Source organism: Aeromicrobium sp., assembly GCF_032084975.1.
Classification (GTDB): Bacteria; Actinomycetota; Actinomycetes; order Propionibacteriales; family Nocardioidaceae; genus Aeromicrobium.
In genome coordinates, this window is the sequence record NZ_DAMDLR010000011.1 from 1 (window position 1) to 57,671 (window position 57,671).

54 protein-coding genes and 1 tRNA gene (1 of these 55 running past the window's edge) are annotated in these 57,671 nt (G+C 71.3%); 26 read left to right on the forward strand and 29 right to left on the reverse strand.

The genetic code is table 11. The features are described from left to right. Positions 1-153: 153 nt before the first annotated feature. A complete protein-coding gene (gene purN / locus RT323_RS04345; protein ID WP_396171920.1) occupies positions 154-792 on the forward strand; it encodes a phosphoribosylglycinamide formyltransferase in 639 nt (212 codons plus the stop codon). Continuing rightward, positions 789-2,345 carry a bifunctional phosphoribosylaminoimidazolecarboxamide formyltransferase/IMP cyclohydrolase gene (purH, locus tag RT323_RS04350; RefSeq protein ID WP_313405322.1) on the forward strand — a complete coding sequence of 519 codons (1,557 nt, stop codon included), beginning with the start codon at positions 789-791 and terminating at the stop codon, positions 2,343-2,345. Before purN ends, purH begins: the two co-directional genes overlap by 4 nt. Here purH and RT323_RS04355 read toward each other — a convergent pair. After that, complete coding sequence (locus RT323_RS04355; RefSeq protein ID WP_313405323.1) at positions 2,317-3,000, reverse strand: TetR family transcriptional regulator; 684 nt, start codon at positions 2,998-3,000, stop codon at positions 2,317-2,319. The genes purH and RT323_RS04355 overlap by 29 nt on opposite strands. Before the next feature lie 132 nt (positions 3,001-3,132). Between RT323_RS04355 and RT323_RS04360 the strand changes: the two genes are divergently transcribed. Further along, positions 3,133-3,996: a bifunctional methylenetetrahydrofolate dehydrogenase/methenyltetrahydrofolate cyclohydrolase gene (locus RT323_RS04360; RefSeq protein WP_313405325.1), complete on the forward strand. Its 864-nt coding sequence runs from the start codon at positions 3,133-3,135 to the stop codon at positions 3,994-3,996. Further along, the gene (locus RT323_RS04365) at positions 3,993-4,259 is read left to right on the forward strand and encodes a DUF3017 domain-containing protein (protein ID WP_313405327.1); all 267 of its coding nucleotides are present in this window, start codon (positions 3,993-3,995) and stop codon (positions 4,257-4,259) included. The genes RT323_RS04360 and RT323_RS04365 overlap by 4 nt, the downstream gene beginning before the upstream one ends. Before the next feature lie 55 nt (positions 4,260-4,314). Here the strand turns inward: RT323_RS04365 and RT323_RS04370 are convergent, their stop codons facing one another. The 6 genes from RT323_RS04370 to guaA form a co-directional block, all read right to left on the reverse strand. Further along, complete coding sequence (locus RT323_RS04370) at positions 4,315-5,304, reverse strand: malate dehydrogenase (protein ID WP_313405329.1); 990 nt, start codon at positions 5,302-5,304, stop codon at positions 4,315-4,317. Between the two features lie 73 nt (positions 5,305-5,377). Beyond that, complete coding sequence (locus tag RT323_RS04375; RefSeq protein WP_313405331.1) at positions 5,378-6,025, reverse strand: hypothetical protein; 648 nt, start codon at positions 6,023-6,025, stop codon at positions 5,378-5,380. A gap of 9 nt (positions 6,026-6,034) precedes the next feature. Next, complete coding sequence (locus RT323_RS04380; RefSeq protein WP_313405333.1) at positions 6,035-7,294, reverse strand: RNA polymerase sigma factor; 1,260 nt, start codon at positions 7,292-7,294, stop codon at positions 6,035-6,037. A 2-nt stretch (positions 7,295-7,296) separates the two neighbouring features. Further along, positions 7,297-7,665 carry a YciI family protein gene (locus tag RT323_RS04385; protein WP_313405335.1) on the reverse strand — a complete coding sequence of 123 codons (369 nt, stop codon included), beginning with the start codon at positions 7,663-7,665 and terminating at the stop codon, positions 7,297-7,299. 57 nt (positions 7,666-7,722) lie between these two features. Continuing rightward, positions 7,723-8,145 (reverse strand): DoxX family protein, encoded by a 423-nt coding sequence (locus RT323_RS04390; protein WP_313405337.1) that lies wholly within the window; start codon positions 8,143-8,145, stop codon positions 7,723-7,725. A 125-nt stretch (positions 8,146-8,270) separates the two neighbouring features. Further along, on the reverse strand, positions 8,271-9,857 hold the full coding sequence (gene guaA, locus RT323_RS04395; RefSeq protein WP_313405339.1) for a glutamine-hydrolyzing GMP synthase: 1,587 nt from the start codon (positions 9,855-9,857) through the stop codon (positions 8,271-8,273). 219 nt (positions 9,858-10,076) lie between these two features. Here guaA and RT323_RS04400 point away from each other — a divergent pair, with 219 nt between their 5' ends. Continuing rightward, positions 10,077-11,315, forward strand: a complete 1,239-nt coding sequence (locus RT323_RS04400; protein ID WP_313405341.1) for a DUF222 domain-containing protein — start codon at positions 10,077-10,079, stop codon at positions 11,313-11,315. Between the two features lie 19 nt (positions 11,316-11,334). Here the strand turns inward: RT323_RS04400 and RT323_RS04405 are convergent, their stop codons facing one another. Both RT323_RS04405 and RT323_RS04410 read right to left on the reverse strand, forming a co-directional pair. Beyond that, complete coding sequence (locus tag RT323_RS04405; protein WP_313405343.1) at positions 11,335-12,366, reverse strand: hemolysin family protein; 1,032 nt, start codon at positions 12,364-12,366, stop codon at positions 11,335-11,337. Continuing rightward, positions 12,363-13,724, reverse strand: a complete 1,362-nt coding sequence (locus RT323_RS04410) for a hemolysin family protein (RefSeq protein ID WP_313405345.1) — start codon at positions 13,722-13,724, stop codon at positions 12,363-12,365. The genes RT323_RS04405 and RT323_RS04410 overlap by 4 nt, the downstream gene beginning before the upstream one ends. Before the next feature lie 73 nt (positions 13,725-13,797). On the opposite strand from RT323_RS04410, the gene RT323_RS04415 reads away from it, so the two are divergent. Genes RT323_RS04415 through mscL form a run of 3 tightly spaced genes read left to right on the forward strand, consistent with a single transcriptional unit; the run spans position 13,798 to position 15,207 of the window. Continuing rightward, a complete protein-coding gene (locus tag RT323_RS04415) occupies positions 13,798-14,085 on the forward strand; it encodes an FmdB family zinc ribbon protein (protein WP_313405347.1) in 288 nt (95 codons plus the stop codon). Between the two features lie 55 nt (positions 14,086-14,140). Further along, complete coding sequence (locus RT323_RS04420; RefSeq protein ID WP_313405348.1) at positions 14,141-14,719, forward strand: SAF domain-containing protein; 579 nt, start codon at positions 14,141-14,143, stop codon at positions 14,717-14,719. Between the two features lie 56 nt (positions 14,720-14,775). Then, positions 14,776-15,207, forward strand: coding sequence for a large conductance mechanosensitive channel protein MscL (mscL, locus tag RT323_RS04425; RefSeq protein ID WP_313405350.1), 432 nt, complete (start codon positions 14,776-14,778; stop codon positions 15,205-15,207). Position 15,208: 1 nt separating this feature from the next. Here the strand turns inward: mscL and RT323_RS04430 are convergent, their stop codons facing one another. Together RT323_RS04430 and RT323_RS04435 are read right to left on the reverse strand one after the other, a co-directional pair. Continuing rightward, the gene (locus RT323_RS04430) at positions 15,209-15,394 is read right to left on the reverse strand and encodes a hypothetical protein (RefSeq protein ID WP_313405352.1); all 186 of its coding nucleotides are present in this window, start codon (positions 15,392-15,394) and stop codon (positions 15,209-15,211) included. Continuing rightward, positions 15,387-16,277 carry an NAD(P)-dependent oxidoreductase gene (locus RT323_RS04435; RefSeq protein ID WP_313405354.1) on the reverse strand — a complete coding sequence of 297 codons (891 nt, stop codon included), beginning with the start codon at positions 16,275-16,277 and terminating at the stop codon, positions 15,387-15,389. The genes RT323_RS04430 and RT323_RS04435 overlap by 8 nt, the downstream gene beginning before the upstream one ends. Positions 16,278-16,479: 202 nt before the next feature. On the opposite strand from RT323_RS04435, the gene RT323_RS04440 reads away from it, so the two are divergent. From RT323_RS04440 to RT323_RS04455, 4 genes are all read left to right on the forward strand, one after another. Next, positions 16,480-16,552: transfer RNA gene (locus tag RT323_RS04440), tRNA-Arg, on the forward strand. Between the two features lie 106 nt (positions 16,553-16,658). Continuing rightward, positions 16,659-17,357: a hypothetical protein gene (locus RT323_RS04445; protein WP_313405356.1), complete on the forward strand. Its 699-nt coding sequence runs from the start codon at positions 16,659-16,661 to the stop codon at positions 17,355-17,357. A 68-nt stretch (positions 17,358-17,425) separates the two neighbouring features. Beyond that, a complete protein-coding gene (locus RT323_RS04450) occupies positions 17,426-19,471 on the forward strand; it encodes a sensor histidine kinase (RefSeq protein WP_313405358.1) in 2,046 nt (681 codons plus the stop codon). Beyond that, entirely contained in the window at positions 19,468-20,118 is a 651-nt protein-coding gene (locus tag RT323_RS04455) for a response regulator transcription factor (protein ID WP_313405360.1), read from the forward strand. Before RT323_RS04450 ends, RT323_RS04455 begins: the two co-directional genes overlap by 4 nt. Positions 20,119-20,443: 325 nt before the next feature. On the opposite strand, the gene RT323_RS04460 is transcribed toward RT323_RS04455, so the two are convergent. The 4 genes from RT323_RS04460 to RT323_RS04475 are packed head-to-tail and all read right to left on the reverse strand — an operon-like array spanning position 20,444 to position 24,385. Further along, positions 20,444-22,081: a sodium:proton antiporter gene (locus tag RT323_RS04460; RefSeq protein WP_313405362.1), complete on the reverse strand. Its 1,638-nt coding sequence runs from the start codon at positions 22,079-22,081 to the stop codon at positions 20,444-20,446. Positions 22,082-22,123: 42 nt separating this feature from the next. Then, positions 22,124-23,170: an LLM class flavin-dependent oxidoreductase gene (locus tag RT323_RS04465; protein ID WP_313405364.1), complete on the reverse strand. Its 1,047-nt coding sequence runs from the start codon at positions 23,168-23,170 to the stop codon at positions 22,124-22,126. A 22-nt stretch (positions 23,171-23,192) separates the two neighbouring features. Then, complete coding sequence (locus RT323_RS04470; RefSeq protein ID WP_313405365.1) at positions 23,193-23,636, reverse strand: PGPGW domain-containing protein; 444 nt, start codon at positions 23,634-23,636, stop codon at positions 23,193-23,195. 59 nt (positions 23,637-23,695) lie between these two features. Next, the gene (locus tag RT323_RS04475) at positions 23,696-24,385 is read right to left on the reverse strand and encodes a metal-dependent transcriptional regulator (protein ID WP_313405367.1); all 690 of its coding nucleotides are present in this window, start codon (positions 24,383-24,385) and stop codon (positions 23,696-23,698) included. A gap of 82 nt (positions 24,386-24,467) precedes the next feature. On the opposite strand from RT323_RS04475, the gene RT323_RS04480 reads away from it, so the two are divergent. Together RT323_RS04480 and RT323_RS04485 are read left to right on the forward strand one after the other, a co-directional pair. Then, a complete protein-coding gene (locus RT323_RS04480; RefSeq protein WP_313405369.1) occupies positions 24,468-25,187 on the forward strand; it encodes a hypothetical protein in 720 nt (239 codons plus the stop codon). Between the two features lie 336 nt (positions 25,188-25,523). Further along, complete coding sequence (locus RT323_RS04485) at positions 25,524-26,618, forward strand: Fic family protein (RefSeq protein WP_313405371.1); 1,095 nt, start codon at positions 25,524-25,526, stop codon at positions 26,616-26,618. A gap of 34 nt (positions 26,619-26,652) precedes the next feature. On the opposite strand, the gene RT323_RS04490 is transcribed toward RT323_RS04485, so the two are convergent. Further along, entirely contained in the window at positions 26,653-27,918 is a 1,266-nt protein-coding gene (locus tag RT323_RS04490) for an MFS transporter (RefSeq protein WP_313405373.1), read from the reverse strand. Between the two features lie 65 nt (positions 27,919-27,983). Here RT323_RS04490 and RT323_RS04495 point away from each other — a divergent pair, with 65 nt between their 5' ends. Then, complete coding sequence (locus tag RT323_RS04495) at positions 27,984-29,939, forward strand: acyltransferase family protein (protein ID WP_313405375.1); 1,956 nt, start codon at positions 27,984-27,986, stop codon at positions 29,937-29,939. 4 nt (positions 29,940-29,943) lie between these two features. Here the strand turns inward: RT323_RS04495 and RT323_RS04500 are convergent, their stop codons facing one another. Further along, positions 29,944-33,168 (reverse strand): CDP-glycerol glycerophosphotransferase family protein, encoded by a 3,225-nt coding sequence (locus RT323_RS04500; protein WP_313405377.1) that lies wholly within the window; start codon positions 33,166-33,168, stop codon positions 29,944-29,946. 118 nt (positions 33,169-33,286) lie between these two features. Here RT323_RS04500 and RT323_RS04505 point away from each other — a divergent pair, with 118 nt between their 5' ends. Beyond that, the gene (locus RT323_RS04505; RefSeq protein ID WP_313405379.1) at positions 33,287-33,877 is read left to right on the forward strand and encodes an acyltransferase; all 591 of its coding nucleotides are present in this window, start codon (positions 33,287-33,289) and stop codon (positions 33,875-33,877) included. A gap of 32 nt (positions 33,878-33,909) precedes the next feature. Here RT323_RS04505 and RT323_RS04510 read toward each other — a convergent pair whose 3' ends face one another. Genes RT323_RS04510 through RT323_RS04560 form a run of 11 tightly spaced genes read right to left on the reverse strand, consistent with a single transcriptional unit; the run spans position 33,910 to position 46,176 of the window. Then, entirely contained in the window at positions 33,910-34,221 is a 312-nt protein-coding gene (locus RT323_RS04510) for a hypothetical protein (protein ID WP_313405381.1), read from the reverse strand. Beyond that, positions 34,218-34,529, reverse strand: a complete 312-nt coding sequence (locus RT323_RS16695) for an AbrB/MazE/SpoVT family DNA-binding domain-containing protein (RefSeq protein ID WP_396171937.1) — start codon at positions 34,527-34,529, stop codon at positions 34,218-34,220. Before RT323_RS16695 ends, RT323_RS04510 begins: the two co-directional genes overlap by 4 nt. A 60-nt stretch (positions 34,530-34,589) precedes the next feature. After that, positions 34,590-35,873, reverse strand: coding sequence for a nucleotide sugar dehydrogenase (locus RT323_RS04520; RefSeq protein ID WP_313405384.1), 1,284 nt, complete (start codon positions 35,871-35,873; stop codon positions 34,590-34,592). Continuing rightward, positions 35,870-36,712, reverse strand: a complete 843-nt coding sequence (locus RT323_RS04525) for a hypothetical protein (protein ID WP_313405386.1) — start codon at positions 36,710-36,712, stop codon at positions 35,870-35,872. Before RT323_RS04525 ends, RT323_RS04520 begins: the two co-directional genes overlap by 4 nt. Then, positions 36,709-38,229 carry a glycosyltransferase family 4 protein gene (locus tag RT323_RS04530; protein ID WP_313405387.1) on the reverse strand — a complete coding sequence of 507 codons (1,521 nt, stop codon included), beginning with the start codon at positions 38,227-38,229 and terminating at the stop codon, positions 36,709-36,711. Before RT323_RS04530 ends, RT323_RS04525 begins: the two co-directional genes overlap by 4 nt. Further along, positions 38,226-39,212: a Gfo/Idh/MocA family oxidoreductase gene (locus RT323_RS04535; protein WP_313405389.1), complete on the reverse strand. Its 987-nt coding sequence runs from the start codon at positions 39,210-39,212 to the stop codon at positions 38,226-38,228. The genes RT323_RS04530 and RT323_RS04535 overlap by 4 nt, the downstream gene beginning before the upstream one ends. Continuing rightward, positions 39,209-40,306, reverse strand: coding sequence for a DegT/DnrJ/EryC1/StrS family aminotransferase (locus RT323_RS04540; RefSeq protein ID WP_313405390.1), 1,098 nt, complete (start codon positions 40,304-40,306; stop codon positions 39,209-39,211). Before RT323_RS04540 ends, RT323_RS04535 begins: the two co-directional genes overlap by 4 nt. A 10-nt stretch (positions 40,307-40,316) precedes the next feature. Then, the gene (locus tag RT323_RS04545; protein ID WP_313405391.1) at positions 40,317-41,921 is read right to left on the reverse strand and encodes a hypothetical protein; all 1,605 of its coding nucleotides are present in this window, start codon (positions 41,919-41,921) and stop codon (positions 40,317-40,319) included. After that, positions 41,918-43,177 (reverse strand): hypothetical protein, encoded by a 1,260-nt coding sequence (locus tag RT323_RS04550; RefSeq protein WP_313405392.1) that lies wholly within the window; start codon positions 43,175-43,177, stop codon positions 41,918-41,920. The genes RT323_RS04545 and RT323_RS04550 overlap by 4 nt, the downstream gene beginning before the upstream one ends. A 42-nt stretch (positions 43,178-43,219) precedes the next feature. After that, the gene (locus RT323_RS04555) at positions 43,220-44,848 is read right to left on the reverse strand and encodes a hypothetical protein (protein ID WP_313405393.1); all 1,629 of its coding nucleotides are present in this window, start codon (positions 44,846-44,848) and stop codon (positions 43,220-43,222) included. Next, positions 44,845-46,176 (reverse strand): glycosyltransferase, encoded by a 1,332-nt coding sequence (locus tag RT323_RS04560; RefSeq protein ID WP_313405394.1) that lies wholly within the window; start codon positions 46,174-46,176, stop codon positions 44,845-44,847. Before RT323_RS04560 ends, RT323_RS04555 begins: the two co-directional genes overlap by 4 nt. Before the next feature lie 103 nt (positions 46,177-46,279). On the opposite strand from RT323_RS04560, the gene RT323_RS04565 reads away from it, so the two are divergent. The 9 genes from RT323_RS04565 (at position 46,280) to RT323_RS04605 (ending at position 56,623) form a co-directional block, all read left to right on the forward strand. Next, positions 46,280-47,371 carry an acyltransferase family protein gene (locus RT323_RS04565; protein WP_313405396.1) on the forward strand — a complete coding sequence of 364 codons (1,092 nt, stop codon included), beginning with the start codon at positions 46,280-46,282 and terminating at the stop codon, positions 47,369-47,371. Next, complete coding sequence (locus RT323_RS04570) at positions 47,368-49,452, forward strand: acyltransferase family protein (protein WP_313405397.1); 2,085 nt, start codon at positions 47,368-47,370, stop codon at positions 49,450-49,452. The genes RT323_RS04565 and RT323_RS04570 overlap by 4 nt, the downstream gene beginning before the upstream one ends. 7 nt (positions 49,453-49,459) lie before the next feature. After that, complete coding sequence (locus RT323_RS04575) at positions 49,460-50,956, forward strand: glycosyltransferase family A protein (protein WP_313405398.1); 1,497 nt, start codon at positions 49,460-49,462, stop codon at positions 50,954-50,956. Positions 50,957-51,119: 163 nt separating this feature from the next. Then, positions 51,120-51,647 carry a TasA family protein gene (locus tag RT323_RS04580; RefSeq protein WP_313405399.1) on the forward strand — a complete coding sequence of 176 codons (528 nt, stop codon included), beginning with the start codon at positions 51,120-51,122 and terminating at the stop codon, positions 51,645-51,647. Between the two features lie 155 nt (positions 51,648-51,802). Continuing rightward, entirely contained in the window at positions 51,803-52,369 is a 567-nt protein-coding gene (locus RT323_RS04585; protein WP_313405400.1) for a signal peptidase I, read from the forward strand. 79 nt (positions 52,370-52,448) lie between these two features. Next, positions 52,449-54,293: an Ig-like domain-containing protein gene (locus RT323_RS04590; RefSeq protein WP_313405402.1), complete on the forward strand. Its 1,845-nt coding sequence runs from the start codon at positions 52,449-52,451 to the stop codon at positions 54,291-54,293. Continuing rightward, entirely contained in the window at positions 54,293-54,685 is a 393-nt protein-coding gene (locus RT323_RS04595) for a hypothetical protein (protein ID WP_313405403.1), read from the forward strand. Before RT323_RS04590 ends, RT323_RS04595 begins: the two co-directional genes overlap by 1 nt. Before the next feature lie 2 nt (positions 54,686-54,687). Continuing rightward, positions 54,688-55,389: a response regulator transcription factor gene (locus RT323_RS04600; RefSeq protein WP_313405404.1), complete on the forward strand. Its 702-nt coding sequence runs from the start codon at positions 54,688-54,690 to the stop codon at positions 55,387-55,389. Then, a complete protein-coding gene (locus tag RT323_RS04605; RefSeq protein ID WP_313405406.1) occupies positions 55,382-56,623 on the forward strand; it encodes a histidine kinase dimerization/phospho-acceptor domain-containing protein in 1,242 nt (413 codons plus the stop codon). Before RT323_RS04600 ends, RT323_RS04605 begins: the two co-directional genes overlap by 8 nt. Before the next feature lie 3 nt (positions 56,624-56,626). Here RT323_RS04605 and pdxH read toward each other — a convergent pair whose 3' ends face one another. Then, positions 56,627-57,262 carry a pyridoxamine 5'-phosphate oxidase gene (gene pdxH / locus RT323_RS04610; RefSeq protein WP_313405408.1) on the reverse strand — a complete coding sequence of 212 codons (636 nt, stop codon included), beginning with the start codon at positions 57,260-57,262 and terminating at the stop codon, positions 56,627-56,629. 191 nt (positions 57,263-57,453) lie between these two features. On the opposite strand from pdxH, the gene RT323_RS04615 reads away from it, so the two are divergent. Next, positions 57,454-57,671: the start of a citrate synthase 2 gene (locus tag RT323_RS04615; protein WP_313405410.1), read on the forward strand. 892 nt of this gene lie beyond the right edge of the window; 218 of the gene's 1,110 nt are visible here — the first part of the coding sequence; it begins with the start codon at positions 57,454-57,456; the stop codon falls past the right edge of the window.

Sequence of the window (57,671 nt, forward strand, 5' to 3'; positions counted from 1 at the left end):
TCGGGCTGCTGCTGGAGACGTCTCGCGGCGCCCTGGGCCCCGGCCTGCTGCAGTCCGCCGGGCCGCCGGGCGGACAGGGCCTGCTGATCGCGGTGCCGTTGCTGGCCGTGGGCGGCGCCCTCGGCGCGATCGCGGCCCACTATCGTTCTGATCGTGAGCGCCCCGCGTCCTGAACCCGCCCGCATCGTGGTGCTGGTGTCGGGATCGGGCACCAACCTGCAGGCCCTGATCGACGCCGCCGGCGACCCGGCGTACGGTGCCCGCATCGTCGCCGTCGGGGCCGACCGTCCCGACATCGAGGGGCTTCGCCGGGCCGAGCGTCACGGCATCGAGACCTTCGTGGAGCGTGTCGCCGACCACCCTGACCGCGCAGCCTGGGACGCCGCACTGGCCGCCGCCGTCGCGGCCCACGAGCCCGACCTCGTCGTCCTGGCCGGTTTCATGAAGCTGACCGGCCCGGCGTTCCTCGCCCGCTACGGCGGTCGCACGGTCAACACGCACCCGGCCCTGTCGCCCTCGTTCCCGGGGATGCGTGGGCCGCAGGACGCCCTCGAGTACGGCGTCAAGGTCACCGGCGCCACGCTCTTCGTCGTCGACGCCGGCGTCGACACGGGCCCGATCGTGGCCCAGGTCGCCGTCCCGGTCGAGGACGACGACGACGTCGAGACCCTGCACGAGCGCATCAAGACCAGCGAGCGCGCCATGCTCGTCGAATGGGTGGGCCGCCTGGCCCGCGAGCCCTTCACGATCGACGGCCGCCGCATCCGCTTCCAGCCGAAGGAACTGTCATGAGTGAAACCCGACCCATCAAGCGCGCCCTGGTCTCGGTGTACGACAAGACGGGACTGACCGAGCTCGCCCAGGCGCTGCACGCAGCGGGCGTCTCGATCGTCTCGACCGGGTCGACGGCGAAGACGATCGAGTCGGCCGGCGTCCCCGTGACGCCCGTCGAGCAGGTCACCGGCTTCCCCGAGTGCCTCGATGGTCGCGTCAAGACACTGCACCCCCGCGTGCACGCCGGCATCCTGGCGGACCTGCGCCTGCCCGACCACGCCCGCCAGCTGGAGGAGCTCGAGGTCGAGCCGTTCGACCTCGTCGTCGTGAACCTCTACCCCTTCCGCGAGACCGTCGCCTCGGGGGCCACGCCCGACGAGGTCGTCGAGCAGATCGACATCGGCGGACCGTCGATGGTGCGGGCCGCCGCGAAGAACCACCCGAGCGTCGCCGTCGTGGTCTCGCCCGACGCGTACGGCGCCGTCACGGAGGCGCTGACGCAGGGCGGGTTCACGCTCGAGCAGCGCAAGCGCCTCGCGGCCCGAGCGTTCGCCCACACCGCGGCGTACGACGTGGCCGTCGCCTCGTGGTTCTCCTCGGTGTACGCCCCGGCCGACGACGAGCAGTTCCCCGCCTTCGCCGGCGCGACCTGGGAGCGGTCCGCCGTCCTGCGCTACGGCGAGAACCCGCACCAGCCCGCCGCCCTCTACACCGACGGCACGGGCGGCCTGGCCGCGGCGGAGCAGCTGCACGGCAAGGAGATGTCGTACAACAACTACCTCGACACCGAGGCCGCTCGCCGCGCGGCGTTCGCGCACGAGGACGCCGCGGTCGCCATCATCAAGCACGCCAACCCGTGCGGCATCGCGGTCGGCTCCGACATCGCCCAGGCGCACGCCCGCGCCCACGCGTGCGACCCCGTGTCCGCCTTCGGCGGCGTGATCGCGGCCAACCGTCCGGTCTCGGCCGAGATGGCCCGCCAGGTCGCCGACGTCTTCACCGAGGTCATCGTCGCCCCGGACTACGAGGACGGCGCGATCGAGATCCTGCAGGGCAAGAAGAACATCCGCATCCTGCGCTGCCCGGCGCCCACGACGGAGTCCCCGATCGAGTTCCGGCCGATCAGCGGCGGCGTCCTGCTGCAGCAGCGTGACCGCGTCGACGCCGACGGCGACGACCCGACGACGTGGACGCTGGTGGCCGGGAAGCCCGCCGACGACGCCACGTTCGCCGACCTCGTGTTCGCGTGGCGCGCGAGCAAGGCCGTGAAGTCGAACGCGATCCTGCTGGCCAAGGACGGCGCGTCGGTGGGCGTCGGCATGGGCCAGGTCAACCGCGTGGACTCGTGCCGCCTGGCGGTCGAGCGTGCCGGCGACGAGCGCGCCCGCGGTGCCGTGGCGGCGTCGGACGCCTTCTTCCCCTTCGCGGACGGGCCGCAGATCCTGATCGACGCCGGTGTCGCGGCGATCGTCCAGCCGGGCGGTTCGGTCCGCGACGAGGAGACGGTGGCAGCGGCTCAGGCCGCCGGGGTGACGATGTACGTCACGGGGACGCGTCACTTCTTCCACTGACGTCGAACGCGCCGCCCAACGTGGCGAGGGCGTCTCGCGCGCCCTCGTCGCCGATGAGGTGCCCGACCATGAGGTGCCGCAGCGCGCGCACGAGGGCGGTGGCCTCGTCGCGGTCGTCATTGACCCCGGCCGAGCGGCGCAGGGCGACGCCGGCGATGACGGCGACGAAGTCCTCGGCCAGGCCCTGGGGGTCGGCGATCCCGACCTTCGTCAACAGGCCCACGAGCACGTCGGTGCCCGCGGAGAGCGCCTTCACGGCGGCCGGGCGCAGCTCGGGGTCACGGGCCGCGCCCAGGATCACCCACAGCTCACGAGCCGCGGTGTCCGGTGTCCGGATCTCGAAGATGCTGGAGACGAACTGCGCCGCGGAGTCACGGGTGGCCAGTGCCGCCAGCGTGGCCGGATCGGCGTCCGCGAAACCCTCCATCGTCTCGGTCCACTGGTCGATGTGGTGAGTCAGTGCCTCGCGCAGGAGGTCGTCGATCGTGGCGAAGTAGTAGGTCGTCGTGGCGGCCGGCAGTCCGGCGGCCGCTGCCACCGCGCGGTGCGTGACCGCACGCGAGCCGCCCTCGACGAAGAGATCCAGTGCGGAACGCAGCAACGCGTCGCGGCGTTGCCGACTTCTCTCCTGTGACAGCTGGGCGCGGGGGACCATGTCCCGGATCCTAAACGGACCGGCCTTGTCCCGGCCGCGGTGCCCGTATGCCGACCCTCGTCCACCCCGCATCTGCGCACGACCGCCAGTGGTGCCGCAGGTTCCGGGACGGGACCATGGAAGACTCGGACCGTGACCGCCCAGACCCTCGACGGCAAGGCCGTCGCCGCCACCATCAAGTCAGAGCTGCGTGAGCGCGTCGATGCACTGCGTGCCCGCGGCATCATGCCGGGACTCGGCACGATCCTGGTCGGCGACGACCCGGCCAGTCAGTGGTACGTCGGCGCCAAGCACAAGGACTGCGCCGACATCGGCATCGAGTCGATCCGGATCGACCTGCCCGCCGACGCCACGCAGGCCGAGGTCGAGGCCGCCGTGGACCAGCTCAACGACGATCCCGCCTGCACGCTCTACATCGTGCAGCTGCCGCTGCCGAAGGGCCTCGACGAGAACGCCGTCATCGGCCGCATCGACCCGGCCAAGGACGCCGACGGCCTGCACCCGACGAACCTGGGCTGGCTGGTGCTGGGCAAGCCCGCTCCGCTGCCGTGCACGCCGCGCGGCATCCTCGAGCTGCTGCGCCGCCACGACGTCGAGATCGCCGGGAAGCACGCCGTCGTCGTCGGCCGCGGCATCACCGTGGGTCGCCCCATGGGCCTGCTGCTGACGCGCCGCAGCGAGAACGCCACCGTCACCCTGTGCCACACCGGCACGCAGGACCTGGCGGCGGAGGTGCGCCGCGCCGACATCGTCATCGCCGCTGCGGGTGTGCCGGGCATCATCACGGGCGACATGGTCAAGCCCGGCGCCGCCCTGCTCGACGTCGGCGTCAGCCGCGACGAGCACGGCAAGATCGTCGGCGACCTCGCACCCGATGTGTGGGACGCCGCCGGGTGGGTCACGCCGAACCCCGGCGGGGTCGGCCCCATGACCCGCGCGATGCTGCTGAGCAACGTCGTCGACTTCAGCGAGATGGTCGCCGGGGACGCGGGGTGAAGCTTCCCCGGAGCAACGGCTCGCGGATCTACCTCCTGCACCTGCTGGCGGTGGCCGTGGGCCTCGCGCTGATCGCCACGGGCCCGTGGCGCGCCGGCGTCATGCTGATCGGCGTGTCGTTCCTCGTCGCCGCGGCGTTCCGCACCGTGATCCCGCTCAACCACACGGGGATGCTGCGCGTGCGAGGCAAGGTCTTCGACGTGGTCTGGATGGGATTCCTCGGCGCCTCGCTGGTGGTGCTGGCGCTCATCGTCCCCTCCTGACCAGTGCATGACGAAAGGGCCGCCCCATCGGGGCGGCCCTTCGTCGTGGGGTGGCTCAGATCAGGCCGAGCTGCGTGACGGCGTCGCGCTCCTCGGCGAGCTCGGCGACGCTGGCGTCGATCCGGGCGCGGCTGAACTCGTCGATCTCGAGGCCCTGGACGATCTCCCAGTCACCGTTCTTCGTGGTGACGGGGAACGAGCTGATGAGGCCCTCGGGCACACCGTAGGAGCCGTCGGAGGCGACGGCCATCGAGACCCAGTCGTTCTCGGCCGAGCCGCGCAGCCAGTCACGGGCCGCGTCGATCGTGGCCGAGGCGGCGGACGCCGCGCTGGACGCGCCACGGGCCTCGATGATCGCCGCGCCGCGCTTGGCGACGGTCGGGATGAAGTCGTTCTCGATCCAGGCCTGGTCCCCCACGACCTCGGCAGCGTTCCGGCCGGCGATCTCGGCATGGAAGATGTCGGGGTACTGGGTGGCCGAGTGGTTGCCCCAGATCGTCATCTTGCTGATGTCGGAGACCTGGGCGCCGGTCTTGGCCGCCAGCTGGCTGATGGCGCGGTTGTGGTCGAGGCGCGTCAGGGCGGTGAACCGCTCGGACGGGATGTTCGGCGCGTTCTTCATCGCGATCAGGGCGTTGGTGTTGGCCGGGTTGCCGGTCACGCCGATGCGGATGTCGTCGGCCGCGACCTCGTTGAGGGCCTTGCCCTGCGCCGTGAAGATGGCGCCGTTGGCCTCGAGCAGGTCGCCGCGCTCCATGCCCTTGGTGCGCGGGCGCGCACCGACGAGCAGGGCGAGGTTCGCGCCGTCGAAGATGTGGTTCGGGTCGTCACCGATCTCGACCGAGTCCAGCGTCGGGAACGCGCAGTCGTCGAGCTCCATCACGACGCCCTCGAGCGCCTTGAGCGCAGGCGTGATCTCGAGCAGGCGCAGCTGGATCGGGGTGTCCGGGCCCAGCAGCGAGCCGCTGGCGAGACGGAAGAGAAGGCTGTAGCCGATCTGGCCGGCGGCGCCGGTGACGGCCACCTTGACAGGAGAGGTGCTCACGTCGATGTGCTCCTTGTGTGGGGTGCTTGCCTCGAAACTAGCGCAGTGCGATCCGGCCGCCACCACCGCCCGGTCAGAGGTCGTCGGTCTCGTTGTCCAGCGAGATCCAGTCCTTCGACTCCTGGACCTGGGTCGAGCCGCCGCGCGTCACGTGCAGCGATCCGTCGACGGCGTGCAGCTCGTACCGCGTGTCACCGTCCTTGGCGACATAGACGTCGCGGCGCCAGTCGTAGGAGCCCGAGAGGTCGAGCGTTCCCTCGCCCGACGGGGCGACGACGACGCGGAACCGGTCGCCCACCGCGTCGCGGCCGCAGATCGAGGTCTTCGCATCGGCGGTGGTGGACTTGTAGAGGATCACCGGGTAGTCGCCGCCGCAGGCCAGCGACAGGCCGTCGTCCTTCGCCTGCTCCTTCGTGACGGGCGTCTGGCCGCAGTCGGGAAGCAGGCTGTCGCCCTGGGTGCCGTCGGCGTTGAACTTGGTGTCCTCGTCCTCGCACTCCTTGACGGTGGGCTGGGTCGTCGGCTCCGTGGTGGGCTCCGGAACGGGTGCCTGCCGGCTGGGATCGGCGGTCAGGACCGGGTCGCTCGGCGCCGTCGTGGGCGGGGCCGCCGCCTCGTCGTCGGACCCTCCTCCGGACGACAGCATCGACCACCCGAAAGCGCCGAGGGTCGCCACGATCGCCACCACCAGCAGGACGGGACGTGCAACGCTCCAGTTCACCTCGACAGCCTAACGAGTGCCGCCGCGGTGGACCGAACCCGCCGCCCGAGCCAGCAGCAGCTCCCGCTCACGTTCGTTCGTGGCCAGGCCGGCCGCCTCGAGGAACTCGGCCCGTGCCTCCTCACGGCGACCCAGCTGCTCGAGCAGGTCGCCCCGCACACTCGGCAGCAGGTGGTACCCCGCGAGCGCGGGCACCGTCCTGAGGTCGTCGACGATGGCGAGTCCGGCCGCCGGCCCACGCGCCCGGCTGACGGCGACCGCCCGGTTGAGCTCGACCACGAGCGAGTCTGTGGCGCGGGCGAGCCGCTCGTACAGTCCGGCGATGCGCTCCCAGTCGGTCTCGTCCACCGAGCGCACACGGGCGTGCTCCCACGCGATCGCGGCCTGCAGGACGTACGGCCCCGAGCCGCCGAGCCGGGTCGCGACCTCGAGCGCCGCGGCGCCCCGCGAGATCACCGTCCGGTCCCAGCGCGAGCGGTCCTGGTCACCCAGCAGGACGGGTGCTCCGTCCTCATCGATGCGCGCGGCGAGCCGCGAGGACTGCAGCTCCAGCAGCGCCAACAGGCCGTGCACCTCGGGCTCGCCCGGCGCGACGGAGGCGAGGATCGCGCCGAGCCGGACCGCCTCGTGGCACAGGTCGGGCCTCGTCCAGTCCCCGCCCTCGGTTGCGGAGTGACCCTCGTTGAAGAGCAGGTAGATCGCCGCCATGACCGATGCGAGCCGCTCGGCGCGCTCGGGTCCGGCGGGTTCCTCCATCGCCGCATGGCCGTCGGCGAGCGTGCGCTTGGCGCGCGAGATCCGGGACGCGACGGTCGACTCCGTGGACAGGAACGCCCGCGCGATCTCGCGGGTGCTGAGCCCCGCCACCAGCCGCAACGTCAGCACGGTGCGGCTGTCGGGCGTCAGTGCCGGGTGGCAGCACGTGAACATGAGGCGCAGCACGTCGTCGCGCACGTGCTCGTCGGTCAGCGCCTCGTCGAACTCCGCCTCGTAGGTCTCGCTCGTGCCGGCCCCGACCTCGGCGTAGGCCCGCAGCTGACGCTCGCCGGCACGGAACTGGTCGATCGCGCGGCGCTTGGCCGTGCTCATGAGCCAGCCGGCGGGGTTGTCCGGGACGCCGGTTCGCGGCCAGGCCTCCAACGCCTGGGCCAGTGCCTCCTGGGCGAGGTCCTCGGCCCGGTCGACGCTGCGGGTGATGCGCAGCAACGCGCCGAGGAGGCGCGACGACTCCTGTCGCCACACCTCCTCGACCACGCGGGTCTCGTCCATCGTCAGGGCGCGGGCGCCTCGAACAGGCCGCGGACCTCCACCCAGCCCTCCCAGCCGGGCCACGCGTCCCGGTGGACCTGGAGGAAGGCCTCGGCCTTCTGCACGGCCGTCTCGAGGTCGGGCAGGTCGTACAGCGCGTAGCCGCCGACGAGCTCCTTGACCTCGACGAACGGACCGTCCGTCGTCGTGAGCGAGTTGCCGGCGAGGGTCACGATCGCGCCGGCGTGCTCCATCGGCAGGAGTCCGCCGGCCTCGACGAACGTCCCGTCGGCCGTGGCCTTCGCCTGCAGGGCACCGATGGCGGCGAACAGCTCCATCGGCGGCTCGGCGGTCGGTCGGTTGGTCTCGTGGACCATGGTCATGAACTTCATGGGGTTCTCCTTGTTTCGGGTGTGATCGTTCCGGATGAGTGACGGGTCGGGCAAGGGTCAGGCGCGCAGGAGCGTCCGCAGCCGGGCGTCGCGCGGCCACGCGCCGGCCCACACGAGGACGGCGGTGAGGATCGCGAAGACCGTGTTGAAGGCGGGCTGCTCGGCGATGAGGTTCACCGCGACCGCGCCGCCGAGGTACGCCGTGATCAGGACGACGGCCATCGCACGCGTGCGCGGGACCAGGTAGCCGACGACGAGGATGCCCAGGACGGCGCCGCAGACCGGGATCACGTGATCGGGGATGCCGAGGTCGGCGCTCGCGTCACGCACCTGCTCGACACCCAGCAGGTGGGTCACGGCGTCGAAGCCGAGGAACGCCGTGACGAGTGCCGTCACGATCCAGCCGGCGCGCTGCGCGGCCGCGCCGGGCGTCGTCTCGGTGTCAGGACGGGCGGGTGCGGGTCGGGTGTGGGTGGTCATGTCGGTCTCCGTTCGCTCGGGTGAGGTGTGCTCTCACCCGTATGTCGCGCGAACAGGGACGTTCTTGACATGGCCCCCGGAACTTTTTTCGGAGCAGTGTGGTCAGGCGCGTGCGCCCGGACCCGTCACTCCCACTCGATGGTTCCCGGGGGCTTGCTCGTGACGTCGAGGACGACGCGGTTGACCTCATCGACCTCGTTCGTGATGCGGGTCGAGATCCGCTCGAGCAGGTCGTACGGCAGACGGCTCCAGTCGGCCGTCATCGCGTCCTCGCTGGAGACGGGGCGCAGCACGATCGGGTGGCCGTAGGTGCGGCCGTCGCCCTGCACGCCGACCGAGCGGACGTCCGCGAGCAGCACGACGGGGAACTGCCAGATCTCGGAGTCCAGGCCCGCGGCCGTCGTCTCCTGCCGCACGATCGCGTCGGCGCGCCGCAGGATCTCGAGCCGCTCGGGCGAGACCGCGCCGACGATGCGGATCGCCAGGCCGGGACCGGGGAACGGGTGCCGGCCGACGATCGCCTCGGGGATGCCGAGCTGACGGCCGACCTGGCGCACCTCGTCCTTGAACAGGGTGCGCAGCGGCTCGATCAGGCTGAACTCGAGGTCCTCGGGCAGGCCGCCGACGTTGTGGTGGCTCTTGATGTTGGCCGCGCCCTCGCCGCCGCCGGACTCCACGACGTCGGGGTACAGCGTGCCCTGCACCAGGAACCTGACGGGCGCGCCCGGCGTCGCCATGATCTCGCGCTCGGCGGCCTCGAACGTGCGGATGAACTCGCGCCCGATGATCTTGCGCTTCTGCTCGGGGTCGGTGACGCCGTCGAGGAAGCCCAGGAACTGGTCCTTGGCGTCGACGACCTTGAGGTCCACCCCCGTGGCGGCCACGTAGTCCTCGCGGACCTGCTCGGCCTCGCCCTCGCGCAGCAGCCCGTGGTCGACGAAGACCGCGGTGAGCTGGTCGCCGATCGCCCGCTGGACCAGCGCGGTCGAGACGGCCGAGTCGACGCCGCCGGACAGCGCCGAGATGACGCGCGCATCGCCGACCTGCTGGCGGATCAGCTCGACCTGCTCCTCGACGATGTTGGCAGGCGTCCAGCTGGGCGAACAGCCGGCGATGTCGAACAGGAAGTGCTCCAGGATCTTCTGGCCGAACTCGGAGTGCATGACCTCGGGGTGCCACTGCACGCCGGCGAGTCCCCGCTCGACGTTCTCGAACGCCGCGACGGTCGCGCGATCGCTCTTGGCCGAGAGGGTGAAGCCTTCGGGCTCACGGACGACCTCGTCGCCGTGGGACATCCAGCTGACGAGGCTCTCGGGGAGGCCCTTCAGCAGTGTGCCGGGCTCGAGCACCGAGACCTTGGTGCGGCCGTACTCGCGCTGACCCGTGCGGGCGACCTCGCCGCCCAGGGCCTTGGCCATCGCCATGAATCCGTAGCAGATGCCGAACACGGCGGTGCCCGAGTCGACCAAGCCGACGGGCAACTGCGGCGCGCCGTGCTCGTAGACCGACGACGGTCCGCCCGAGAGGATCACGGCCTTCGGGTTCTTGGCCAGGATCTCCTCGCTGGTCGCCGTGTGGGGCATGATCTCGGAGAAGACCTTCGCCTCGCGGACACGACGCGCGATCAGCTGCGCGTACTGCGCGCCGAAGTCGACGACGATGACCGTGTCGTGGTGGGTCTCGGCAACGTGCTCAGGAGTCTCGGGGGCCACGCGCCGAGTCTAGTGCGGCCCTGCTGCCGGGTCGGAATCGAGCACCGCGATGGATCTGTTCCCGCGCTCACGATGTGGACTTCTTATTGTGCTTCGTTGTTTCACCCAATACGATGGGAACATCAGTTCGAGTGAATCGGGGGATTCGTGGACGTCATCGGTGGGCTCAGGTCGGGGCAGCGGTTCCTGGCGTCTGCGCGTGCCCGTGACCTCGAGTCCTTGACCCCGGATCAGGTGGCGGCTGAGGCGGCTGCGGTGCAGTCGCTGGAGCGTGAGGCGGCGGCGTTGAAGATGGCGTTGTTCGCGGTCGCCGAGCAGAAGAAGGCCCATCAGGGCACCGGCGCGGTCGACATGACGGCGTTGGTCGCGAACGGGTCGGGGATCACGCGGCGTGAGGCGACCAAGCAGATCAAGCTGGCCACCCGGATCGAGACCGCACCCCAGGTCAAGAAGGCGCTCGCGAAGCCGGGCATGTCCACGGCGAAGGCCGCGATCGTCACCGGCGCCCTCGACGAGCTACCCAGTGATCTGACGGCCGCGCAGCGCGACCAGGTCGAGACCGAACTGGTCGAGGCCGCCCAGGAGATGACGGCCGACCAGCTGACCCGCAAGGCCAAGCGCGCGATCGAGACGCTCGACATCAAGCGCGCGGACGACATCGAGAACAAGCGCCTCCAACGCGAGGAACACGCCCAACGACGCCTGTCGGAGTTCTGGATCGGACGACCCGACGAGCAGACCGGACTGGTCAAGTTCGGTGGCAAGACCGACGCCCTGACCGCCGACATGCTGCGCGCGGTGATCGATTCGAAGACCAGCCCCCGCAAACGGGCACTGGCCCAGGCCGAGACGACAGGACTTGAGACGGCTCCGGTCGAGGACCGCCGTGACATGACGCCGGCCGAGAAGGCGGGCGAGGCGTTCGCCGAGATCATCCGCCACCTGCCCGCCGAGTCCTTCGGCAACCACGGCGGCGTCAACGCCGCGCTCGTTGTCACGATCGACGAACAGTCACTGCGCGGCCAGACCGACCGGGCCGGGGTCACGGAGTTCGGCACCAGCATCAGCGCCGGCGAACTCCGCATGATCGCCTGCGGGGCTGGGATCCTGCCCGCCGTCCTCGACGGAAACTCAGTCCCGTTGGACGTCGGGCGGACCAAGCGGTTCCACACCCAGAAGCAACGCATCGCGCTGGCCCAACGCGACCAGGGCTGCGCCTACCCCAGTTGCGACCGACCACCCGGCTGGTGCGAGAGCCACCACGCCACCCGATGGTCCGACGGCGGACACACCACCGTCGACGACGGCGTCCTGCTCTGTGGACACCACCACCGACACGTCCACCAGGCCGACATCCCGATCCGGTTTGCCGACCGTCACCCCGAGTTCCAGATCCGCGGCACCTGGCAACACAACCACCGCTACCGACCCCGCCAACGAGAACTCATCCCCGCCTGACCGGCGCTGGGCGCGCCGGTCAGACCTGCTCGCGGATCTCGCCGACGAGCTCCTCCAGCACGTCCTCGAGCATCACGACTCCGAGCACGACGCCGGACTCGTCAGCCACGCGCGCCATGTGCGAACCGCGGCCCTGCATCGTGCGCAGCGCGTCGTACAGGGCGGTGGTCTGACCGACCGTCGCCAGCGGCCGCAGCCACTTGTCGGCGATCGGGCGCGTGCGCGAGGCGTCCTCGGTCTCCAGGACGTCCTTGATGTGCAGGTAGCCCGTCAGCTCACCGTCGTCGCCCGCGACGGGGAAGCGCGAGTAGCCGGTCCGGGCGCACGCCTCCTCGACCTCGATCGGGGTGGAGCCGGGCGCGATCGTGACGAGTCCGTCGCGCGGCAGCAGCACCTGCGCCACCGTGCCGTCGTGGAAGTCCAGCGCGCCCGTGACCAGCCCGTACTCGTCGTCGTCGAGCAACCCTTCACGACGGGACTCCTCGACGAAGCCGGCCACCTCGTCGTGCGTGAACGCCGAGGCGACCTCGTCCTTGGGCTCGATGCCCACGACGCGGACCGCAGCGTTGGCGATGGCGTTGAGCGACACGACGAGCGGCTTGAGGACCGCGATGACGCCCAGCATGAACGGGCCCAGGATCAGCGCGGCACGGTCGGGCGCCGCGAGCGCGATGTTCTTGGGCACCATCTCGCCGTAGACGACGTGCAGGAAGACCACCAGGGTCAGCGCGATCGCGAACGAGATGGGGTGCACGAACGCGTGCGGGACGCCGAAGTACTCGAACACTGGCTCCAGCAGGTGGGCGATCGCGGGCTCGCTGATGGCACCGAGGCCGAGCGAGCAGATCGTGATGCCCAACTGGGCGGCCGCCATCGCGAGCGTGACGTTCTCCATGGCCTTGAGCGCGAGCTTCGCGCTGCGCTTGCCGGCCTGGGCCTCGGGCTCGAGCTGGGTGCGGCGTGCCGAGATCAGTGCGAACTCAGCCGCCACGAAGAGCGCATTCAGGATCAGCAGGACCAGGGTCAGGGCCAGAGCCGGCCAGCCGCTCATCGGTCGGTCTCCTCATCGGTGGAGTCGATCGTCATGGCGATGCGATCGATGCGCCGACCCTCGAGCCGCTCGACGGTCAGGTGCACGGTCAACGGCTCGGGATCGTCCTCGTCGTCCTCGGGCGTCGGATCGACCTCGAGGGTGACCACGTCGTCGCGCACGGCCAGGCGGCCGAGCCGCTCGAGGACGAGACCGGCGATCGTCTCGTAGTCCTCGCTCTCGGGCAGCGAGACGCCCGTCTGCTCCAGCACCTCGTCGGGGCGCAGCAGGCCGGACAGCGACCAGGTGCCGTCCCGGCGGTGACGGCTGCGGTCCGAGAGCCGGTCGTGCTCGTCGGCGATGTCGCCCACGATCTCCTCGACGAGGTCCTCGAGCGTGACGACACCGTCGGTGCCCCCGTACTCGTCGACCACGACGGCCATCTGGTTGTTCTGGTCCCGCAGCTGCACCAGCAGAGGGTCGAGCTCGAGCGTGTCGGGCACGGTCGCGGCGGCCTCGGCGATCTCCGAGAGCCGCACGATCCGGCGACGGTCGGGCTCGACGGCGACGGCCTGCTTGACGTGCACGACGCCGACCACGTCGTCGGGCGAGCGGCCGATGACGGGGAACTTCGAGTGCCCGGTCTGGCGGGCGGCCTCGATCAGGTCGAGCGCCGTGTCGCGCTCCTCGAGGAAGTGGACGCGGACACGCGGCGTGCGCACGTCCGCGGCCGTCCGGTTGCCGAACGCGATGCTGCGGGCGACGAGCTCGGCGGTCTCGTCGTCGATCGAGCCCTCCTGCGCGGAGCGCAGCACGAGCGACTGCAGCTCGAGCGGCGAGCGGGCGGAGCGCAGCTCCTCCTGCGGCTCGACGCCGAGCGCCTCGAGCGTGCGGTTGGCCATGTTGTTCAGGCCACGGATGGGCCAGGCCATCGACCGAGTGAAGATGCGCTGCAGGAGCTGCGTCTTGGCGGCGGTCTGGCGCGGGAGCGACAGGGCGAGGTTCTTGGGGATGAGCTCGCCCACCAGCATCGTGACGATCGTGCTGAGGAACAGCGCGATCGCGTAGGACGCGGCACTCAGGCCACCGCCGGACAGGCCGAGCGAGGTGAGCGGGTCGTGCAACAGCCGTCCGATCGCCGGCTCGGCCAGGAAGCCGATCGCCAGGTTGGTGATCGTGATGCCCAGCTGGGCACCACTGAGCTGGGTCGACAGGGTGCGCAGCGCCTTGAGGGTGCCCTGGGCGCCGCGATCGCCCCCGGCGGCGTCGCGCTCGATCGTGGCGCGGTCGACCGTGACGAAGGAGAACTCGGCGGCGACGAAGACACCGCACGCGAGCATGAGCAGGAAAGACGTGAACAGCAGGAGCCATTCGGTCACGATGGGCGGGTCCTCGTGTCGGGGAACTGGAGGTCTCACTCTAGCCGTGGGGCCTGAAGGTATCCTTGCGGTCGTGCCCACGTACCAGTACCGATGCGCCGATTGCGGCGAAGAGCTCGAGATCAAGCAGAGCTTCTCCGACGCCGCGCTGACGACCTGCCCCGCCTGCAGCGGCGACCTGCGCAAGGTCTTCGGCGCCGCCGGGGTCGTGTTCAAGGGCTCGGGCTTCTATCGCACCGACAGCCGCGCGTCCTCGAACTCGTCCGGGTCGTCGTCCTCCGGGTCGTCGTCCTCCGGATCGTCGTCGTCCACGACCTCGTCGTCCAGCAGCAGCTCATCCTCGGGTTCCGGCGCCGCCTGACGATGCGCCTGTGGACGACCGCGTCCACCCCCTCGATCGTCCCTAGCCTCACGGCATGGAATCGGTCGTCCGCCTCGTCCTGACCCACCGTCGCCTCATCGCCGCCCTGCTCGCCGGGCTGGCCGTCTGGTCCGCGATCACCGCGGTCACCCACTCCCCCGGCACGCGTGAGGTCGTCGTCGCCGCACGCGACCTCGACAGCGGAGTCGCCGTCACCCGCTCCGACCTCGAGGTGCGCCGCGTCCCGCACGCCGCCGTCCCGGCCGGGGTCACTGCCATCGGCGACGTCCCCGGCCGCGCCCTTGCGGGTCCGATGCGCGCGGGCGAGGTCTTCACCGACCGGCGTGTCGTCGACCCGCACGACCTCGGCGCCAACCGCGTGCTGGCCGTCGTCGAGGTGTCGGCCGCGACGGGCGAGCTGCTCCGCGCGGGTGACTCGGTGGACCTCGTCGCGGTGGACGAGGACGGGGCCGGTGCCACCGTCGCCGAGGCGGTCGAGGTCGTCACCGTCAGCACCGATCCCGAGCGGGACGCTGCTGTGATCGGGGTGGCCGCGGCTCCTCGCATCGCCACCTCCGTGGCTCGCGCGGCGATGACGTCGCGGCTCGCTGCCGTCGTCGTGCCTCGCTCCTGACGGCTCAGGACCCCTACAGTCGAGACGTCACTGTTCGCTTTCACCAAGGAGGAATCATGCTCCAGGGTTTCAAGGACTTCCTGTTCCGCGGGAACATCGTCGACCTCGCGGTCGCCGTCGTCATCGGCACCGCCTTCACGGCCTTGGTCGCCTCGTTCACCACGGCCATCATCGAGCCGGTCCTCAATTCACTCGGCGGCAAGGATGCCGCGAAGGGCCTCGGCTTCAACATCATCTCGGGCAACGACGCGACATACGTCGACTTCGCGCTGGTGATCAACGCGATCATCACGTTCGTCATCACCGCGGCCGTCGTGTACTTCGTCTTCGTCGTGCCGTCGAAGAAGCTCATGGAGCGTCTGGCCGCCGGCAAGGAGGAAGAGCCCGAGGGTCCGAGCGAGGACATCCTGCTGCTGCGCGAGATCCGCGATGCTCTCGGTGGCGGCGCTGGTCTGCGCGGCGGCACGAACACTCCGCCGACCGTCTGACCTAGTCCGAGCCGTGGTGTGGGGGGACGTCGCGTCGCAGCTCGTCGTCGCGCGAGGTTCCCCCGCGCTCGCTCCAGCCCTCGGGGCTCTCGTCTCGCGTCGTCTCGGGCAGCAGGTCGCCCATCAGCCGGGCGGCGCGCTCGAGGCGCGCCCGCTTGGCGGCCGCGTCCTTTGTCTCGTCACTCACGGAACCACTCCGGCCCCAGGACAGGGCGGGACGGCTTCCAGCCCGTGCGGTCGGTGAACAGTTGCGACGTGACCCGCTGCGACCGCGCCAGCATCTCGAGCTTGTCGGCCGTCAGGCTGAAGAGCCAGTTCCGGAAGAACCGCCCCTCGGAGAAGCCGGCCGCCTGCGCGATCGCGTCGACGTACGCGCGGCGCTTCAGTGGTTCGGCGCCCACGTTGTAGGAGCCGCTGGGCGCGCTGAGGGCGGCAACGGCGGACGTCCCGATGTCGACGGGGTGGATGACGTGCATCCACGAGTCGGGATCGCCCAGCCCGACGGGACGGCGGCGACGGGCGCGACGGACCAGGAACTGCGAGTTCGGGTCGTCCCCGGCGATCAGGCCGTACCGCAGGCACACCGCCGTGCCGCCCGCCTTCTCGACGCGCTGGGCATGGTGCTCGGCGACCGCCAGCGGCTCGGTGACCATGGTGACGTCGATCGGCGTGGACTCGTCGACCCACTCCTCGCCCCTGGCCACGTAGATGAAGCTCAGGCTCTGCTGGACCATGAGCCCGATCCCGGACTGGATCGCCGCGTCGGCCACGACGCCCGCGCCGACCGTGCGGATGCGGTTGATGCGGGTCAGCGAGCCGGGCAGCATCGCTCGCGCCCCGACCGGAACGTGCGTGGCGAAGTTGATCACGGCGTCGCAGCCGCGCATCGCGGTCAGCAGCGAGACGCGGTCGAGGACGTCGCCGTGCATCGCGGTGGCGCCGGCGTCCTGGACGATGCCGGCGGCCTGCGGCGAGCGCACGAGACCGACGACCTCGTGCCCCGCCGCATGCAGGGCCGGGATCGTCGCTCGCCCCATGACGCCGTTCGCGCCGGTCAGCAGGATCCGCACCCACCGAGTCTACGCGCGGGAGACGATCCGGACCGGGCCCGCAGGGTCACGTGCGTCACGCGCGCCCCTCCCCCGCCACCGACGTCCACTTTTGTGAACGGATCCATCTCGATCGCGTCCAGTGAGTTAGATCCGTTCCCAGAAGTGGTGGGGGTGGCGCGGTGGGCGGACCCGGAGGCCGTGGGAAGATGTCTCTCGGTGCGCCCCCGTAGCTCAGGGGATAGAGCAACGGTTTCCTAAACCGCAGGTCGGAGGTTCGAATCCTCTCGGGGGCACCCTCGGTCCGGCGCGTCCTTCGAATCGTGCCCCGTTGTCCCTGTTCTCCGGGACAGCGCGCCTTCCACGGTGGAGTCACAGCAACTCCCCCCGGAAGGAACACCCATGACCACACAGATCACCACCCAGCAGCGCGTCCGCGACGACCTGGCCGACGAGGCCACGAGGCGACCGGGCCGAGCCTGGGCCGTCTCGGGCGCCCTCGCCGGAGTCGGCGGCTTCGCGACCACGATCCTGAGCGCGAGCGCCGGCGCCGCGTACGTCGACGGAGAGGCACAGGACGCCGACCGCATCCTCGCCTCGCTGAACGACCACGTGCCCGCGCTGATCTCGTTCCACGTCGTCGCCACGCTGACCGTCCTGGCCCTCGTGCCGTTCGGCCTCGGCCTGCACCGGCGGCTGCGGGCCGGACTCGGCCGCGACAGCCTGGTCCCGGGAACGGCCGCCTTCGGCATCCTCGGGACGGCGCTCGTCGTGCTGATGGGCACCGCGCTCAACACGGAGTTCATCTTCGGCGTCGCCGGGGATGCCCTGGCCGTGCCCGAGGCCGCCACCGTGTTCAACCACTGGATCGCCACCGTGCCGTGGGTCTGGGGACTCACCGGCCTGACCGGCTGGGCGCTGTTCCTGGCGTGGCGCGCGGGAGCCGTCCGCGCCTGGCTGGGCATCGCGGCCGCCGTCCTGGGCACCCTCTCGCTGCTGCTGACCGTCGCGCCCCTGCAGTACATGGCGGGCTGGACCGGCTCGGTGATGGTCGTCCTGGTCGGCCTGGGGTTCGCCTTCGGGGACCGCGGCGCCCGGTGACCTCGCTTCTCGATCGCGATGGCGGCGGTTCGCTCCCCCGGGACGCGAACCGCCGCCATGATCTATCCATGAGGTCCACTCAGGTCCCGGCCGGCGCCCTGACCGTGTTCGGCCTGGGCGCCGCGCTGTTGACGGCCTCGGTCGCCATCGACGTGCACGTGGGCGACGCTCACGTCCCGGCCTGGACGCAGGAGGTCGGCTGGACCTTCGCCGCCCTGGGCCTGATCCAGCTCGCGCTCGGCGTCGTCGTGCTGTGGCATCGTCGACGCCATCCCATCGGCTGGGCCCTCGTCGGGTTGGGGATGTTGTGGGTCCTCGATGGGCTCGCCCAGTCCTACGTGCGCCTCGCCGTGGCCGAGCAGGACACCCTGCCCGGACTGACCTGGGTGATGTGGTTCCTGTTCCGCTTCACCGCGGTGCTTCCGCTGGCCGCGGCGGGGGTGCTGCTGCTGTTCCCCGACGGCCTGCCCCGCGGACGCTGGCGTCGCGCCGGCTGGGCCAGCCTGTCGCTCATGGCGACGGGCCTGACGCTGTTCGTCGTGGTGCCCAGCACCCAGGACGAGATCGATGCCTCGCTGGCCGAGCTCACCCCGGGCGCCGACACCGACCCCACGTCGATCGAGGCGCTGCGTCCCTTGGCCGATGAGGCCCTGACCGTCAGCTGGGTGCTGGCCACCGCCGGATTCGTCCTCGCGCTGGTCACCGTGATGGCCCGGTACCGCCGCTCACGCGGTGGTGAGCGTGAGCGGATGCGATGGCTCGCCTGGGCCGTCCTGGCGATGACGCTGCTGATCGCCACGAGCCTGCTGGTCGACGTCGCGGCACTGAACGCGTTCTTCCTCGGCGCGGCCCTGCTCGTGGGCCCCGTCGCCATGGTGGTGGCGATCGTGCGGCCCGACGTCGTCTCGGTCGAGAACCTGCTGGTCCGCACGCTCGTCTACGGCGGGATCAGTGTGGTGATCGTGGCGGCGGACCTGCTGGCACTCGCGATCGTCTCCGCCACGCTGGGCGACCAATTCGGCCAGCGCCAGGTGGTCCTGCTCGTGCTGCTGCTGGCCGCCGTGCTCTACGGTCCCCTGCGCCTGCGGATCGAGGCCGCGGTCCGGCGCCTCGTGCTGGGTGAGCGACGCGATCCGTACGACGTCGTGGCGAACCTCGCCTCCACGCTCGAACGCACCGACGAGGACGGCGCCCAGCTCGGTGCCGTGGCCGAGGCCGTCGCGGCCGCCTTCGGCCTGTCGTTCGTCCAGGTCGAGGTCGACCGCTCGGCCGGCGAGCGGCTGGTGGCCTCTCGCGGCGACCGGCCGGGACAGGTCCGGTCCTTCCCGCTGACCTACCGCTCGCGCACGATCGGTCGCATCACGGTGCCCGCCCACGGCGTCCGCAACCACCTCAGCGAGCGGGACGAGGTCCTGCTGGCCGACGTCGTCCGACAGGCGGCCGCGGCCATCCGCGCGAGCCAGCTCAGCGACGAGCTTCAACGCAGCCGTGAGCAGCTCGTCCTGGCTCGCGAGGAGGAGCGCCGCCGCATCCGTCGCGACCTGCACGACGGTCTCGGCCCGTCCCTCTCGGCGGTCGTCTTCCGCCTCGAGTCCGCCCGCCTCACGCTCGCCGCCGACCCTCACGACGCGGACGTCCAGCTGACCGAGACGCGCGAGGTCGTGCAGGAGATCATCAAGGACGTCCGCCGCCTGGTGCACGACCTGCGTCCGCCGGCGCTGGACGACCGTGGCCTCGTCGGGGCGCTCAGCCAGCTCGCCGAGCACGCCGAGGCCGGACCACGCGTGTCGGTCGAGGCGAGCTTCACGGGCACGCTGCCCGCCGCGGTCGAGGTCGCGGCGTTCCGGATCGCGTCCGAGGCGATGAACAACGCTCGGCGCCATGCGCACGCCGGTACGTGCTCGGTCACGCTGTGGACCGAGGACGACGACCTGGTCCTCGAGATCGCGGACGACGGCGTCGGCATCGCGGCCGACGCGCAGTCCGGCGTGGGACTGGTGTCGCTGCGCGAGCGGGCGGCCGAGCTGGGCGGCTCGATCGACCTGCGGTGCCCGCCGGACGGTGGCACCACCGTCACGGCCCGCCTGCCCCTGCACGGAAGGACGACCGCATGAACGATGTCCGCGTCGTGGTCGTGGACGACCACCAGATCGTGCGCGACGGGCTCGTGGCGCTGCTGCGCGCCCTCGGCGGGATCGAGGTCGTCGGGACGGCCGGTGACGGTCGTGACGCCATCCACGTGGTGGACGCCGACGTTCCCGACGTGGTCGTGATGGACATCCAGATGCCGGTGCTGGACGGCATCGAGGCGACGCGGCACATCACCGGCCGCCACGCGGACGTCCGCGTGCTGATGCTGACGATGAACGAGGACGACGACACGATCCTCAGCGCCCTGCGCGCGGGGGCGTCCGGCTACCTGCTCAAGGGCGCGGACGCGGCGGAGGTGCACCGAGCGATCGTCGCGACCGCCGCGGGCGGGATGGTCTTCGGCGCCTCGGTCGCGGCCCGGGTCGCGGGACTGTTCGCCGGACGGGCACGGCGCGCCGAGCACCCCTTCCCCGAGCTGTCCGAGCGCGAGCGCGCCGTCCTGGACCTGCTGGCCGCCGGACGGAGCAACGATGCGATCGCCGCCGAGCTGTACGTCTCGAACAAGACCGTGCGCAACGCGGTCTCGTCGATCTACGCCAAGCTCCACGCGGCGGACCGTGCCGAGGCGATCATCAAGGCGCGGGAGGCGGGACTGGGCCGCGAGTCCTGATCACCGGAAAAGTGGTGCCGCTCGGAGAGCCCTGGGGAAGGGCCCTCCGAGCCGGCACCGGTGCGCATGATCGGGGGAAGACATGCGCACCACTGGGTGCAGACACCCCCGTGAGTCGGACCTGGTGCCCTCGGGAGTGAGAGGACTCGGTCACAGACGTCACGTAAGACTCAACAGTCACACGAGTCACGGGCTGGCGACAAGTCCCACGCCGGAACAAGCAGGTGTTTCGTCCCACAACGGACGATGCGCTCGTAGGCCCCGGGTCAGGGCTGACGCATCTCTAGCCCGATCTGGTCCGCGTCCAGCTGCGCCAGCATCCGGGTCAGGGCTTACGCATCTCTAGCCCGATCTGGTCCGCGTCCAGCTGCGCCAGCATCCGGGTCAGCGCGCCGCTGCTGAACGTCCCGTCGGCGCGCTCGCGCAGCAGCAGCTCGCGTTGCGCCTCGATGACCGCACGGCGGAACTCCCGCAACGGCTCGAGGTCGAGATCGGCATCCTCCGCGCGCGTCTGGAGCAGCGCGCCGGCCGCCTCCCATCCCGCGGGGAGGTCCGTGCGGGCGAGCACCTGCGCGGCCACCTCGCGAAGGCGGGCGTCCAGCCGCGCCCACTCCTCCTCGTCCGCCTCGTCCCGGCCACCCAGCCCCAGCGCCGCCACCAGGCGCCCGAGCGTCCCGCCCTGCACCACGAGCGAGAGCAGGGCCACGAAGAACGCGACGAGCACGAGCAGCGACCGGCCCGGCGCGTCCGTCGGCAGGGTCTGGGCGGCCGCCAGGGTGACCGCACCGCGTAGGCCCGCCCACACCAGCACCGCACCCTCGCGCCGTCCCAGCCGCGAGGAGTCGTAGAAGTCGACGTCGGCCGATGCACGCCGCAGTCGCCTGCTCATCTTGGCGGCGCGCGGATGGTCGCTGCGGCGAACCTGCGACGACCACTGGTCGATCGTCTCGCGTCGCTGCGGGGACCGCCGGCGCCGCCGCCGCTCGGCCCAGACGATCACCGCGACGTAGAGCGCGCGGATGGCCAGCGCGACGGTCAGGGCCACGACCGCCAGCACGAAGGCCCGCAGGACACCCCCGTGGTCGTTCTCGACGTCCCGGACGAGCGCCGAGACCTGCAGCCCCATCACGAGGAACACGAGTCCCTCCGCCAGCACCTCCACGGTCCGCCAGTTCTGCCGGTCCGACAGCCGCTGCTGCGGACCGAGCCGATGGACCTGCCCGTGGCCCGTGACGAGTCCCGCCGTGACGGCGGCGACCAGTCCCGAGGCCTCGAGGTGCTCGGCGGGCAGGAACGCGATGAAGGGCAGCGTGAACGACAGCGCGGTCGAGACCGCGGGATCGGCGATGCGCTGGCGCACCCGCAGCATCGACCAGCCCACGAGCCACCCGATCGCCACGGCGCCGATCACGGCCCACGCGAAGGCGCCCACCACGCCACCGATGCCCACGCCGGCCGCCGTGGCGGCCACCGCCGTCCGCAGCAGGACCAGGGCGGTGGCGTCGTTGAATAGGCTCTCGCCCTCCAGCACCGTCACGACGCGTGGCGCCACGCCCAACCGCTTCACGATCGAGGTTGCGACGGCATCGGTCGGGCTGACGATGGCGCCCAGTGCCACGGCGAGCGGGTAGTCGAGGTCGTCGACCAGCAGCGTGAAGACACCGCCGAGGCTCAGTGCGCTCACGACGACGAGGAGCACCGACAGCCCGCTGATCGCCCGGAAGTCACGGCGGAAGTCCATCGCCGGCATGTTCACGGCCGCCGAGTACAGCAACGGCGGCAGCAACCCGGCCAGGATGACCTCGGGGTCGATGTCGTAGTCGGGCGTGAAGGGCAGGAGGCTGATCGCGAGGCCCGCGGCCAGGAGCACGAGCGGCGACGCCGTCCCGATCCGCGGCGCCACGACGCTGGAGGCCGCGATCACGATCACGCCGAGCACGGCGATCAGGATCGTCGTCTCCATGCACGCCAGACTAGGCGAACACCGTCAGCCGGCCGCGCGGTTTCACGACACCATGTCGCGCACGAGCGGCGCGACCTGCGTCCCGTACAGCTCGATGCAGCGCATGAGCTGGTCGTGCGACATCGGGCCGTTGGCGTACTTGAGGTCGAACCGCGTGACCCCCAGCCGCTGCAGGTTCGTCGCGATCTTGCGCGCGACGGTCTCGGGTGAGCCGACGTAGAGCGCTCCCTCGGGGGATGCGTCGTTGTCGAACTGCAGCCGGCTGGTGGGCGGCCATCCGCGCTCGGCGCCGATGCGGTCGCGGTTGGCCTTGAAGTGCGGGAAGAGCTCCTCGCGCGCCTGCTCGTCGGTCTCGGCGACGTACCCCGGCGAGTGCATGCCGATGGGCAGCGGGTCGACCCCGTCCGCGGCCAGCAGGTCGCGGTAGTACTGCGCGAACGGCACGAACTGCGCCGGCTGGCCGCCGATGATCGCGAGCATGAGCGGCATCCGGTAGTGCGCCGCCCGGACGACCGACTGGGGCGTGCCCCCGACCCCGACCCAGACCTTGAGGCGGCCCGACTCGGTGGGCGGGAAGATGCGCTGGTCCTGCAGCGGCGGCCGGATCGTGCCGGACCAGGTGACCGGCTGCTCGGTCACCACGTGCGAGAGCAGGTCGAGCTTCTCGGCGAAGAGCCGCTCATAGTCGCCGAGGTCGAAGCCGAACAGGGGGAACGACTCCGTGAAGGAGCCGCGGCCGATGATGACCTCGGCCCGGCCGTTCGAGAGCGCGTCGAGCGTGGAGAACCGCTCGAAGACCCGGATCGGGTCGTCCGAGCTGAGCACCGTGACGGCGGACCCGAGCCGGATGCTCTGGGTGCGGGAGGCGATCGCCGCCAGCACGACATCGGGAGCGGTGATCGCGAAGTCGTCGCGGTGGTGCTCGCCCAGGCCGATGAACGACAGGCCGACCTGGTCGGCCAGCACCGCCTGGTCGACCACGTTGCGCAGGACGACGGCGTGGTGGTCGGGGGTCCCGTCCGGGCCGGTCGTCACATCGCCGAAGGTGTCGAGTCCCAGTTCGACGGACGCGGGGTCGATGGTGCTCATCGCTCCACCGTAGCCGCGTGGCTCAGCGCCAGCGACGGATGCTGTAGACCAGCAGCACGACGGCGATCAGGTCCGAGAACCAGATGCCGATGGCGCCGACCCATCCCGCAGCCGGCAGCTCGGGTCCGAACCCGACGCCGAGGATCTCGAACTCGGGGATCGTGGGGCCGATGAACCAGATCGCGCCGGCGGTGGCCACGCAGATGATGCCGAGCACGCTCACGAGGATGCGCGGGATCGTGGCCACGCCGTACTCGGCGGCCTCGAACGCCCGCTTCTCCAGCGGCACGAACACGGCCCGCGCCCACGCGTAGTGGCGTGAGAGGACCGCGATGCCGGCGAGCATCCCGAGCAGGCCCGGTCCGGGCAGGACGAGCATGAAGATGCCCAGCACGACGAGTGACCATCCGAGGAACTCGGACCCGGTGCGGTGGAACCAACCGCGCACGCGACCGGCGAAACTCATGGCGTCAGCATGCCAGTCGCGACCGAATGATCGTCCATCACGATGACGCGGCACCGGACTCAGCGGGAGACGAAGATGTGCGACGCGGCCTCGGCCACGATCTCGGCGGTCTCGGACTGGCGCGCGATGACGAGACCGTCGTGTCCGCGCGACACGAGCACGTCGTTGCCCGGCAGGGCGCCGACGCGACGCAGGACCGACATGACCTCGGTGTCCTTCTGGAGCTCCTCGGCGATGCGCCGCACGACGACGCGGACGGGCTCGTCGGACGTGACGACGACGCTCGGCAGCGACTCGACGCCGTCGAGGAAGTCGGACTCGGTCACGGTCTGGCCCAGCTCGGCCAGCCCCGGGATCGGGTTGCCGTAGGGCGACTCGGTGGGCTCGCCCAGCAGCGTGATCAGGCGACGCTCGACCTGCTCGGACATGACGTGCTCCCAGCGGCACGCCTCCTCGTGGACGAACTCGATCTCGAGACCGATCACATCGGTGAGCAGGCGCTCGGCCAGGCGGTGCTTGCGCATCACGCGGGTGGCCAGCGAGCGGCCCTTCTCGGACAGCTCGAGGTGGCGGTCGCCCTCGACCGTCAGCAGTCCGTCGCGCTCCATGCGCGCCACCGTCTGGCTGACCGTCGGTCCACTCTGGTGGAGGCGCTCGGCGATCCGGGCCCGCAGCGGGATGATCCCCTCCTCCTCCAGCTCGAAGATGGTCCTCAGGTACATCTCGGTGGTGTCAATGAGCTCGCTCACGAGCACATTGTCCCACGGCGGTAGAAGCGTGGGGGCCCACCTCTCGTGCCCGGCGAGCGAGCGCTGCGGCTAGCGTCGGGTCATGGTCACGATCCCGCGCCAGTTCAACGGTCCGCCCGCCTCCGGCAACGGTGGCTGGGTCAGCGGCCTGATCGCCGCCGCCCGCCTCGCCCAGGATCCGCGGGGGCCGGTCACCGCACGCCTGCGGATGCCCCCGCCGCTCGAGACGCCCCTCGCGTGGGAGCACGCACCGCAGGAGTCGCGGCTCGAGACGCACGGCGGTGCCGTGGTGGGCACGGCCACCACGGGGAGCTTCGTCCGGGAGGCTCCGCCGTTCGTCGACGCGTCGGGTGTCGAGGCCGGCCTGGCCGCGTACCCGGGCTTCCACACGCACCCGTTCGACCAGTGCTTCACGTGCGGCACCGACCGCGAGGAGGGCGACGGCCTGCGGATCTTCAGCGGGCCGATCGGCAACGGGCTGACGGCCGCGCCGTGGCACGTCCACGCCGGGTTCGACGACGGCGACGGCCAGGTCGGCGTGCCGGTCACGTGGGCGGCACTGGACTGTCCCGGCGGATGGGCGGCGGACTTCTCGGTCCAGCCCATGCTGCTCGGCACGATGACGGCCGAGGTGCTGAGCGCGCCGCAGGTCGGCCGGACGTATCACTGCGTCGGCCGCCTCGCTGCCACGGAGGGCCGCAAGTTCTTCACCGACACGGCCGTCTACACGCCGGACGGCGAGCTGGTCGGGCGAGCCGAGCAGATCTGGATCCAGGTCGACCTGGCGAGCCACAGCGGCTGACGCGAGGGCAGCCATCGGGACACGCAGTACCTGGCTGCATCGACAGCCTCGCAGGACGGTCCTCCCGCAAACGAGAAGACATGGCGTTTTCATTTACCTTTCCGTCAAAAAGGGTAAACTAGTGTCACTTCTCTCTCCGAAAGCGGGAAAACGGTGAACCCAGTCCGGGCGGCCGACGGTGGCGATGAGTCGCCCGCGCCGCGGGCGAGTCCGGGACGAGCGTGGCCAGCAGTCACGCGGGTGGAGGAAGCCTGGACCACCAATCCCGATCAACGCGGCCCCAACGGCGCGCGCCCCCCGCGGGCAGACCGGGAGCTGACCAGCATCAGCGCCGAGGTGCCTGCCGAGATACGCGACCGAGATCCCGTCCTGAACCAGGAGACCGTCGCCGCCTGCGAGGAGGCCGCCGCGGCGATCGCCCGGCTCGACGTCCGGGGGCTTGCCCTGGCGGGAGTCGGCGACATGCTGGTGCGCACCGAGGCGAGCGCCTCGAGCAAGATCGAGCGCATCCATGCGGACCTGGACGAGCTGGCGCGGGCCAGCGTGGGTGCCGAGGCGGGCGACCGCGCCAGGTCCACCATCGCCGCGGCCCGGGCGATCGCCACCCTGAACACGCGGGCAGCCGGCGAGATCACCGAGCAGGCGATCCTGGACACGCACCGCGCGTTGCTGTCCGACGACATGCTGGAGCGTTCGACCGCCGGGCACTACCGGACCAGCCAGAACTGGATCGGCGGATCCGATCACAGTCCACTCGGGGCGGTCCACGTGCCTCCGCCGCCGCGGATGGTCCAGTCCCTCATGGCGGACCTGATGGCCTTCTGCGCGCGCACCGACATGACGTCGGTGGGGCAGGCCGCCGTCGCGCACGCCCAGTTCGAGGCCATCCATCCGTTCAACGACGGCAACGGCCGCACCGGACGTGCGCTCATCGGCGCGGTCCTGCGCAGGCGAGGGCTGACCACGACGGTCACGGTTCCCATCGCCGCCGCGATGCTGGCCGACGTCGACGACTACTTCGAGCACCTCGCCGCGTACAGGGCCGGCGACCTCGATGACTTCGTTCGGTACACCGCGCAGGCGACGACCGTGGCAGCAGGAGCAGCCGAGCAGTCGGCCGTTCACCTGGCGAAACTGCCACTCAAATGGCGGGAGCAGGCGTCTCCGCGCAAGGGTTCGGCCGCCGAGTCGCTGGTCGCGACGATGCTGCAGCGACCGGTCATCGACCTGAAGTCGGCCATGCAGGTCACCGGCGTGCCGGCGAACAATGCCCTGCGCGGCGTGGACAGGCTCGTCGATGCTGGGGTGCTGCGCGAGATCACCGGCTCGTCGCGGTACCGCGTGTGGGTCTGCGGCGACGTCGTCGACGAGGTCGCCGAGCTCGAGCAGCGCATCGGGCTGCGGTCCAAGCCCTCCGCACGCTGGCGCTGATTCTCCGCCGGCGTGGCGCTGGTGCTTCCACGACTCAGGGAGCCGGGTGGCGGCCGTCGTAGGCCAGGAAGCGCCGGTTCAGGGTCACGGCCAGCAGTACCCCGGTGATGCACAGGCCACCACCGACGACCATGGCCCACTCCTCCCCCACCACGGAGGCCAGGGAGCCGATCAGGAAGTCGCCCAGGCGCGGGCCGCCGGCGACGACCACGATGAACAGGCCCTGCATGCGCCCGCGCATCTCGTCGGGGGCGGCGGTCTGCAGGATCGTCGACCGGTAGGCCGCGCTGATCATGTCGGCCGCGCCCGAGAGCGCGAAGCAGCTCAGCCCGAGCCACAGCAGCCCGGGGACGCCCACGGCGGCGAAGCCCGCCGCGCTGACGCTCGCGCCGTAGGCGACGACGGCGACCGTGATGGCGATCCCGTGCCGGTGGACCCGACTCACCCAGCCCGACAGGACGAACGCGATGAGCGAGCCGATCGCCGGCGACGCCTGCAGCAGGCCCAGCGACGAGGCCCCCGCGTCGCCGGTCGCCGAGCCCGCGTAGACCGTCGCGGCCAGCGCCGGGAACAGGGCGCGCGGCTGCGCGAACACCATGGCGCACAGATCCACGACGAACGACATCGCGATGTTCGGCGCCGTGCGCAGGAACCGCAGGCCGTCGACGACCGAGCGCACGCCCGGGACGGGCATCTTCGTCGCCGGCGGCAGCGCGGGCAGCCGCAGCACCGAGTAGAGCGCGGCCAGGTACAGCACGACGTCGGTGACGTAGGCCGCCTCCACGCCTCGCCACGCGATCAGCGCGCCACCGAGCAGGGGCCCGACCGTGAAGGACAGGTTGGTCGCCGCCATCCCGAGCGCGTTCGCGGCCGGCAACAGGTGCGCCGGCAGGAGCTGCGGCAGCATCGCCGAGCGCGCCGGGTTGTTGACCGCGAAGAACAGGGCCTGGACCGCGACGATCCCGTAGAGCACTCCCACGGAGTCCCATCCCAGGGCACTGTGCACGACCAGACCGATCGAGGACACCCACAGGCCGACCGCCGAGGCGATCGCGACGGTGCGACGGTCGAACGCATCGACCAGAGCGCCTCCGTACAGGCCGCCGAGCACGAGCGGCAGCAGGCCCGACAGGCCCACCAGCCCGACCGAGAACGAGGACTGCGTGAGGGCCCACACCTCCCACGCGACCGCCACGACCGACATCTGCTGGCCGAACCCCGAGATCGCCTGCCCGATCCACAGGCGGCGGTAGGCGGACGAGGCCCGCAACGGCCGCACGTCGGTGAGCAGTCTGCGCACCGGGTCAACCTACGCCGCACGACCGCGGGCGACGGGACGGGGCTCACGACCTAGAATTCACAATCGTGCCCCAGGACGTGCGAACCCGGTCGCGGGCACGCCCGAGCCCGGCGGCGGGCCGTGCCGTCCGAACGGACATCCAGGCGCTGCGGGCCCTCGCCGTCGGCGCCGTCGTCGCCTTCCACCTGTGGCCCGGGCGCGTGTCGGGCGGCTACGTCGGCGTCGACGTCTTCTTCGTGATCTCGGGCTTCCTCATCACGCTGCACCTGCTGCAGCGCCCGCCCACCTCGGCCACGAGGCTCGGTGAGTTCTGGGCCCGCCGTGTGCGCCGGCTCATTCCCGCTGCCGCGGTCGTGCTCGTGGCCACGACGGTCGCCTCGTGGCTGTGGCTCCCGTCGACCCAGTTCGCCGACATCGGCCGGCAGGTCGCGGGCTCGGCGCTCTACGTGCAGAACTGGGTGCTGGCGGACTCCGCGACCGACTACCTCGCCTCCGAGAACGCCGCGACGCCCGTGCAGCACTACTGGTCCCTCAGCATCGAGGAGCAGTTCTACCTGCTCTGGCCGCTCGTCATCGCGGTGGTGCTGGCGGTGCGCCGGGCGTGGCTGCCTGTCGTGACCGTGGCGCTCTTCGCGGCCTCGCTGGCCTGGAGCATCCGGCTGACCGACGTGGATCCCGGCGCCGCGTACTTCGTCACGCCCGCCAGGGTCTGGGAGCTGCTGCTCGGAGCGCTCGTCGCCATGGCCGTCGCGCGGGGCCTCTCCCCACGACGAGGCCGCGGAGCGCTGGCGCTCATCGGATTCGTCATGGTGCTCGTGGCCGTGTTCGGGTTCGACCGCGCGACGCCGTTCCCGGGATCGGCGGCGCTGGTGCCGACCGTCGGGGCCGCCCTGGTGCTGTGGGCAGCGGTCGAGGGCCGGGGCCCGTGGCAATGGGCCCCCGTCCAGCTCGCCGGTGACTGGTCCTACCCGATCTACCTGTGGCACTGGCCGCTCGTGGTGATCACGCCGATCGCGCTGGGCGTCGACAAGACCCTGCGCACGGACGCCGTCGTGCTGGTCGCGACCGTCGTGCTGTCCGGCCTCACGGTGCGCTTCGTGGAGCGCCCGCTGCGGTTCCACCCGCGGCTCGTCGACCGCCGGCGCACCACCTTCGCGATGCTCGCCGCCGCCACCGCGCTCAGCTGCCTCGCGGCCTGGGCCCTGGCCTCGAGCCCGGACCGCGACGAGCCGGGCGGGCTCCTCATGTCGCCGATCGAGGCCAAGCAGGACAAGCCCGTCGTCTACGCCGACGACTGCTGGTCGAGCGCTCCGTTCACGACACGTCCGCTGTGCCGGTACGGCGACGAGGACTCCGACCGGCGCGTGGCCCTGATCGGGAACTCGCACGCCGGACACTGGCAGCCCGCCCTGGCCGAGGTGGCGCAGGACGAGGGCTGGGCGCTGGACACGTACCTCGTCTCGCAGTGCTACACCGTCGACCTCGACATCGCCTTCCCCAACCCCCGGGCCGCGCGCAACTGCCGCGAGTGGAACGCCGAGAGCCTGCGCCGGATCATCGACTCCGACGCCTCGCTCGTCGTGATCTCGAACCGCACCCGCACGTTGCCGCTGGCCGACGTCGAGCCCGGCGAGAAGGCCGACCGCTTCGCGCAGGAGGCCTACGCGGACACGCTCGACACGCTGACCGCCGCCGGCATCCCGGTGCTGGTCATCCGGGACACGCCGGCGGCCGAGGTGCACGTCCCCGACTGCGTCGCACTGAACGAGGACGATCCGTCCGCGTGCGATCGTCCCCGCGACGAGGCGCTCGAGCCCGACCCCCTCGCGGCCGCGGCGCGCGCGGACGACAGCGGGCTGGTCTCGGTGCTGGACGTGTCCGACGAGCTGTGCGACGACGCGACCTGCCGCTTCGTCGTCGACCGCCGGATCGCGTACTTCGACCACGGCCACATGACGGCGACCTTCTCGCGCACGTTGGCGCCCCGGCTCGGGGCTGCCGCGCGCCGGGCGCTGCGCTGAGCGCCTAGCGGCCGAAGACCTCGTCCACGACACGAGCGGCGGCGCGACCGTCGTCGAGCGGGGCGAACCGTTCGCGGAACCGGCGACGGGCATCGGCGTGCCCTGGGTCGCCGGACTCGGCCGCGAGGAGGCCTTCGCGCAGTTGCTCCTGCGTCCTCGCGAGGGCACCGGGCGCCTCGGCCTCGAGGTCGAGGTAGAAGCCGCGCAGCTCGTCGCGGTAGTGCTCGAGGTCGTAGCAGAAGAGCACGAGTGGACGGTCGAGCAGTGCGTAGTCGAACATCACGGACGAGTAGTCCGTGACCAGCACGTCCGCGAGACACAGCAGGTCCTGGGTGTCGCCGTAGGCCGAGACGTCGCGGACACGGTGGGCCAGCTCGGGCGGGATCTTGAGCGAGCCCCGCACGACGCTGTGCCGGCGCACCAGGACGACCGTGTCGGGCGAGAGTCCGTCCACGAGGGTTGCCCAGTCGAGCACGCCGTCCCAGCCGAACTGGTTGCCCTTCCTCACGTCGTCGCGGAACGTCGGCGCGTAGAGCACGACACGAGCGCCGGCCGGCAGCCCGAGGCGGCGACGCGTGAGATCGGCCCGTGCCTGCGCTTGCGTGACGAGGACGTCGTTGCGCGGGTAGCCGACCTCCAGCACCGGGCCGTCGTACCTGAAGGCCGACCGGAACGCCTCGGTCGCGTAGGGGCTGGGCGAGACGAGCGTGGACCACGTGGCGGTCTTCGCCGCGACCCGGTCGAGGTAGCCCTCCTTGCGGCCGGTGGTGGACACCGCGTCGAACTGCATGCGCTTGAGCGGCGTGCCGTGCCACGTCTGGACGTAGGTCGTGCCGCGCGGTCGCGTCAGCGGCGGACCGAAGTTCTGGTTGTTCACCCAGTACCGCGCCCGCGCCAGTGCCCAGTGGAACGCGGGCGATCCGGGCTCGACCTTGCGGGTGCGCAGGTCGCGCGGCCGGAACGTGTCGCGGGTGCTCCACACGACGTCGAGGTCCGAGTCACGCGCGACCAGCTCGTCGTAGATCGCGCGGGGGCTGTCGGCGGCGGCGCGTCCGACGTTGCTCTCGAACACCGCCAGCTCGCGCCGCGGCAACAGGCGGCCGATCCACGACAGGGCCTTCATCGCAGGCTCGTAGAGGCCACCGGCGCGGAACCGCTCGTACGTGCGTCGGCCGCGCTCCGAGTCCCGCAGCCGCCACAGCGGCACCCACCACGAGCGCGCCGTGCGGACCGACTCGAAGACCTGCTCGCAGTACGAGCCCTCGGCGGGCGACAGGAACAGGGCGCTGCGCCGGGCGTGCTCGGGGTGCTGGCCGAAGCCGGCGCGCCAGGACGTCACGACGGCCTGGGCCAGGTCGTCCGCGTCGAGGAACACGTCACCGGGCAGGTCGCTGTCGAGGTCGAGGTGCGAGGGGCGCTTGCCGAGGAACTGCTCGCGGTCGAACTGGTGGTAGAACACCGGCCGTCCCCGGAAGCTGAAATCGAAGCCGACCGAGGAGTAGTCGGTGACCATCGCCGCGTGGGTCCGCAGCAGCGTCTGCACGTCGACGTCGCCCTGCTGCAGCACCGTGACACCCTCGGCGTCGAGCGCCGAGCCGAAGAAGCGCATGTTCGGGTGCAGGATCACGGTCACCGGCATCCCGGCCGCGATCGCGTCACGCAGCGTCGCCGAGGCCAGGAACGCCCGCCAGCGCTCGAGGAACTCGCTGTCCTCGAAGTCCCCCGCCCGCAGCAGCCAGTCGCGCCAGGTCGGGATCACCAGCAGGCCGGCCGGGGCGTCGGCCGGCTCGAGGAGGCGATCGAAGCGGCTCAGGCCGGTGACGCGCACCTGGCGCCGGCGGTAGCGCAGGTCGTTGACGACCAGCTCGCGCTCGCGCTCGGAGCTGACGTGGAAGAAGTCGGTGTGGAATGCGGGCGACAAGCGGCCGTACGTGTCGACCATGTTCTTCGTCCCCAGCACGCCGTGCTGCAGGAAGACCCGGTTGCCGCGCATCCAGCGGGTCGCCCGCCGGTCGGTCGTCGCCAGCACGAACTCGACCTTGTGGCTCGTGGCGAACCGGCGGGCCAGGAAGCTCGCGCGGATGTGCTCACGCGAGCGCAGCGTGACGACCTGACCGAGCGGCTCGACGGCTGCGCGCTCGGGACTGTCGGCGCTGATGACGTAGTGCGCCCGCACGCGCGGCCGGTGCTGCCGGATCCAGCGGAAGAGGTGGAAGCCTGCGTCCTGTGCCTTGTACGGCGTCTCGCCGATGACCCACACGCGCGAGAAGAGGCGGATGAGCGACCACAGCGGGCCGAGCCTGCGCAGTCGCGTGAGGTAGCGGTACGCGTCCTCGGTGAAGACCTCGCGCGCGAAGGTCAGGTTCTGAGACTTGAACGTGACGCCCGGGACGAGGACCTGCGTCAGGCCACCCTCGGTGGCGGTGATCGGCGCGAGCCGGTCCAGCGCCGCGAGGTCGTCGGCCAGGCTCAACCCCCGGCGCAGCGGGGTGCCGTCGGGGGCCTCGGCCACGAGCGCGACGTCCATGGCCTGCTCGTCCGCCGGGAGGCCGGCGCGCACCAGGGCCGCGAGGTCGACCGTGCCCGACACGTGGTGGGTCTCGTCCTGGGAGACGGGGTCCCGCTCGGTGCGCGAGACCTCGACGGGCAGCCGGGTGACGAAGTCCGTGGCCCGGACCGTGACCTGCAGCGCGAGCGTGCCGATGTCGGCGCCGACGGTCGTGAGCGTGGTGCTGAACGCGAACCCGTGCGCGAGACCACGGACCTGCGTGTCCTCGAGGGTCAGCCGAGGGTCGCGGGGCATGCCCACGCGCAGCGAGAGCTCGCCGTCGCGCGTGGCGTACCACCAGGCAGGGCGGCCGTGGAACCCGACGACCTCGGAGGTCCGGACGAACTGCTCCTCCGGTCCCGCGTTGAGCCGGCGGACGGTCTCGACGCCCTGCGGGTCGCGCAGGTGCAGGCGCACGTCGAGCGAGAACGTCTCGGCCGGCACCGCCTCGGGGATCGGCGCGACGACGCTGAAGTCAGCCGTGCCCGCCGCCGGGACGACGACCTCCGGGCCGCCCTTGCCGCGGACCTTGAACGAGACGGCGTCGACGACCTGTCCCCCGGTGGCCGTGCCGCTGAGGACGACGCGGCCCTGATCGTCGACGTCTCCACGCGAGTCGGTGGCGATGACCGCGGCGGCCTTGCGCTTGGGGGCGGCTCCGGGCGTGCTGCGCGAGCTCACGTGCTGCCCATCCTCTCCTCGTGCCGACGGCCGGACCAAGTCAAGCACGCGCTGTCCCTGCGCGGGGTTCCTGCCTCCGGCGGGCCGGATGTGCAGCATCGAGCGATAACGTGACGCCATGAGCGCCACCGTGAAGCCCACCGCCCAAGTCGACGACCGCGCCACCCTCGGGTCCGGCACCACCGTCTGGGAGCTGGCCCAGGTCCGCGAGAACGCCACGCTGGGCGAGCAGTGCATCGTGGGTCGCGGCGCCTACATCGGCACGGGCGTGCAGATCGGCAATCGCGTCAAGATCCAGAACCACGCGCTCGTCTACGAGCCGGCCCAGGTCGCCGACGGCGTCTTCATCGGTCCCGCCGCGGTCCTGACGAACGACGAGTTCCCGCGCGCCGTCGGTCCCGACGGCATGCTCAAGTCGGGCGCGGACTGGACTCCGGTCGGCGTCACGATCGACGAGGGCGCCTCCATCGGCGCGCGCGCCGTCTGTGTCGCTCCCGTGACGATCGGCGCCTGGGCCCTGGTCGCCGCCGGTGCGGTCGTCACGAAGGACGTTCCCCCGCACGCGCTCGTCGTGGGCGTTCCGGCCCGTCGCATCGCGTGGGTCGGCCGCGCCGGCCGCCCCCTGGACGACCAGGGCGACGGGACGTTCACGTGCCCCGAGACCGGCGAGGTCTACCGCGAGACCGACGGGCAGCTGCAGCTGACCTGACCAGTCGCCGGCACGGGAGCCGGTGCATCACATCACGGTCCCTTGAACACGGAGTGGTCGCCCACGCGCCGCCACCGAACGCGCAGCTCGCCGCCGACCGTGACCAACTCGAACGTCGCGCGGCCGTCGGGGCTGGAGAACGACCACGTCATCTCCAGCACGCCGGCAGCTGCACGAACCGACTTCACCCTCAGTGACGTCGGCCAGGGCGCTGCGGGATCAGCCGCGTACGCCTCGCAGGCGGGCACGAACTTCGCGCGGATCACCTTGCGGAACTCGGCGAGGTGCTCAGGCGCGAGCCGCCGTACATCACCGTCGAACGCGGGTGTCGTCTCGAACTTCACTCAGACAGCTCGTCGACATGCGCCAGGAAGTCCTCACCGCTGTCGTGCACGGCGACGCGCCCAGCACTGACGTGGTCGTCGACCTCGTGCTCACGCGCCTGCCATCGCTGGGTCCAGTACCACGCCTGATCGGCGGGAACTGGCACGGTCGGACGCAATTCAACGACTCCATCCGGCCGCTCGGTGACCTCCAACTGCACACCCGGCTCATCCAGATGGAGGCGCTCGCGCAGGTCAGCAGGCAGCGCGATCAGGCCTCGGCGCTGGACGGCGACGTACCCATGGAACGCGTCTGGCTGTGCTGTCATGGAACCATGATGTCAGCCAAGCAGTGAAGCAGCAATGCTGTTGTTCGCGGACTGGGGGCGTCAGCCGCCGATGACGACGCGGCGGACGCCGGTCCAGCGCTCGGGGTCGGTGACGCGACGACCGTCGACCAGCACCTCGACGCCGGGGAAGTCCGCCGCGGACAGTTCGCGGTACCCGGCGTGGTCGGCCTGGATGACGATCGCGTCGACCGGCTGCCCGTCGTGCGGGGGCAGGGTGAGCTTCGACAGCTCGTCGTCGCTGTACATCGGGTCGCTCACCCGGACCTCGGCACCGCGCGTGCGCAGCTGGGAGACGGTGTCGAAGACGCCCGAGAAGGCGGTCTCCTTCACGCCACCGCGGTACGAGGCGCCGAGCACCAGGACGCGCTTGTCCTTCAGGTCCCCCATCGCGGCGGCCAGCAGGTCGACGGCGTAGGCGGGCATCGCAGCGTTGGCCTCGCGCGCCGAGCGCACGACCGTGGCGTCGGGGTCGTTCCACAGGTACAGCCGCGGGTAGACCGGGATGCAGTGGCCGCCGACGGCGATGCCGGGCAGGTGGATGTGGCTGTACGGCTGGCTGTTGCAGGCCTCGATCACCTTGAGCACGTCGATGCCGTGCTGGTCGCTGAAGCGGGCGAACTGGTTGGCCAGTCCGATGTTCACGTCGCGGTACGTGGTCTCGGCGAGCTTCGCCAGCTCGGCGGCCTCGGCGGAGCCCATGTCCCACACGCCGTTGGCGCGCGGCAGGTCCTCGCGCTCGTCGAAGTCCAGGACGGTCTCGTAGAACTCGACCGCCTTCGCGGTCGCGGCCTCGTCGAGGCCACCGACCAGCTTGGGGTACTTGCGCAGGTCGGCGAAGACGCGGCCGGTCAGGACGCGCTCAGGGCTGAAGACGAGGTGGAAGTCCTGGCCGGCGGTCAGGCTCGAGCCCTCCTGCAGCATCGGCGCCCAGCGCGTGCGTGTGGTGCCGACCGGCAGGGTCGTCTCGTAGATGACCGTGGTGCCGGGCTTGAGGCCGCGAGCGATGTCGCGCGTGGCCGAGTCCATCCAGCCGAAGTCGGGCGTGCCGTCGGCGCCCACGAAGAGCGGAACGACGACCACGACGAACTCGGAGGCGGCGACGGCCTCGGCGGTGTCGGTCGTGGCCGTCAGGTTGCCGTTGGCGACGACCTCGGCCAGCTTCTCGGCCAGGTGGGCCTCGCCCGGGAACGGCTCGTCCCCACGGTTGACGGTCTCGACGACCGACTCGGCGACGTCCGCGCCGTACACGCGCTGGCCCTTGGCGGCGAACTGGACGGCGAGCGGGAGGCCGATCTTGCCCAGGCCGACGACGGTGATGTTCATGGGGTTCCTTCGCGGTGGTGGGGGTTCATGGGGTGGAGGCCGGCGGCCTCGTAGACGGAGGCGAGCGCGTCGCTGCTGCGCTCGGCCAGGGTGTGATCGACTCGGTGCGCGTACTCGGCGAGGAGCAGGCCGCGGGCCTCGGCGAGCCACGGGCGCTTGGGTGTGAACTCGTCGGTCCTGTCCCACACGACCGTCACGTGACCATGGCGGCGAGCGGCGGACCGGACGGCCACCGACATCATGACCGCCCCCTCGGCATGGATGACGTCGGCCTCGATCTGGTCCAGGATCGGACCCAGCTGGACCTCGACGTCCAGGAGGCCGGGCGCAAGTCGCGCCCACGCGTGGTCACGCGAGGTCAGGCGCCACCGTCGCCGCGCGAGCTCATCGAGGCGCCGGCGGCGTCCGCGCCGGATGTCGTAGGCCTCGCGCGTGTCGGCAGCGCGCCTGGCGACCCAGCGCCGTTCGAGTCGTGCCAGGAACAGGCGCGAGCGCACGGGGAGCGGCACCCGGCCGGCGCGCACGACCGCGACGTCGCGCTCGAACTCGGCCTGACGGACGTGCCCCTCGGCGACCGCCTTGCGCGTCGATGCCTTCATCAGCAGTCGGTAGCTGAAGGGCCGCGTCCAGCGGGGGGACCGGGCCACCTGGCTGCCCGGGGCGAGCCAGCGATCGACCGGCGCCGTGGTCACGCGCACGTCGTCCACGACGTCGGGCGCGTGCTCCATCTCGTCACCGGGGGCGACGAGGTGCACCTCGTGCCCACGGTCGCGCAGCCAGAGCACGTGGTCGCCGAGTGGCTCGGCGGGCGTGTCGCGCAACACCACGACCCGGCTCACGAGGGCACCCCCACCGGTGCGGGGTTGACGCCGGCCACTGCGCGGTAGACGGCATGCATGGTCTCGGCCTGGTGCTCCCAGGTCCACTCGTCCAACAGCCCGGGGCGGTCGTAGACCGCGGCGAAGCGCGACCGGTCGTCCAGCACGGAGCGGATCGCACGGGTGAGGTCCTGGACGTCGCCGGCGCGGAAGACCTCGCCCTGTCCGGTGCGCCGGATCGTCTCGGCCATGAACCTGACGTCGCTGCCCACGATCGGCAGCCTCGCGTGCGAGTACTCGTAGAACTTCGTGGCCAGCGAGATCTCGTGGTTCATCATGTGCACGAACGGCAGGACACCCAGCGTCGCCGACGACAGGTACGCGACGATCTGGTCGACCGGCACGTACGGCAGGACGTGAACACGGTCGCCGGCGCCGAGCTCGGCCGCGCGAGCCACGATGTCCTGCACCGCGGGCGCGTCGAGCTGCCCGACGACGAGCGCCAGATGCACCCCGGGCAGGTCCGCGAGCGACTCGACCACCGTGTCCACCCCGCGGTTGACGTCGACGTAGCCGCTGTAGACGATCAGCGGCACGTCCTCGGCCAGACCGCAGCGTGCGCGAACGCTGGGCGCGTCCTCGACGGCTCCCGTGTGCACGATCGGCGCGTTCAGCACGACGGTCGGACGCTCGGACAGGCGATGGTCGGTCTGCAGGAGGTCGGCGAGCGGCTCGCTGACCGTCATGACCGCGTCGGCGTACGGCGCATGCGCGGACTCCAGCCGCTGCAGGGACGTGATCCACCGGGGGTGTGCCTGCGGATGCTCCACGCCACGGATGTACTCGTGGGCGTCCCACACCAGCTTCGTCGTGCGGCCGGCCGCACGCGCGCGGAAGGTCGCCCGCGCAGCGACGAACAGCATCCGGAAGTCGTTGGCGTGGATGAGGTCCGGTCGCAAGCGGTCGATGGCGGGCGCGAACGCGTGGTCCCAGGTCTCGATGTTCGGGTCGAGGTGCGCCCACGCGCGATCGCCCCGCAACCGCAGCCACGCCGCGGTCGTGATCCGGTCGAGCGGCGAGTCCATCCGCGTTCGGCGGCGACGCACGGCCGTGGTGCGGGCACGACGGAACGATGCCCAGCCCGCCCGGACCCGGTGGACCCCGATCCGGACGGCCAACGCCGCCTTCGCCGGGCCCGACGACGACACTGCCCTGCGGTCCTGGAGCACTCGGGCCTGCGACTGGTGCCAGCCCACGATGTTGTTCGCGCGCGTGCCCGTCCGGTACGCCAAGGGCGAGCGCCAGCGCGGGGACCGCGCCAGGTGGGGGCGCTGCACGCGCTCGGGCCGGTAGTCGACCAGCTCGACGCGGGCTCCCCCGATGGTCCACGGCTCGGCCGGGGTCTCCTCGCGGTTGATGCCCAGCAAGGTGACGTCCCAGCCGCGCTCGGCCATCGACTGCGCCTGCTTCTGCACGCGCGAGTCGCGACGCACGTCGTTGTCGACGAGCATCACGACCCTGGTCGGCCGGTCGCTCACGCCAGGTCGACCCGCTGGCCGCCCCCGTCCGCGGAGTCGATCATCGCCTGCGCGACCTCGACCGTGCGGCGGCCCTGGTCGAGCGTGACGATGTCGGCCTCGCGGCCCAGCACCGCGTCGCGGAACTGCTCGTGCTCGACCAGCAGCGGCTCGCGCTTGGGGATCGCGAAGCGCGTGACGTCGCCCTCGGCGACACCCCGGAAGGCGCTCAGCGCGTCCCAGTCCAGGGCGACCTTGCCGTTGCGGTGCAGCGTGAGGTCGGCGGTGAGCGTGTCGGCCGTGAAGGCGCCCCGCTCGCCGGTGACGACGGTGCAGCGCTCCTTCATCGGGCTGAGCCAATTCACCAGGTGCTCGACGATGATGTCGCCGGACAGCGTGCCGACCGCGGCGACCATGTCCTCGTGCGGGCGACCGCTCTTGGTGACGGTGCGGGCGCTGATGTCGAGGTAGCTCTCGCCCGTGACCCACGCGGTCAGGTCGATGTCGTGCGTGGCGAGATCCTTGACGACGCCCACGTCGGCGATGCGGTGCGGGAACGGGCCCTGTCGGCGGGTGACGACCTGGTAGACCTGGCCCAGCTCACCGTCCTCGAGGCGCTGGCGCAGTGCCTGCAGCGCCGGGTTGTAGCGCTCGATGTGGCCGACGCCGCCGATCAGGCCCGCGTCGGCGAACGCGGCCGCGAGCGACTTCGCGCCCTCGACCGAGCTGGCGAGCGGCTTCTCGATGAGCGCGTGGATGCCGGCGGACGCCAGGGCGGTGCCGACCTCCTCGTGCAGGCTGGTCGGGCAGGCGACGACGGCGTAGTCGATGCCGAGCTTGATGAGCGACTCGACGTCGGGAACGACCTCGGCACCGAACAGGCCCGACTCGAGGGCGGGGTCGCTGATGCCGACGAAGTCGACGTCCTCGAGCTGGCCGAGCACGCGGGCGTGGTTGCGCCCCATCGCTCCGGCACCGACGAGGCCGGCCCGCAGCGCGCTCACGCGCCCGCCTCGTTCACGGCGGCGACGATGCGGTCGACGTCGGCGTCGCTCAGGCTCGGGTGCACCGGGATCGAGACGACCTCGGCGGCCGCGGACTCGGTGGCCGGCAGGTCCCAACGGGGGTCCGGGGCGCCGTCGACCAGGTAGGGGCGCAGGCGGTGGACGGGCGTCGGGTAGTAGACCGCGTTGCCGATGCCGGCCTCGGTCAGGCGCTTCTGGAAGCCGTCACGGTCGTTCTGCACCCGCACCGTGTACTGGTGGTAGACGTGGCGCGCGCCCTCGGCGACCGGCGGAGTGACGACCGAGGTGATCTCGGCGTCGAAGCGCGCGGCGATCTCGCGGCGGCGCTCGGTCCACTCGTGCAGGCGCGTGAGCTGCGTGCGTCCGATCGCGGCCGCGACGTCCGTCAGGCGCATGTTCACGCCGACGATCTCGTTGGCGTAGCGCTGCTCCATGCCCTGGTTGCGCAGCAGGCGGATCGTGCGCGCGACCTCGGCATCGTTCGTGGTGACCATGCCGCCCTCGAGGGAGTGCATGTTCTTGGTCGGGTAGAAGCTGAAGGCCGCGGCGGAGCCGAAGCCGCCGACGGGCTTGCCGTCGATCGCCGCACCGTGGGCCTGCGCCGCGTCCTCGACGACGGCCAGGTTGTGCGCGGAGGCCAGCTCCATGATCGCCCGCATGTCGGCCGGGTGACCGTAGAGGTGGACGGGCATGATGCCCGCCGTCTTCGGGCCGATCGCCGCCCGCACGGCGGCGGGGTCGACGCAGAACGAGCCGGGCTCGATGTCGACGAAGACCGGCTCGGCGCCGACGAGCTTGATGGCGTTGCCGGAGGCGGCGAACGTGAACGAGGGCACGATGACCTCGTCACCGGGCCCGATGCCCAGCGCCATCAGGGCCAGCTGGAGCGCCGAGGTGCCCGAGTTGACCGCTACGGCGTGCTCGGAACCGGCCACCTCGGAGAACTCGTCCTCGAAGGCCTTGACCTCGGGACCCTGGACGACCATGCCGCTGCGGAGCACCCGCACCGCGGCCTCGATGTCGAGCTCGTCGATGATGGGCTTGGCGGGCGGGATGAAAGGCTGATCAGACACGCGATACACCCTACTTCGTGTGGTGGTCCGGGCCACTGCGCGGCACCGGTGGACTGGTGGTTTCGGCGAACCAGTGGGCGAGAACGTCGGCGGCGAGTCGGCCGTCGTGCACCGTCTCGACGAACGACGGCCCGGACGCGGCCGCGGTTCGACCCTCGGCGCGGTCGTGGACGAGGCGCACGATCACGTCGCGCAACGTCTCGGGATCGGCCTGCACGATCGGCAGGTCCAGCCCCGTCTCGCGACGGATGTGGTCGCGGACCTTCGGTGCGACGTGACTGACGACGACGCGTCCGGCCGCGAGGGCCTCGCAGGCGGCGACGCCGTAGTCGGCCGCACCGAACTGGTCGACCACGATGTCGGCCGTGCCGTAGACCCGGGGCATCTCGTCGACGGGGACACCCTCGACGCGCCGGTACTCGATGAGGCCCTGCTCGTCGAGCTCGGTCAGCACCGGGTCGATGTGGTGCGAGCCCTTCTGCTTGGTGCTGGGCGCGTGCGCGACGACCGGACGCCCGCGCTCGAGCACGGCCTCGTCCGAGCGCCACCGATCGACGTCGATCACGAGCGGAAGCCACGTCCCGTTCGGGACGAACTCGAGCAGCCCGGGAGTCGAGAGGAAGACCGGTCCGGGGTCCGACGTGTAGACCTCGACGTTGCGTCGCGAGAGCGCCTCCAGCACGTTGACCCAAGCCGGATCCATCGCGTCGAACTGCGCCCAGCGCTCGTTCGCCGCGTGCACCGAGGGGATGCGGGAATCGCTGCCGTGCGACAGCAGGGCGACGTGGAGTCCGGCCTCGCGCAACTGCGCCACCTGCTGCTGGAACGGCATCACCGAAGCGCCCAGGACGGGAAGTCCCGCCTCCACGATCACGTGCGTGTAGACGGACGTCACGTGGGTGCGCCAGTACTCGCGCCACGCCAGGTCGCCGCGAAAGCGCGCACGATCCACCGTCAGATCGCTCGGGTAGGGGTTCGCGAGGCGCCCCTCCCTGAAGTTCTGGGCTGCCACCCCGGGTACGTGCCGCGAGGCCGTTTGCGCCCACTGGTGGCCCTGACCGGCGTAGTTGGCCGGTGCGATCAGCAGCCGAACCGGCGATTCGGGCAACGCCGGCATCGTCACGTCCTGCGTCAACGGCTCGGTCGCGACGCGGGCCGGTGGTGGCAGCTGACGACCGCGCTCCTCGAGCGCTGCGCGCACGCGAGAGGTCCTGTTCACGTACGCCGGTCCCTCGACGCGGCGCGCCAGCTCCCAGACGGCGAGGCAACCGGCGTCGTCCATCGCGACGACCACCTCTGCCCACCGGGCCAGGTCGGCCGGCGCGTCGTCGTTCCTGCAGGCCCGGGCCAGGCGCTCGCTGGGGGACGTCTCGTCGGGTACCGCGGCATCCGCCCGCCGGAGTCGGTCCAGGACACGCCGGACCCCACGTGCCGGCGCCGGTGGCGCTTCAATCGGCAGGCTGGTGACCTCGACGTCCCACTGGCGTCGCGGCTGGACGGCGGCCAGGACCTTGACCTGGACATCGTCCCCGAGGTCCAGGCCGCGGTGGAGGTTCTGCAACCACACCTTGGGATAGCGCTTGCGCGCCGTCACTGCGAGGACGCGGACGGTCATGCGCGCTCCTTCCCTGAGCGGCCCAGACCGGCACGCTCGATCGCGGCGGGCCACGACGAGACCGGGGCCGGGACGGCGACGTCCTGCGGGGGCGCGCTCGCAGCCGCCAGCAACGCAGCGGACAGGGCCGAGCCGGTCAGTGTCGTGAGGCGGTGGACGTGCGCCGCGCGCTCGTACGGATGGTCCGGTCCCGGTGGCACCGGAGTCCACCAGACGACCGGCAGTCCCGTCCTCAGGTGGTCGCTCGTACGACCGGCCGGGAGGTCGCCGCGAGACAGGACGAGGAGGACGTCGACCTCGCCACCGGCGAGGTCGCGCTCGGCGCTCGACGGCGGTGCCTGCAGTGTCACCCCACGGTCGGCCGCCTGGTCCACCGCCATGCGCGGCACGGTCCCGCCCTTCAGCGGCAGACGCCCCAGCAGGCGCAAGGTCGCGCCAGCGAACTCGTGGACACCTCGCGCCTCGAACCAGGCTTCGATCAGCTCCGGCACCGATTCCCACGCCTCGTGCTCGACGTGGCAGGCGACGCGCACGGGGTCGCCCGGTTCGCGACGGGGACGCGGCAGCGCGCGCACCTCGACCTCACCGCCGTCGGACACGACGTCGATCCGTCCCTCGAGTCCGCCGAAGGACGACTCGAGGCGTTCGCGCGTCGTCTCGTCCGGGCACCACACCACGCGGGCACGCGCCACCGCGGACGAGACGAGCTGCGCGCCCGCGACGAGCCGGTGCTCGTCGATCCGCGCGAAGTCCAGCACGAGTTCGCACCCGGCCGATTCGGCGACCCGCCCGGCCACCGCCGCCATGACGAGCGGCGCTGCCACTGCGACCACCGTCGCGACCGGGCGCTGCGCACGGATCGCGCCGGCCTGCTCGACCAGCAGATCGTGCAGATGACCGAAATCCGGCTCGTCGAACATCGAGGCGGCGTCCGCTGCCCAGCGCTCGCGCCAACCCGCAGGGTCCTGGGCACGCTCGCGGGGCCAGGTCGCGATGTCCTGCCTGCGGTCGGGGTGATGGTCCTCGATCCGCACGACCCGGACCCGTGGATCGACCACGCTCTCGAGTGCGGGATCGACGCCGTGGTCGTGGCGAGCGGCCGCACTGTCGACGGTCAGCACCGTCACCGCACCGCCGTCCTGCACGATCGCATTGGCCAGCGCCATCGACCGGCGAGCGACGGAGGAGTCGATCGGCGGGAAGTCCCAGCTCAGGACGAGCGTCTCGGGCACGTCCGACTCCGTCACATCGCGCACGCGCCCACCCTAACGACCCTCACGGACGGCGCTCGCCCGTGCTCACGACGGCGCGTTCGTGGCGCTCAGCCACGGACTCAGCACCGCCGCGGAGAAGGCGCCGGAATGGACCTTGGCGGCATAGTCGCGCGACGCGCCCGCCAGCTCCACCGCCCGCGGTCGGTCGACGACGAGGGCGCGAATCGCCGACTCCAGCGTGCTCGGGTCGGCCTCGACGATCGGGAGGTCCGTCCCGGTTACCCCGGCGATGTGCTCGCGGACGACGCGGTCGACGTGGCCCACCACGACGCGGCCCAGTGCCAGCGCCTCGCAGGCAGGCTGACCGTAGTCGGCGGTCTCGAGCTGCTCGATCACCAGATCGGCGGTCCCGTACGCGGCACGCCGGCGCTCGGCCGAGACGTCCCCCACGCGGCGGTACTCGATCACTCCGTCGTGATCCAGTGCCTGCAGGAGCGGTTCGACATCGGCGGGTGTCCCCGGGCGCACCCGGCCCGGCGCGTGGGCCACGACCGGCACCTGGCCCGCCAGCAGGGGATGCTCGCTGGTCCACTCGTCGATGTCGAGCGTCAGTGGCAACCAGGTCGCATCCGGCAGGAACGTCCGCAGGCCCGCAGCCGACACGTACACGGGTCCCTCATGGGCGCGGAAGAGGGTCACGAGGCGACGGGCGCTGCCCTCCAGCTGGCGCACGGTGACCTCGGTCATGGAGCCGTAGGGCGCCCAGGGATTGGACTCGGCATCGATGCTCGGGACCCGGACCTCCGCGCCGTGGGCGACTCGCGCGACCGAGAGACCGGCGCGCTGCAGCTGCACGTACTGGTCCTCGACTCCGGAGAGCGTGGCACCCAGGATGGGCAGGCCCGTCTCGGCCAGCACGTGCGTGTACGTGTCGATCACGTGACGGCGCCAGTACCGGCGCCACTCGAGGTCCGCGGCGAACGTGAACGGGTCGACCGCCAGGTCGCTGCCGGGGACGACGCCGCTGGCCGAGAAGCTCTGCGCGCTCGCATCGGGCACGTGCCGGACCACGGCCTGCGCCCAGGCCCGGCCCTGCTTCCAGCGGTTCAACGGCGCGATCAGCAGGCTCACGGACGCCGGTGCGACCTCGGGCATCCGGGTGGGCGCCTCGCTGGTCGACGCAGTGTCGTCCTGCTGGTCGGGCCCGCCGTCCGTCGCCGGGAGCCGGCGGCCCATCGCGTCACGAGCCGCATCGAGGCCCTGGACGAAGACGGGGCCGTCGACCCGGCGCGCCAGGTGCCACACGCCGAGGGCGGCGGCGTCGTCCAACGCGACCACGACATCGGCTTCACGCGCCAGCCGCGCGGGCAGCCGGCTGGTCCGGCACGCCACCGCCAGGTGGTGGGCGAGTCGCTCGGGCGCGGGATGACCCGCCACTCGATGCCACACGTTCCTGCCGGCACGCAGCGCACGCACCGCGAACGGCGTTCGTCCGCGCGCCTCACGTCCTCGGACGGGGAAGTCGACCGCCGGACGGAAGGGCACGGTCGACGGGTCGACGACGACGAAGCGGTCGACCTCGCGCGGCGTCCTCGGCGGTTGCACCGCCAGTACCCCGACCCAGTCGCCGTCCTCGAGGGCCAGCGCGGCCTTGGCCTCCTGCAGCCAGCCGCCGCGGTACTTCGGCTGAGCCGTCACCAGCACGATCCTCATCGCGTCACCCCCGCCTTGGCGAGCACGCGCTCCAGCGGGCCCCGCAGCTGTCGATTGCGCTCGTACGTCGCCGCATGCTCGATGCACCGCTCCCGCGTGGCCCGGTCGGCGGTGACCGCCGCCTCGCAGGCCTGCGCCAGGGCGGAGCCGAGGGACTCCGGCGAGAGGTCCGCGACGGGGAACCACAACGGGTACCCACGCAAGACGTCCACGCCAGCCATCTCGGGGACGTGGCACGAGACTATGGGCAGTCCGGTGGCCATGTACTCGAACACCTTGCCCGTGGTGACGTACTTGCCGCCGCCGGTGGCGAAGAGCAGGACGTCGAAGCGGTCGTAGATCTCGCGCAGCCGCGCCTTCCCGACGGCACCGCCGTAGCTGACCCCTTCGCTCGCGGCCGAGTCGAGGAGCGTCTGGGCCACCGGGTTGGACTGGGCGAAATGGCCGAGGTGGCCGTAGAGCTCGAGTCGTGCGGACCGCACCCGGGGATCGCGCTCTCGCGCGTCGAACCATCCCTCGAGGGCCTCCGCCAACGGGACGTGCGGTGTCACCGTCCCCACGTAGCCCACGGTGAGAGGCGCGTCCGGGTCTGCGGGCGACAGCCGCGGCGTCGGTGCCGTGTTCGGGTCGTACCCGTTCATCACGACCTGCAGCTTCTCGGCAGACTCCGGGTACGCACCCTCGTGCCACTGTCGGATCGGCTCGTTCACGAACCACGACTCGAGGGCAGAGCCGATGAGGCGCTTCTCCATGTCCGCCGTCGGGGTTCCCTCGGGGAAGTCGACGTTCTCGGTCAAGGGATTCAGGCACCATCCGTCCCGCTGGTCCGTCACGTAGGGGACGCCGTGCTTCTCGAACAGGTGCAGGCCCACGGCGCAGTCCACGTTCGGATTGGCCGTCGCGATCACCAGGTCGACCGGCCGATCCGCGTGGACCTTCTCGGCCGCGGCCGAGATCCGCGGGAACCAAGCGCCGTATCGGACCTCGGGGAACGGAGCGACCGCCGCGGCATTCCAGGCCTCGAGCCAGCCCGCCGGATCCTGCGCCCGCTCGCGGGGCCACTGGTCGATCTCACGCTGGAAGTGCGGCCATTCGAAGTCGACCCGGACGACGTCGATCGAGGGATGGACGAGCGCCTCGAGCGTCTCGTCCACTCCGGTGCTGCGCACGAACGTCTGGCGATCGGCGGTGATCACCGTGACCTGGCAGCCCAGGTCCACCAGCGTGTTCGCCGTGGCCAGCGCACGATAGACGCCGCTGCCCCTGGACGGCGGGAATCCCCACGCGACGTACAGGACATGAGGAGGACGGGACGCGGCGGCAGGCACGGCGAACAGTGTAGGCAGCACGAGGACGTTCCGGGTCTCTCGCCAGCGTTGGCAGGCGACAGGTGCGCGTCCGGGCAGGGCGCCGGCTTGTTAGGTTCACCCGGTGACATCCAGCACGACGGAAGCGACGAACGACCGCCGCGAGTCCACGACGTGGATCTCGTGGCTGCGCTTCGTCTCGATCCTCGGAGTCGTCACGATCCACTCGGTCGGGTTCGACGCGATCCCCGAGGACGCACGTTCCACGGTCGTCGGGACGGCCGCGATCTGGTTGGACATCGGCGCCGTGTTCGCCGTGCCCGTCTTCGTGATGCTGAGCGGCGCGGTGCTGCTGGACCCGCGGCGTTACGGCGATCACGGCACCTTCCTGCGCAAGCGCGCGGCGCGGTTGATCCCCGCTCTCGTGTTCTGGCACCTCTGGTACTGGGCACTGGTCGGGGTGAAGACCGGCGAGCCGCTCCCGTGGCGCGACGCGGTCGTGCGAGCGGTCGAGGGCGACCTCTACACGGCTCTCTACTTCTTCTGGATCATCACCGGCCTGGCGCTCCTGACGCCCATCCTGATCGGCTTCATCGGCACCTCCAGCCGTCGCGCGATCCTCGTCGCCGGGTTCGTGCTCGCCGCATTGCCCGCCCTCTCCCTGGCGACCATGCGGACGCGCGGCGTCCCGCTGGTGTTCGTGGACACCGCATGGACCTGGTGGTTGCCCTACCTGGGGCTCTACATCCTCGGCTGGGGCCTGCGCGGCGTGCGTCTGCGCGGAGTCTCCTTGGTCCTGGCCGCAGCGATGACCGTCTTCCTGGGGTCCGTCGGATGCTGGCAGTGGCGCAACCCCGAGGCACCGGTCTGGCTGCAGACGATCAGCCCACTCAGCTACTACGGCGCCGGCACGATCCTCTACTCGATCGGCGTCTACCTGGTCGCGCAGGCGCTCATCCAACCCGACGGCGTGCTGCGCTTCCTCACCCGAGGACGGTGGGCCCGCGTGGGGAACCTGCTGGGCGCAGCGACCCTCGGTGTCTTCGGCCTCCACCTGACGTTCGTGTGGCTGCTGCCCGAATGGGGCATCGGGGGTGACCTTCCGGCGGCCGGCGCGCTCGAGCCGATGCTGCTGCGCATCGTGCTGACCGTCGCGATCACCTACGCCATCGTCCTCGTGCTGCGGCGAGTGCCGTTCGTGCGCGCGGTGCTGTGAGCGTCCGCACCGCGTCGAGGCCCGACGCGACCGGACGGAGCGACCGGCGCCTTCGCCCCGAGATCCAAGGCCTGCGCGCCGTGGCCGTCGGTGCCGTCGTGCTGTACCACCTCGGGCTGTCCGGGTTCTCCGGCGGCTACGTCGGCGTCGACGTCTTCTTCGTGATCTCGGGCTTCCTCATCACGTCGCACATCGCGTCGCGGATCGAGCGCACCGGCACGCTGGGGCTGGGCGAGTTCTGGGCCCGCCGCGCGAGGCGCCTGCTGCCCGCCTCGCTGCTCGTGCTGGGGGTGAGCCTGGTCCTGACGAGACTGTTCATCCCCTCCACCCTGTGGGAGCAGTCGCTGCGGCAGATCGTGGCCAGCACCTTCTACGTCCAGAACTGGGCGCTCGCCTCCGATGCCGTCGACTACTCGGCGCAGGGGAACACCCCGACCCTCGTCCAGCACTACTGGTCGCTCTCGGTCGAGGAGCAGTTCTACGTCGTGTGGCCGTTGATGATCGTGCTGGCCCTGTTCCTCGTGCGGCGCGCGGGACGTGCGATCCCGACCCGCGCGGTGCTCATCGGACTCATCGCGCTGGTGACGATCGCGTCGCTCCTGTGGTCCGTCCTGGCCACCGACGCGGATGCCGGCCGGGCGTACTTCGACACGCGGACCCGCATGTGGGAGTTCGGGATCGGGGCGCTGCTCGCCCTGGCACCCGTCCGGATGTTCCCGGCGCTCGGCTGGGTGGGGCTCGCGGCGATCGCCTGGACCACCGCGACGTACGACCATGCCACCGCCTTCCCCGGGTACGCGGCCCTGGTCCCGGTGCTCGGTACGGCGATGGTGATCGGGGCCGGTGGATCCGACTCCCGGTGGTCGGCCGACCGCTTGCTCTCGACCCGGCCGGCGACCTTCGTCGGGGACGTCTCCTACGCCGTCTACCTGTGGCACTGGCCGTTGATCGTCGTCTGGCCGTACGTGACCGAGAGCGAGACGGGGGCTCTCGACGGGACGGCGATCCTCGTCGCCACCCTCGTGCTCGCGTGGTCGTCGACCCGGTGGATCGAGGAGCCGCTGCGCTCCGGCGCGCTCCTGCGCACGGGCTCGCGCACCCTGGTCGCCTCCGTCGCGGCGATGGTGCTCGTGGCCCTCCCCGCGACGGCCTGGGGCTGGCACCAGGACGCCCAGACCGAGGCCGCGCGTGAGCGAGCCGCTGCCCTCAGCGAGGCGAAGGCGGCCTGCCTGGGCCCGGCCGCGCTGAGCCCCGGCGCGGATTGCGACATCAACTCGTCGCTCGACTCGCTGCTGGTCCCCGTGACAGCGGTCGCCGCCGAGAACTCGGCCCCGGTGCACCCGGAGTGCCAGTCCGGACTGGACGTCGCCCGGATCGCCTCGTGCCGGCTGGGTGAGACCGAGGATCCTCGCGGCACGATCGCGGTCGTCGGCGACTCGCACGCCACGCACTGGTTCAGCGCCTTTGACGCCTGGGGAGCCGACACCGGGTGGCAGGTCGTGACCTTCACGCGGTCGTCGTGCCCGTTCACGACCACCCGCCGGACCCTGCCCGACGAGCCCTCCGAGCGGTACCAGCTCTGCGAGGAGGCCAACCGGAAGATCCTCGACGAGCTCGTGAACGACCCGGACGTGGCCGCGGTCGTCACCTCGTCCTTCTCGAGCGCCTACGGCTGGGCCGACGACGCGGGCCGCGAGGGCCTCGAGGCGCTCACGCCCGGCGTCGACGACATGGCCGGACGCCTCGAGGCCGCGGGCAAGCCGCTCGTCGTGATCCGCGACGTCCCCCTAGTGAAGGACAAGAAGAACGCGCCCGACTGCCTGGCCGAGACCGGGTCGGTGACCGACTGCTCCCTGTCACGGGACGACGCGCTGGTGCCCGACCTGTACGTCGAGGCCGCCGAGGACCTCGACCTGCCCGTCATCGACATGACCGACCGCCTCTGCGTGGACGACACGTGCCCGGTCGTGATCGGCGACGTCGTCGTCTTCCGTGACTACAGCCACCTGTCGTCGGACTACTCGCGCCTGCTCGGACCCGTCCTGGGCGAGCGACTCGCGCCATTGCTCCGCCTAGAGTGAGACCGCCATGACTCCCTCCGTCTCCGTCATCATCGCGGTCTACAACACCGTCCGTTACCTGCCCGAGACGCTGGCCTCGCTCGAGCGCCAGACGATCGGCTTCGACCAGGTCCAGGTGCTGCTCGTCGACGACGGGTCCACCGACGGCAGCGAGCGCATCATCGACGAGTTCGCGGCGAGGCACCCGCAGAACGTCGTGGCGGTGCACCAGCCGAACTCGGGCGGTCCCGCGTCGCCGTTCAACCGCGGCCTCGAGCGGGCCACCGGTCGCTGGGTCTTCTTCCTCGGCTCGGACGACTACCTCGACGACGACGCGCTGCAGGTGCTGGTCGAGCACGGCGACCGGTGGGAGTCGGACGTCATCTTCGGCCGGATGGAGCCGGTCGGGGAGCGCAAGGTGCCGATCGAGATCTTCAAGCTGGGCCGGGTCGCCGACATGGACCTGTACTCGTCCCGGCTGCCGTACGTGCTGGCGAACTCGAAGATGTTCCGCCGTTCGCTGGTCGAGGACCTGGGACTGCGGTACCGCGAGGACATGCGGCAGCGCTGCGACCAGCCGTTCACCGTCACGGCGATGATCCACGCGAGGCGGATCTCGATGATCGGCGACGGGGCGGTCTACTTCGCCCGTGAGCGCGAGGACCGCTCCAACGTCACGTACACCGCGGACGCCGCCGAGATGTACGCCTCGACCGCGATCATCATGGACACGATCGCCGAGGCGCTGCCGCCGGGACCGCAGCGCGACCACGTCATGAAGCGCCAGTTCGACAACACGATCCGCGGCGACCTGCGCGACTCCCTCTCCCTGCGGGAGCCGGACGAGCGGGAGTTCGTCTACGACCGGATCGCCGAGCTGTCCCAGCGGTACCTCACCCCCGAGCTGCTCCGCAGCATGAAGGTGCTCGATCGCGCCGTCCTCCGCGCGGCTCTCGACCGCGACACCGAGCGCGCCCTGGCCCTGCTGGCGCTGTCGGCCGGCGGCGAGCACTCCGTCGGTCTGCACCTCGAGGGTGACCGGGCGTTCTTCACCTACCCCGGGTTCGACCCGGCCGGCGAGCACCGCGAGGTCTACGAGATCACCGCCGAGCGCCCGCTCAAGCGCATCGCGGGGCTGTTCTCCCCCGCGACCGCCGCGGTCGAGGACGACCTGGTCGTCCTGCGGGGAACCGTGGGGATCCATGGCGCGATCGAGCACCAGGGCCGCTTCGTGCGCGCACCCGCGGGGCCCAGCCGCGCCGTCCGATCGTCCGAGCCGCCCCAGCGCGGAAGGCGGGTCGACGCCCGGGTCGAGAACGGCACCTACCGCGTGTCGATCGACGTCCGCGGCCTGTCGAGCCGGGTGTTCCTGCCCAGCATCGCCGTCGTGGTCAACGACGAGTGGTACGACGTGCCCCTGCGGTTCGAGGGCGGCTCCCGGCCGCTGCGCCCCGGGCTGTTCCGGCGGCGCCTCGGCGTGGCGCGCGCGGACGAGGCCGGACACCTCGTCCTCGACCTGTCCTGAGCGCTCCCCCGCTCGGACGCCCCTCCGAAAAGGCGGGGACCTGGTGCTGAAGTGTTGAGTCCGAGTGGGTTTCGTGTGGATCTTCTGTGGATCTGTGCTGCGTAGCGTCAGTGTCATCAACCCGGGCACATCGCCCACAGCACTGACACCAGGAGAAACCCAGATGCGTTCCAAGAAGATCCTCGTCCCGCTCGCCACGCTGCTCGCCGCCGGCGCCATCGCCGTGGGCTCGGGTGCGACCTTCAGCTCCACGTCCGGCAACACGATCAGCGCCGCCACCTCGGGCACGTTGACGCAGGCCAACTCCAAGGCCGGCCAGGCCGTGTTCAACCTGGACAACCTCAAGCCCGGCGACACGCTCAACGGCTCGCTCAAGCTGACCAACACCGGCACGCTGGCGGCGAACTTCTCCCTGACCGAGGTCGCCTCGACCAACGGGTTCGACGGCGAGAACCTCAAGCTGGTCATCAAGAACACCACCAAGAACACCACCGTCTACTCCGGCACCTTCGGTGGCCTGGCCGACGGCACGAAGAACACCCTGGGCACCTGGGCCGCGGGCGAGGCGAACGACTACACGTTCACCGTCACGCTGGACCAGGCCGCGCCGAACACCCAGCAGGGCAAGGCCGCCACCGCGACCTACACCTGGGACGCCGTCCAGCTCGACGGCACCACGACCAACCAGTAAGACCCCTCTCCTGGGTCTGACGGGTTGACGTGGCAGGGCGCGAGCCCTCGCGGGCACCGGACGACACTCCGGCGCCTATCCCCCACGAGGGCCCCGCCCTGCCACACCCGCCCAGGAACACCCGCCACAGCGCCGATCTCGCCGAGGAAGTCATCATGAAGCACGTCGCCACCACCGCCCGCGGACTGGGCCGATTCCTGTCCTCGCTGGTGCTGCTCGCCGTCGTGGCCGCGTCCGTCGGCTACATCGCACCGAGCTTCTTCGGCTACGAGCGCTACGTCATCACCGGCGGATCCATGTCGGGCACCTTCGAGAAGGGCTCCATCGCGTTCGAGAAACCCGTTCCCGTCGCGGACCTCGAGGTCGGCGACGTGATCACCTACCTGCCCCCCGCCGACGCCGGCGTCTCGACGCTGGTCACCCACCGGATCGTGACCGCCGAGCCCGGCGACAACGGCACCCGCGTCTTCACCACCCAGGGTGACGCCAACGCCGACCCGGACCCGTGGGAGTTCACCCTCACCGGCGGCACGCAGCCCGTCGTGCAGACCACGATCCCGCACATCGGCCACGCGTTCATCGCCCTGGCCGACCGCGACACCCGCATGATCGTCATCGGCGTCCCCGCCGCCCTGATCGCCCTGATCGCCCTGGCCCAGCTGGGCCGCGCCATCCTCGGCCGCGACGACGACCTCGTCCCCGCGGCCACCGCGCACGCCTGAACCACCCTCCACGGATTGTGGAGCTCCCGCAGATCCCGTGTGGATCCGGTGTGGAGCGGCCCTCCGTAGCGTTGATGCCATGACCACGAGCCGGGAAGCAGGTGCCGCGATGACCATCCGTCGTGCCCTGGTCGTCCTGGCCCTGCTGGGCGTCGCCCTCGTCGGCCTGCCGAGCTTCTCCTCGGCCACGTACACCTCCTCGACCAGCTCGACGGCCACCGTCCGCGCCAGTGCCGACTGGACTCCCCCCGTCGTCTCCGTCGTCGCTCCCGGCACGGCCGTGCAGGGCACCGTCACGATCGGCGCCGAGGCCACGGACTCCGGCCTGGGCGTCCAGGACGTCACCGTCGAGTACAGCCTCGCCGGCTCCGGCGCGTGGGTCGCGCTGTGCACCGACACCACCGCCCCGTACTCGTGCGCATGGAACACGTCGGGGCTCGGCGACGGCCGCTACGACCTGCGGGCGCGCGCCACGGACAAGGCCGGGCACGAGACGACGTCCGACGCGGTCCGCACGGCCGTCGCGAATAAGCTCCTGGTCGTCATGAACGATCCGGGCGACCACGTCCGCGGCACGGTCCAGCTGTCCGCCGGCGCGTTCAACACGGGGTCCCTGAGCCACACGGTCCGCCTCCAGTACCGCCTCGCGGGCAGCTCGACCTGGACGAACGCCGCCGGCTGCACCTCGATGGCGTCGCCCTACACGTGCTCGTGGAGCTCCACCGCCGTCGCCTCCGGCGACTACGAGTTCCGTGCCGTGCTCACCGCGGGGCTGACCACGACGATTTCCGAGACCGTCACCGACGTCACGGTCGACAACGTCGTCCCCACCGTCGCGATGACCGACCCGGGCAGCCCGCTGAGCGGCACGCGCACCTTCGCCGCGGCGGCGGCCGACACCCACTCCGGCGTCGCCACCGTGCAGTTCCAGTACCTCGCCAGCGGCACCACCACGTGGAAGGCGCTGTGCACCACCGACCTGGAGCCGTGGTCGTGCCGCGTCGCCACGAGCGACCTGCCCAACGGCACCTACTCGTTCCGCGCGATCGCGACCGACGAGGCCGGCAACGCGACCACCTCGGCCGCCGTCACCAACCGCGTCGTCGACAACACCGTCTCCTCGGTGTCCCTGAACGATCCCGGCGTCCTGCTCAGCCGCACGGCCAGCCTGACGGCCGTCGCGAACTCCACCGCGGGCGTGACCTCCGTCCGGATCCAGTTCGCCCCCACGGGCGGTTCCACCTGGACCGATGTCTGCACCGACACGGCGACGCCGTTCACGTGCTCCTGGGACACGACGAAGGTCGCGAGCGCGGTCTACGACCTGCGCGCCGTCCTGCTCGACGGCTCGGGCCGCACCACGGTGTCGGCGCTCGAGACGGTGCCGGTCGACAACAGCGCGCTCGCCGGTGCGGACGTCCAGACGACGAACGGTTCGGGCAGCACCGCGGGCCTGATCGGCGCGAACGACACGATCACCCTCACCTACACCGCACAGGTCAACCCCGCGTCCGTGATGGCCGGGTGGAACGGAGCACCCACGAACGTGCAGGTCCGCGTCCGCGACGGCAACGTGCCGGCGCTCATCCGCGGCAGCAAGGGCGACACGCTGGACGTCCTCAACGGCAGCACCGTCCTGGGCCTGGGCTCGGTCAACCTCAAGGGCGACTACGTGCGGTTCCTGCGCACCGTGAGCCTGAACGCCACGATGACCGCCAGCACGGTCACCGTGAACGGACTCGAGCGCACCATCGTCACCCTCAAGCTGGGCACCTTCGCCAGCGGCCGGGCGAGCGACCTCAGGACCAACACCACCGCTGCCGCCATGGTCTGGACCCCGAGCAGCGCCGCGACGGACCTGTTCGGCAACCGCTCCTCCACCACGAACATCACCGAGACCGGCACCGCCGACCGGGACTTCTGATGCAACGTCTCCGCACGACGGCCTCCCGCTGGGCGGCGCTCATGTGCCTGCTCATCGGCCTGGTCTTCGTGCAGCGCGCCCTGGTCGCCCCGTCGGCGGTCTACAGCACGCTCGAGTCCGTCCTGGCGGTCATCGCGGTGCTGGCAGCCGTGAAGATGTGGTTGCACAACTGCTTCGAGTCCCACCTCGCGGCATCCGTCGTCGTCGTGGCCACCGCCGGCAGCACGGTGCTCGCACTCACGGCCGGCATTCCCGGCGAGGGCCGCGCCGACCTCTCGGCCGTCCGCATCCTCGAACTGGTGCTGTGCGCAGCCGTGGTGGTGCTGCTGGTGCTCGACGGACGCGTGCGACGCGAGCATGCTCGCCGGGCGCGTCGGTCCTATGCTCGGTGACCATGGCCGCCCACGTGCTGGTCGTCGAGGACGACGACAAGATCGCACCTCCCCTGGTTCGCACCCTCGAGCGTGAGGGCTACCAGGTGGAGCGGGTCGCGGAAGGGCAGCTCGCCGTCGATCGCATCGCCTCGGGCAACGTCGACCTGGTGCTTCTGGACCTGGGGCTTCCCGACATGGACGGCCTCGAGGTCTGCCGGCAGGCCCGCGAGTCCGGCTTCGCCGGCGGCATCATCATTCTGACGGCGCGCGACGGCGAGCTCGACCGCGTGGTCGGCCTCGACGTGGGCGCCGACGACTACCTCGCGAAGCCCTTCGGGCTGGCCGAGCTGCTGGCCCGCACCCGCGCGCTGCTGCGCCGGAGCGCCCCGGTCGGAACTCCCGCGCAGCCCGTCGCGGCGCCGGCCCCGGCAGGACTGCGGGTGGACACCGCCGCGCGGCGCACCTGGGTCGACGACGCCGAGGTCGCCGTGACCTCCAAGGAGTTCGACGTCCTCGTGCTCCTCGACGAGGTCAGGGGCGCGGTCGTGACGCGCGAGCGGCTCACGAACGAGGTGTGGGACGAGAACTGGTTCGGCTCGACCAAGATGGTCGACGCCACCGTCGGCCGGCTCCGCCAGAAGCTCGAGGAGGCCGGCGCGCCGGTCCAGATCACCAACGTGCGTGGCGTGGGATTCCGGCTGGAGGACCAGTCCGGTGCGTGAGCGGCTCATCGCCGCGCTCGTCGGCATGACGATCGCGATGCTCGCCCTCTACGGCATCCCCCGCGCGTACATGCTGGCCGACCTCGTCACCGACTACGAGGTGCGCAAGATCGAGCGTGCCGCGGACCAGCTCGCCGCGGTCGTCGAGGAGCGCGAGCAGAACGGGTCCCCCATCGACGAGGCGTTCCTGAGGGAGTTCCTCAGCGAGTCCGAGACGCTGACCTACGAGTCGGCCGACGGCTCGACGGTCGTGGCCGGACCCACCCCGGACCCCGCCGACGACATCGTGGAGGCTCGGGACCTGCCCGACGGCGGCACGCTCACCCTGTCGCGCTCGCGTGACCTGATCAACGATCGCATCACCAACGCACTCGTCCCGCTGATCCTGATCGGTCTGTCCCTCACGGTCGTCGCCGCCGGCTTCGGGTACGCCATCGCTCGCCGGCTGTCGCGTCCGTTCAAGGAGCTGGCCGCGGCAGCCGACCGGCTCGGGCAGGGACACTTCGACATCGACCCGCCGCACTACGGGATCCCCGAGGCCGAGGCGGTCGGCGACGCTCTGCGCGACAGCTCGCGACGGCTCGGCGAGCTCGTCCGGCGCGAGCGCGAGTTCGCGTCGAACGCGTCCCACCAGCTGCGCACTCCCATCACCGCACTGCGGCTCGAGCTCGAGGACCTCACGCTGTGGCCGCAGACACCGCCTGAGATCACGGACGAACTGAACCGCTACCTGCCCGAGCTCGATCGCCTCAGCAGCGCGATCGACGAGATGCTGGGGCTCGCGCGGGGACTGCGGCTCGGTGACGCCGTCGAGGTCGACCTGTCCGAGCTCGTGGCGGACGTCGTCGAGCGTTGGGAGCCGACGGCCAAGGCGGCCGGGCACGAGATCCGGCAGGACGACACCGGCCCGGTGACGGCGCGCGTCGTCCCCGGACCGGTCGTGCAGATTCTCGACGTCCTGATCGAGAACGCCTCCAGTCATGGCACCGGCCGCATCCTCGTCACGGCGCAGGACGTGGGCCCGTACGTCCGCATCGCCGTGCGGGACGAGGGCGCCCGCACGATCGGCCAGGAGGTCTTCCAGCGCGGTACGAGCCGCAAGGACGGCGACGAGGGCGGCCTCGGCCTGACGATCGCGTCGGAGCTGGCCACCACGATGGGCGGCTACCTCAAGCTCACCGAGGACGAGCTGACCACCTTCGAGCTCCTGCTGCCGGGGCCGGGCGGGTCCTGAGCATCACGGCGCGAGGCGGTCGCGTCGCCATCGCTCGCCGGCCCGCGTGAACCGCAGCCGGTCGTGCAGGCGGTTCTCACGCCCGTGCCAGAACTCCAGGACCTCGGGCGCGATGCGGTAGCCACCCCAGTCCTCGGGGCGGTGCTCGGCGGCGCCGGCGTCCTCGGCCTCGCGCCACCGGCGCTCGAGCTCGGCCCGGTCGGCGACGACCTGCGACTGCGGAGACGACGAGGCGCTGATCCGCGCCCCCACGGGCCGGGCCAGGAAGTACGCGTCCGACTCGGCCTCGTCGAGCCGCGAGACCGCTCCCTCGATCCGCAGTTGGCGGTGCAGCGGGTGCCACAGCATGACGGCCGCCGCACGCGGGTTCTGGGCCAGCTCCCGGCCCTTGCGTGAGTCGTAGTTCGTGAAGAAGACGGCGCCTCGCTCGTCGAGTCCCTTCAGCAGGACGATCCGCACCGACGGCTCACCGCTCGCGGTCGCCGTCGCCAGTGCCATCGCGTTCGGCTCGTGGACCTGCGCCGCGATCGCGTCGGCGAACCACTCGCGCGCCAGCGCCATCGGATCCTCACCGGCCGTCGCCTCGTCCAGGCCCGTCCGCGCATACTCGGTCCGCATCCGCGCCAGCTCGTCGCTCATGCGCCCACGGTAGTCACCTCGGCGCCGGTGACGGTTTCCCCGGTTAACCGGGGAAGCTGGCACTTCACGAGGGTTGCGATCCTCGAGAAGTGACAGGAAACCTACTTAACCGGGGAAACTTCGCCCCGGGCGACCGGTGGGTAACCGACCGCCATGACCAGCTGACGCGGCCCACAGGGCACACTTGGCCCATGACTCAAGTGCACCACGGACTGGAAGGCGTCGTAGCGTTCGAGAGCAAGATCGCCGAACCCGACAAGGAAGGCTCCGCGCTCCGCTACCGCGGCGTCGACATCGATGATCTCGTCGGCCGGGTGCCGTTCGAGAAGATCTGGGGTCTGCTGGTCGATGGCTCCTACGACCCGGGCCTGCCTCCCGCCGAGCCGTATCCGATCCCCGTGCACTCCGG

Coding starts and splice junctions, on each gene's coding strand:
- purH (WP_313405322.1), top strand. CDS start 789: ATGAGTGAAACCCGACCCATCAAGCGCGCCCTGGTCTCGGTGTACGAC.
- RT323_RS04355 (WP_313405323.1), bottom strand. CDS start 3,000: ATGGTCCCCCGCGCCCAGCTGTCACAGGAGAGAAGTCGGCAACGCCGC.
- RT323_RS04380 (WP_313405333.1), bottom strand. CDS start 7,294: ATGGACGAGACCCGCGTGGTCGAGGAGGTGTGGCGACAGGAGTCGTCG.
- RT323_RS04385 (WP_313405335.1), bottom strand. CDS start 7,665: ATGAAGTTCATGACCATGGTCCACGAGACCAACCGACCGACCGCCGAG.
- RT323_RS04390 (WP_313405337.1), bottom strand. CDS start 8,145: ATGACCACCCACACCCGACCCGCACCCGCCCGTCCTGACACCGAGACG.
- RT323_RS04405 (WP_313405343.1), bottom strand. CDS start 12,366: ATGAGCGGCTGGCCGGCTCTGGCCCTGACCCTGGTCCTGCTGATCCTG.
- RT323_RS04420 (WP_313405348.1), top strand. CDS start 14,141: ATGGAATCGGTCGTCCGCCTCGTCCTGACCCACCGTCGCCTCATCGCC.
- mscL (WP_313405350.1), top strand. CDS start 14,776: ATGCTCCAGGGTTTCAAGGACTTCCTGTTCCGCGGGAACATCGTCGAC.
- RT323_RS04445 (WP_313405356.1), top strand. CDS start 16,659: ATGACCACACAGATCACCACCCAGCAGCGCGTCCGCGACGACCTGGCC.
- RT323_RS04450 (WP_313405358.1), top strand. CDS start 17,426: ATGAGGTCCACTCAGGTCCCGGCCGGCGCCCTGACCGTGTTCGGCCTG.
- RT323_RS04455 (WP_313405360.1), top strand. CDS start 19,468: ATGAACGATGTCCGCGTCGTGGTCGTGGACGACCACCAGATCGTGCGC.
- RT323_RS04460 (WP_313405362.1), bottom strand. CDS start 22,081: ATGGAGACGACGATCCTGATCGCCGTGCTCGGCGTGATCGTGATCGCG.
- RT323_RS04465 (WP_313405364.1), bottom strand. CDS start 23,170: ATGAGCACCATCGACCCCGCGTCCGTCGAACTGGGACTCGACACCTTC.
- RT323_RS04470 (WP_313405365.1), bottom strand. CDS start 23,636: ATGAGTTTCGCCGGTCGCGTGCGCGGTTGGTTCCACCGCACCGGGTCC.
- RT323_RS04480 (WP_313405369.1), top strand. CDS start 24,468: ATGGTCACGATCCCGCGCCAGTTCAACGGTCCGCCCGCCTCCGGCAAC.
- RT323_RS04505 (WP_313405379.1), top strand. CDS start 33,287: ATGAGCGCCACCGTGAAGCCCACCGCCCAAGTCGACGACCGCGCCACC.
- RT323_RS16695 (WP_396171937.1), bottom strand. CDS start 34,529: ATGACAGCACAGCCAGACGCGTTCCATGGGTACGTCGCCGTCCAGCGC.
- RT323_RS04520 (WP_313405384.1), bottom strand. CDS start 35,873: ATGAACATCACCGTCGTCGGCCTGGGCAAGATCGGCCTCCCGCTCGCC.
- RT323_RS04545 (WP_313405391.1), bottom strand. CDS start 41,921: ATGACCGTCCGCGTCCTCGCAGTGACGGCGCGCAAGCGCTATCCCAAG.
- RT323_RS04555 (WP_313405393.1), bottom strand. CDS start 44,848: ATGAGGATCGTGCTGGTGACGGCTCAGCCGAAGTACCGCGGCGGCTGG.
- RT323_RS04575 (WP_313405398.1), top strand. CDS start 49,460: ATGACTCCCTCCGTCTCCGTCATCATCGCGGTCTACAACACCGTCCGT.
- RT323_RS04580 (WP_313405399.1), top strand. CDS start 51,120: ATGCGTTCCAAGAAGATCCTCGTCCCGCTCGCCACGCTGCTCGCCGCC.
- RT323_RS04585 (WP_313405400.1), top strand. CDS start 51,803: ATGAAGCACGTCGCCACCACCGCCCGCGGACTGGGCCGATTCCTGTCC.
- RT323_RS04590 (WP_313405402.1), top strand. CDS start 52,449: ATGACCACGAGCCGGGAAGCAGGTGCCGCGATGACCATCCGTCGTGCC.
- RT323_RS04595 (WP_313405403.1), top strand. CDS start 54,293: ATGCAACGTCTCCGCACGACGGCCTCCCGCTGGGCGGCGCTCATGTGC.
- RT323_RS04600 (WP_313405404.1), top strand. CDS start 54,688: ATGGCCGCCCACGTGCTGGTCGTCGAGGACGACGACAAGATCGCACCT.
- pdxH (WP_313405408.1), bottom strand. CDS start 57,262: ATGAGCGACGAGCTGGCGCGGATGCGGACCGAGTATGCGCGGACGGGC.